This is a genomic window from Flagellimonas meishanensis (genome assembly GCF_019880545.1).
Classification (GTDB): domain Bacteria; phylum Bacteroidota; class Bacteroidia; order Flavobacteriales; family Flavobacteriaceae; genus Flagellimonas; species Flagellimonas meishanensis.
In genome coordinates, this window is sequence record NZ_JAINVW010000003.1 from 1,382,447 (window position 1) to 1,440,117 (window position 57,671).

55 protein-coding genes and 2 tRNA genes (2 of these 57 running past the window's edge) are annotated in these 57,671 nt (G+C 44.2%); 30 read left to right on the top strand and 27 right to left on the bottom strand.

The genetic code is table 11. The features are described from left to right. The 4 genes from K7G75_RS14385 to K7G75_RS14400 form a co-directional block, all read right to left on the bottom strand. Nucleotides 1-199 carry the beginning of a S9 family peptidase gene (locus tag K7G75_RS14385; protein ID WP_222984927.1) on the bottom strand. 1,826 nt of this gene lie to the left of the window's left edge, so only the first 199 of its 2,025 coding nucleotides appear in the window; it begins with the start codon at nucleotides 197-199; the stop codon falls past the left edge of the window. A gap of 156 nt (nucleotides 200-355) precedes the next feature. After that, nucleotides 356-895, bottom strand: coding sequence for a DUF4136 domain-containing protein (locus K7G75_RS14390; RefSeq protein WP_222984928.1), 540 nt, complete (start codon nucleotides 893-895; stop codon nucleotides 356-358). Between the two features lie 46 nt (nucleotides 896-941). Beyond that, the gene (obgE, locus tag K7G75_RS14395) at nucleotides 942-1,943 is read right to left on the bottom strand and encodes a GTPase ObgE (protein ID WP_222984929.1); all 1,002 of its coding nucleotides are present in this window, start codon (nucleotides 1,941-1,943) and stop codon (nucleotides 942-944) included. Nucleotides 1,944-2,003: 60 nt separating this feature from the next. Continuing rightward, a complete protein-coding gene (locus K7G75_RS14400; protein WP_222984930.1) occupies nucleotides 2,004-3,110 on the bottom strand; it encodes an adenylate kinase in 1,107 nt (368 codons plus the stop codon). Nucleotides 3,111-3,227: 117 nt separating this feature from the next. On the opposite strand from K7G75_RS14400, the gene K7G75_RS14405 reads away from it, so the two are divergent. The 5 genes from K7G75_RS14405 (at nucleotide 3,228) to K7G75_RS14425 (ending at nucleotide 7,831) form a co-directional block, all read left to right on the top strand. Then, on the top strand, nucleotides 3,228-4,382 hold the full coding sequence (locus tag K7G75_RS14405; protein WP_222984931.1) for a 5-(carboxyamino)imidazole ribonucleotide synthase: 1,155 nt from the start codon (nucleotides 3,228-3,230) through the stop codon (nucleotides 4,380-4,382). Nucleotides 4,383-4,385: 3 nt separating this feature from the next. Next, nucleotides 4,386-4,877 (top strand): 5-(carboxyamino)imidazole ribonucleotide mutase, encoded by a 492-nt coding sequence (gene purE / locus K7G75_RS14410; protein WP_222984932.1) that lies wholly within the window; start codon nucleotides 4,386-4,388, stop codon nucleotides 4,875-4,877. Between the two features lie 49 nt (nucleotides 4,878-4,926). Further along, nucleotides 4,927-6,957, top strand: a complete 2,031-nt coding sequence (locus tag K7G75_RS14415) for a M3 family metallopeptidase (RefSeq protein ID WP_222984933.1) — start codon at nucleotides 4,927-4,929, stop codon at nucleotides 6,955-6,957. Between the two features lie 86 nt (nucleotides 6,958-7,043). Continuing rightward, nucleotides 7,044-7,598: a sigma-70 family RNA polymerase sigma factor gene (locus K7G75_RS14420; protein WP_222984934.1), complete on the top strand. Its 555-nt coding sequence runs from the start codon at nucleotides 7,044-7,046 to the stop codon at nucleotides 7,596-7,598. A 2-nt stretch (nucleotides 7,599-7,600) separates the two neighbouring features. Further along, on the top strand, nucleotides 7,601-7,831 hold the full coding sequence (locus tag K7G75_RS14425) for a hypothetical protein (RefSeq protein WP_222984935.1): 231 nt from the start codon (nucleotides 7,601-7,603) through the stop codon (nucleotides 7,829-7,831). Here the strand turns inward: K7G75_RS14425 and K7G75_RS14430 are convergent. Beyond that, on the bottom strand, nucleotides 7,828-8,652 hold the full coding sequence (locus K7G75_RS14430) for a UbiA prenyltransferase family protein (RefSeq protein WP_222984936.1): 825 nt from the start codon (nucleotides 8,650-8,652) through the stop codon (nucleotides 7,828-7,830). The two genes, K7G75_RS14425 and K7G75_RS14430, sit on opposite strands and share 4 nt — an antisense overlap. Nucleotides 8,653-8,778: 126 nt before the next feature. Between K7G75_RS14430 and gcvP the strand changes: the two genes are divergently transcribed. From gcvP to K7G75_RS14450, 4 genes are all read left to right on the top strand, one after another. Further along, a complete protein-coding gene (gcvP, locus tag K7G75_RS14435) occupies nucleotides 8,779-11,631 on the top strand; it encodes an aminomethyl-transferring glycine dehydrogenase (protein ID WP_222984937.1) in 2,853 nt (950 codons plus the stop codon). A gap of 160 nt (nucleotides 11,632-11,791) precedes the next feature. Beyond that, the gene (locus tag K7G75_RS14440; RefSeq protein WP_222984938.1) at nucleotides 11,792-12,850 is read left to right on the top strand and encodes a 3-oxoacyl-ACP synthase III family protein; all 1,059 of its coding nucleotides are present in this window, start codon (nucleotides 11,792-11,794) and stop codon (nucleotides 12,848-12,850) included. Nucleotides 12,851-12,942: 92 nt separating this feature from the next. Next, nucleotides 12,943-13,467 (top strand): methyltransferase, encoded by a 525-nt coding sequence (locus tag K7G75_RS14445; RefSeq protein ID WP_222984939.1) that lies wholly within the window; start codon nucleotides 12,943-12,945, stop codon nucleotides 13,465-13,467. Between the two features lie 153 nt (nucleotides 13,468-13,620). After that, a complete protein-coding gene (locus K7G75_RS14450; protein WP_222984940.1) occupies nucleotides 13,621-14,466 on the top strand; it encodes a glycosyltransferase family 2 protein in 846 nt (281 codons plus the stop codon). Here K7G75_RS14450 and pafA read toward each other — a convergent pair. Next, complete coding sequence (pafA, locus tag K7G75_RS14455) at nucleotides 14,458-16,128, bottom strand: alkaline phosphatase PafA (protein WP_222984941.1); 1,671 nt, start codon at nucleotides 16,126-16,128, stop codon at nucleotides 14,458-14,460. The genes K7G75_RS14450 and pafA overlap by 9 nt on opposite strands. Before the next feature lie 117 nt (nucleotides 16,129-16,245). Between pafA and K7G75_RS14460 the strand changes: the two genes are divergently transcribed. Both K7G75_RS14460 and K7G75_RS14465 read left to right on the top strand, forming a co-directional pair. Then, the gene (locus tag K7G75_RS14460) at nucleotides 16,246-16,983 is read left to right on the top strand and encodes an MlaE family ABC transporter permease (protein WP_222984942.1); all 738 of its coding nucleotides are present in this window, start codon (nucleotides 16,246-16,248) and stop codon (nucleotides 16,981-16,983) included. Next, nucleotides 16,983-17,750 (top strand): ABC transporter ATP-binding protein, encoded by a 768-nt coding sequence (locus K7G75_RS14465; RefSeq protein ID WP_222984943.1) that lies wholly within the window; start codon nucleotides 16,983-16,985, stop codon nucleotides 17,748-17,750. Before K7G75_RS14460 ends, K7G75_RS14465 begins: the two co-directional genes overlap by 1 nt. A gap of 142 nt (nucleotides 17,751-17,892) precedes the next feature. On the opposite strand, the gene K7G75_RS14470 is transcribed toward K7G75_RS14465, so the two are convergent. From K7G75_RS14470 to K7G75_RS14480, 3 genes are all read right to left on the bottom strand, one after another. Continuing rightward, nucleotides 17,893-19,347, bottom strand: a complete 1,455-nt coding sequence (locus K7G75_RS14470) for a DUF389 domain-containing protein (RefSeq protein WP_417950800.1) — start codon at nucleotides 19,345-19,347, stop codon at nucleotides 17,893-17,895. 2 nt (nucleotides 19,348-19,349) lie between these two features. Further along, the gene (locus tag K7G75_RS14475) at nucleotides 19,350-20,429 is read right to left on the bottom strand and encodes a mannose-1-phosphate guanylyltransferase (RefSeq protein WP_222984945.1); all 1,080 of its coding nucleotides are present in this window, start codon (nucleotides 20,427-20,429) and stop codon (nucleotides 19,350-19,352) included. An 83-nt stretch (nucleotides 20,430-20,512) separates the two neighbouring features. Next, entirely contained in the window at nucleotides 20,513-21,112 is a 600-nt protein-coding gene (locus K7G75_RS14480; protein ID WP_222984946.1) for a SprT-like domain-containing protein, read from the bottom strand. 83 nt (nucleotides 21,113-21,195) lie between these two features. Here K7G75_RS14480 and K7G75_RS14485 point away from each other — a divergent pair, with 83 nt between their 5' ends. Then, the gene (locus K7G75_RS14485) at nucleotides 21,196-22,113 is read left to right on the top strand and encodes a hypothetical protein (protein ID WP_222984947.1); all 918 of its coding nucleotides are present in this window, start codon (nucleotides 21,196-21,198) and stop codon (nucleotides 22,111-22,113) included. A gap of 50 nt (nucleotides 22,114-22,163) precedes the next feature. Here K7G75_RS14485 and K7G75_RS14490 read toward each other — a convergent pair whose 3' ends face one another. From K7G75_RS14490 to porV, 6 genes are all read right to left on the bottom strand, one after another. Further along, a complete protein-coding gene (locus K7G75_RS14490; RefSeq protein ID WP_222984948.1) occupies nucleotides 22,164-22,841 on the bottom strand; it encodes an SDR family NAD(P)-dependent oxidoreductase in 678 nt (225 codons plus the stop codon). A 97-nt stretch (nucleotides 22,842-22,938) separates the two neighbouring features. Then, complete coding sequence (locus K7G75_RS14495; RefSeq protein WP_222984949.1) at nucleotides 22,939-23,964, bottom strand: M28 family metallopeptidase; 1,026 nt, start codon at nucleotides 23,962-23,964, stop codon at nucleotides 22,939-22,941. A gap of 108 nt (nucleotides 23,965-24,072) precedes the next feature. After that, nucleotides 24,073-25,707, bottom strand: coding sequence for a pyruvate dehydrogenase complex dihydrolipoamide acetyltransferase (locus K7G75_RS14500; RefSeq protein ID WP_222984950.1), 1,635 nt, complete (start codon nucleotides 25,705-25,707; stop codon nucleotides 24,073-24,075). Between the two features lie 4 nt (nucleotides 25,708-25,711). Then, entirely contained in the window at nucleotides 25,712-26,710 is a 999-nt protein-coding gene (gene pdhA / locus K7G75_RS14505) for a pyruvate dehydrogenase (acetyl-transferring) E1 component subunit alpha (RefSeq protein WP_222984951.1), read from the bottom strand. A gap of 83 nt (nucleotides 26,711-26,793) precedes the next feature. Beyond that, entirely contained in the window at nucleotides 26,794-27,285 is a 492-nt protein-coding gene (gene cdd, locus K7G75_RS14510; protein ID WP_222984952.1) for a cytidine deaminase, read from the bottom strand. 71 nt (nucleotides 27,286-27,356) lie between these two features. Next, the gene (gene porV / locus K7G75_RS14515; RefSeq protein WP_222984953.1) at nucleotides 27,357-28,502 is read right to left on the bottom strand and encodes a type IX secretion system outer membrane channel protein PorV; all 1,146 of its coding nucleotides are present in this window, start codon (nucleotides 28,500-28,502) and stop codon (nucleotides 27,357-27,359) included. A 382-nt stretch (nucleotides 28,503-28,884) separates the two neighbouring features. Between porV and gldJ the strand changes: the two genes are divergently transcribed. The 10 genes from gldJ to rpsU all read left to right on the top strand — a co-directional run bounded on the left by gldJ (nucleotide 28,885) and on the right by rpsU (nucleotide 40,801). Next, nucleotides 28,885-30,540 carry a gliding motility lipoprotein GldJ gene (gene gldJ / locus K7G75_RS14520; protein ID WP_222984954.1) on the top strand — a complete coding sequence of 552 codons (1,656 nt, stop codon included), beginning with the start codon at nucleotides 28,885-28,887 and terminating at the stop codon, nucleotides 30,538-30,540. Nucleotides 30,541-30,603: 63 nt separating this feature from the next. After that, a complete protein-coding gene (locus K7G75_RS14525) occupies nucleotides 30,604-31,899 on the top strand; it encodes a UDP-N-acetylmuramoyl-tripeptide--D-alanyl-D-alanine ligase (protein ID WP_222984955.1) in 1,296 nt (431 codons plus the stop codon). A gap of 86 nt (nucleotides 31,900-31,985) precedes the next feature. After that, nucleotides 31,986-32,372 carry a thiol-disulfide oxidoreductase DCC family protein gene (locus K7G75_RS14530; protein WP_222984956.1) on the top strand — a complete coding sequence of 129 codons (387 nt, stop codon included), beginning with the start codon at nucleotides 31,986-31,988 and terminating at the stop codon, nucleotides 32,370-32,372. 366 nt (nucleotides 32,373-32,738) lie between these two features. Further along, a complete protein-coding gene (locus tag K7G75_RS14535) occupies nucleotides 32,739-33,188 on the top strand; it encodes a helix-turn-helix domain-containing protein (RefSeq protein ID WP_222984957.1) in 450 nt (149 codons plus the stop codon). 415 nt (nucleotides 33,189-33,603) lie between these two features. Then, nucleotides 33,604-36,858 (top strand): SusC/RagA family TonB-linked outer membrane protein, encoded by a 3,255-nt coding sequence (locus tag K7G75_RS14540; protein ID WP_222984958.1) that lies wholly within the window; start codon nucleotides 33,604-33,606, stop codon nucleotides 36,856-36,858. 20 nt (nucleotides 36,859-36,878) lie between these two features. Then, nucleotides 36,879-38,612 (top strand): SusD/RagB family nutrient-binding outer membrane lipoprotein, encoded by a 1,734-nt coding sequence (locus K7G75_RS14545; protein ID WP_222984959.1) that lies wholly within the window; start codon nucleotides 36,879-36,881, stop codon nucleotides 38,610-38,612. A gap of 28 nt (nucleotides 38,613-38,640) precedes the next feature. After that, nucleotides 38,641-39,516, top strand: coding sequence for a hypothetical protein (locus K7G75_RS14550; RefSeq protein WP_222984960.1), 876 nt, complete (start codon nucleotides 38,641-38,643; stop codon nucleotides 39,514-39,516). A gap of 112 nt (nucleotides 39,517-39,628) precedes the next feature. Continuing rightward, nucleotides 39,629-40,039 (top strand): 6-pyruvoyl trahydropterin synthase family protein, encoded by a 411-nt coding sequence (locus K7G75_RS14555; RefSeq protein WP_222984961.1) that lies wholly within the window; start codon nucleotides 39,629-39,631, stop codon nucleotides 40,037-40,039. 30 nt (nucleotides 40,040-40,069) lie between these two features. After that, nucleotides 40,070-40,144, top strand: a tRNA-Val gene (locus tag K7G75_RS14560). A gap of 459 nt (nucleotides 40,145-40,603) precedes the next feature. Next, on the top strand, nucleotides 40,604-40,801 hold the full coding sequence (rpsU, locus tag K7G75_RS14565) for a 30S ribosomal protein S21 (RefSeq protein WP_222984962.1): 198 nt from the start codon (nucleotides 40,604-40,606) through the stop codon (nucleotides 40,799-40,801). 123 nt (nucleotides 40,802-40,924) lie between these two features. Here the strand turns inward: rpsU and K7G75_RS14570 are convergent, their stop codons facing one another. From K7G75_RS14570 to K7G75_RS14580, 3 genes are read right to left on the bottom strand one after another with little or no spacing between them, the layout of a single operon-like run. Next, nucleotides 40,925-41,929: a 4-hydroxyproline epimerase gene (locus K7G75_RS14570; RefSeq protein WP_222984963.1), complete on the bottom strand. Its 1,005-nt coding sequence runs from the start codon at nucleotides 41,927-41,929 to the stop codon at nucleotides 40,925-40,927. 60 nt (nucleotides 41,930-41,989) lie between these two features. Beyond that, a complete protein-coding gene (locus tag K7G75_RS14575; RefSeq protein WP_262420352.1) occupies nucleotides 41,990-43,570 on the bottom strand; it encodes an aldehyde dehydrogenase (NADP(+)) in 1,581 nt (526 codons plus the stop codon). Nucleotides 43,571-43,584: 14 nt separating this feature from the next. Next, nucleotides 43,585-44,514 (bottom strand): dihydrodipicolinate synthase family protein, encoded by a 930-nt coding sequence (locus K7G75_RS14580; RefSeq protein ID WP_222984964.1) that lies wholly within the window; start codon nucleotides 44,512-44,514, stop codon nucleotides 43,585-43,587. Between the two features lie 132 nt (nucleotides 44,515-44,646). Here K7G75_RS14580 and K7G75_RS14840 point away from each other — a divergent pair, with 132 nt between their 5' ends. From K7G75_RS14840 to K7G75_RS14620, 8 genes are all read left to right on the top strand, one after another. Beyond that, entirely contained in the window at nucleotides 44,647-45,504 is an 858-nt protein-coding gene (locus K7G75_RS14840; RefSeq protein WP_222984965.1) for an AraC family transcriptional regulator, read from the top strand. Between the two features lie 159 nt (nucleotides 45,505-45,663). After that, nucleotides 45,664-46,284: an RNA polymerase sigma factor gene (locus tag K7G75_RS14590; protein ID WP_222984966.1), complete on the top strand. Its 621-nt coding sequence runs from the start codon at nucleotides 45,664-45,666 to the stop codon at nucleotides 46,282-46,284. A 2-nt stretch (nucleotides 46,285-46,286) separates the two neighbouring features. Beyond that, nucleotides 46,287-46,454 carry a hypothetical protein gene (locus tag K7G75_RS14595; RefSeq protein ID WP_222984967.1) on the top strand — a complete coding sequence of 56 codons (168 nt, stop codon included), beginning with the start codon at nucleotides 46,287-46,289 and terminating at the stop codon, nucleotides 46,452-46,454. A gap of 82 nt (nucleotides 46,455-46,536) precedes the next feature. Next, the gene (locus tag K7G75_RS14600) at nucleotides 46,537-47,598 is read left to right on the top strand and encodes a pyridoxal-phosphate dependent enzyme (protein ID WP_222984968.1); all 1,062 of its coding nucleotides are present in this window, start codon (nucleotides 46,537-46,539) and stop codon (nucleotides 47,596-47,598) included. A 7-nt stretch (nucleotides 47,599-47,605) separates the two neighbouring features. Next, the gene (locus K7G75_RS14605; protein ID WP_222984969.1) at nucleotides 47,606-48,679 is read left to right on the top strand and encodes an N-acetyltransferase DgcN family protein; all 1,074 of its coding nucleotides are present in this window, start codon (nucleotides 47,606-47,608) and stop codon (nucleotides 48,677-48,679) included. Further along, entirely contained in the window at nucleotides 48,680-50,191 is a 1,512-nt protein-coding gene (locus K7G75_RS14610; RefSeq protein ID WP_222984970.1) for a hypothetical protein, read from the top strand. It abuts the gene before it with no gap. Then, entirely contained in the window at nucleotides 50,188-50,979 is a 792-nt protein-coding gene (locus tag K7G75_RS14615; RefSeq protein WP_222984971.1) for a creatininase family protein, read from the top strand. The genes K7G75_RS14610 and K7G75_RS14615 overlap by 4 nt, the downstream gene beginning before the upstream one ends. After that, nucleotides 50,979-52,028: a mandelate racemase/muconate lactonizing enzyme family protein gene (locus tag K7G75_RS14620; RefSeq protein WP_222984972.1), complete on the top strand. Its 1,050-nt coding sequence runs from the start codon at nucleotides 50,979-50,981 to the stop codon at nucleotides 52,026-52,028. Before K7G75_RS14615 ends, K7G75_RS14620 begins: the two co-directional genes overlap by 1 nt. A gap of 4 nt (nucleotides 52,029-52,032) precedes the next feature. On the opposite strand, the gene K7G75_RS14625 is transcribed toward K7G75_RS14620, so the two are convergent. The 9 genes from K7G75_RS14625 to nhaD all read right to left on the bottom strand — a co-directional run. After that, nucleotides 52,033-52,977, bottom strand: coding sequence for a TerC/Alx family metal homeostasis membrane protein (locus K7G75_RS14625; RefSeq protein ID WP_222984973.1), 945 nt, complete (start codon nucleotides 52,975-52,977; stop codon nucleotides 52,033-52,035). Between the two features lie 124 nt (nucleotides 52,978-53,101). Next, nucleotides 53,102-53,515, bottom strand: coding sequence for a VOC family protein (locus tag K7G75_RS14630; RefSeq protein WP_222984974.1), 414 nt, complete (start codon nucleotides 53,513-53,515; stop codon nucleotides 53,102-53,104). Between the two features lie 60 nt (nucleotides 53,516-53,575). Continuing rightward, nucleotides 53,576-53,875 (bottom strand): hypothetical protein, encoded by a 300-nt coding sequence (locus K7G75_RS14635; protein WP_222984975.1) that lies wholly within the window; start codon nucleotides 53,873-53,875, stop codon nucleotides 53,576-53,578. 148 nt (nucleotides 53,876-54,023) lie between these two features. Next, a tRNA-Val gene (locus tag K7G75_RS14640) sits at nucleotides 54,024-54,098 on the bottom strand. A gap of 71 nt (nucleotides 54,099-54,169) precedes the next feature. Continuing rightward, entirely contained in the window at nucleotides 54,170-55,381 is a 1,212-nt protein-coding gene (locus tag K7G75_RS14645; protein ID WP_222984976.1) for a bifunctional folylpolyglutamate synthase/dihydrofolate synthase, read from the bottom strand. Further along, nucleotides 55,381-56,259, bottom strand: a complete 879-nt coding sequence (locus tag K7G75_RS14650; RefSeq protein ID WP_222984977.1) for an energy transducer TonB — start codon at nucleotides 56,257-56,259, stop codon at nucleotides 55,381-55,383. Before K7G75_RS14650 ends, K7G75_RS14645 begins: the two co-directional genes overlap by 1 nt. After that, entirely contained in the window at nucleotides 56,259-56,645 is a 387-nt protein-coding gene (locus K7G75_RS14655) for an ExbD/TolR family protein (RefSeq protein ID WP_222984978.1), read from the bottom strand. The genes K7G75_RS14650 and K7G75_RS14655 overlap by 1 nt, the downstream gene beginning before the upstream one ends. Nucleotides 56,646-56,654: 9 nt before the next feature. Beyond that, entirely contained in the window at nucleotides 56,655-57,347 is a 693-nt protein-coding gene (locus tag K7G75_RS14660; protein ID WP_222984979.1) for a MotA/TolQ/ExbB proton channel family protein, read from the bottom strand. A gap of 57 nt (nucleotides 57,348-57,404) precedes the next feature. Beyond that, nucleotides 57,405-57,671, bottom strand: partial view of a sodium:proton antiporter NhaD gene (nhaD, locus tag K7G75_RS14665; protein ID WP_222984980.1) — the final stretch only. Its footprint extends 1,119 nt past the window's final position; the window shows 267 of its 1,386 coding nt (coding positions 1,120-1,386); its start codon lies beyond the right edge, outside the window — the gene reads right to left on this strand; it ends in the stop codon at nucleotides 57,405-57,407.

The following is a 57,671-nucleotide window of genomic DNA, read 5'->3' on the forward strand; positions in this document are numbered from 1 at the left end:
TAATCGCCTTTGGATTGGCAAAATAATCCTCAACGGTATACCGATAATCCCCGCTGTCCAAAGAGGCCAGGGCACTCAGTTCTTCCTCTGAACTGACCAAGTTCGGGTCTCCAGGCAAATCCTGTGCTTGTATGGTCATCCCCAGTAGAAAAAATAGGGAAACCCCATAAATCATTTTAATTTTTGGTGTTGTTTTCATGCTATTTAGTGCTATTTTGATTGTTTGTGATTCCAGACATCTTATTTAAGACGCCCTTTTTTGACAGATGTTACATCCTAAAATCAAAAATAAGCTGTGAACTTGAGAGCAGGAGTGCTTTTATGACCAATGGCAAATACCGAAAGCGAACGGGGGTTATTTGGATTTGGGCGGAAACTTGGAAAGGACCTTTTTTACCAAATTCTTCAACAATGCTTCCCGAACACTGGGTGATGCATTGTCCCGATAACCACTTTCACTGATGGCCTGCCAAAAAAGCGCGTCCCTTTGTGCGTCCACAAAGTCAAATTGTATCATACGTTGAAGCCCTGAATTGGAAATGGGCAATCCAATGGAAACTCCCCCGCCAACATTCCTGCCGGTTCCACCTATGCCGACACCAACAGCACTGTTAGGGGCAGTTCTATATTCTTCACTGAGAATGTTTATGAAAAAATCTGGCTCCTCGGTCAAATGATAGCCTTTTGACTGCAAAGTCGAGTCCAATGCCCGAATCAGTCTTTTCTCGTCCAATCCACTCAATCCCGTTTGTATATCGGAAAAGTAATTGTATGTGGTATAGGCCGAAAAATCGGTTTGTGCATCATAATCATAATTGACCCGGATAGCGTTGCAGGAAAGCAGAAGGCTACCCATAACCAAGGCCAAGATATATTTGGAACTGCATTTTGGCATACTTAAAGATACGGAATATCCCCTTTGGGAAACAGCACCCAAAGGCTTATTCGTTCAAAAGCTTCCAGAGGGTATCCTTCAGCTCTTGAATGCCCATCTGACTGACGGAAGAAATAAAAATATAGGGGATGTCCTTGAAATCGGCCTTCATTTCCTCTTTCATCTCCTGAATCAGTTCCTCATCGAGCAGATCACATTTAGAAATGGCCAACAAGCGGTTCTTGTCCAAAAGTTCGGGATTATAGCGTCGAAGTTCATCCAAAAGAATTTCATATTCCCTGCTAATGTCCTTGCTATCGGCAGGAATCAAAAAAAGTAGGGTGGCATTGCGTTCAATATGTCGCAAAAAATAATGCCCAAGCCCTTTACCCTCGGCAGCTCCCTCAATGATTCCAGGAATATCGGCCATCACAAAACTTTGGAAATCACGGTATTGGACAATTCCCAAATTGGGTTTTAGGGTAGTAAACTCGTAGTCGGCAATCTTGGGTTTGGCGGAGGTCATAACGGAAAGCAGTGTGGATTTTCCCGCGTTGGGGAATCCCACCAGGCCAACATCGGCCAAAACCTTTAATTCCAATGTGATTTGGGCATCCTGTCCTGAAATTCCCGGTTGGGCATACCTCGGGGTTTGGTTGGTGGCACTTTTAAAGTGCCAATTGCCCCGACCCCCCATGCCGCCTTCCAGGATTATTCTTTCCTCTTGATCCTCGGTAATCTCAAACAAGATGTTGTTGGATGCACTATCACGGATCACTGTTCCCAGGGGCACTTCTAGAAAAACATCCTCTCCATCGGCTCCCGTGCTCCGCTGTTTGCCTCCATGTTCACCGTGTCCGGCCTTAAAATGTCTCTTGAATTTGTAATGTATAAGTGTCCAAAGGTTCTTGTTCCCCTTTATGATGACATGGCCTCCACGGCCGCCATCACCGCCATCGGGACCTCCCTTGGCAACATATTTTTCGCGGCGCAAATGCGCCGAGCCTTTGCCCCCGTTACCAGAAGAAATATGCACTTTTACATAATCAACAAAATTGCCTTCTGTCATAACAAGTGGTTTTCAATTGAAAGAATAGGGTAACAGGAGTAGATTTAGATTGGATTTCTATTACAAAGCTTCAATTACCTTGCTTAACCGTTCTGTGATCTCCTTGATCTCTCCGATACCATTCACAGAATGGAACTTACCCTGTTTTTCATAATAGGCTTTTAAGGGTGCCGTTTTTTGATTGTATTCATCAAAGCGGTTGCGGATCTTGCCTTCATCTTGATCGTCGGAACGACCACTGCTCTTGCCACGTTCCAACAATCTGGCAACCAATATATCATCATCGGCTTCCAATGCAATTGTGGCATTCACTTTCATGTCCTTGGAGTCCAAAAAATTATCCAATGCTTCCGCTTGGGCTGCGGTCCTTGGAAATCCATCAAAAATGAAGCCCGCCGCATCGGGATTCTTCTCCACTTCGGCCTTGAGCATGTCTACGGTTACCTCATCGGGCACCAGATCCCCTTTATCAATATATGATTTGGCCAATTTTCCCAAATTAGTCCCATTTTTTATGTTGTAACGGAAGACATCCCCTGTTGAAATGTGCTTCAGATTGTATTTTTCCTTTAAAACTCCGGCTTGTGTTCCCTTGCCGGCTCCTGGCTTTCCAAAAAGCACTAGGTTGATCATATCTGCTTGATTTATTTGATATACTTCTCTCAGGTTTCTTCCCAATTCATTGTAATCCAAGCCATACCCCACTATAAAATTGTCCGGGATTTCCATGCCAACATAATCGATGGCATATTCCCCATTATAGACCTCGGACTTGTAAAACAGGGTGGCAATCTTAAACTCCTTTACGTTGGTCTGGGAGAAAAGGTGCACGAGTTGCTTCAGCGTCCTTCCCGTGTCTACTACATCCTCTAGGATTATCACGCTTTTGCCATCAATTTCTTGGGGAATATCCAATAAGGTTTCCACGATTCCGGTAGAGGTCAGGCCCTGATATGAGCTCAATCGAACAAACGAAACTTGACATGGATGGGGATATGCCTTCAAAAAATCGGACACGAACATAAAGGCTCCATTGAGGACGCCCACAAAAATGGGAACCTCATCCTTGTAGTCCCTGGCAATTTCATTGGCCACCTTTTCAACGGCCGCCAAAATTTGCTCCTCCCTTAAAAAAGGTTTAAAATATTTATCATTGAGTTTGATCAATTAGTCTTCCATTTATCAGGTGCGCAAAGATAACATTTTTTAGGGGTGGTTTTCCCTGTTGGTTTCCCCGCTTCATGGAATTCATGTATTTTTGCTTTCATTCCAATCTGCAGGCCAATGCATTTTTTTTCTTCCGATTTTAAACTGGGTATTCTTGGGGGCGGACAACTGGGTAAGATGTTGCTCTATGAAACCCGTAAATGGGATATACAGACCAAGGTGATGGATGCTTCCCCCGAGGCCCCATGCAAAATTTCATGTAACAAGTTTGTTCAGGGCGACCTTATGGATTTTGACGCGGTCTATAATTTTGGAAAAGATGTGGATGTACTCACCATAGAAATAGAAAATGTGAACATCGATGCCCTGGAAAAACTGGAGGATGAGGGCATAAAGGTATACCCGCCCTCCAGGGCCCTAAGGACAATTCAGAACAAGGCAAAACAAAAATTGTTCTATACCGACCACGATATTCCCACGGTACCGTTCACGCGTTTCGCCTATACTTCTGAAATTGAGGATAGCATTCAAAACGGTGGGGTTCAACTTCCCTTTGTATGGAAAAGTGCCCAGTTTGGGTACGATGGGCAGGGCGTTAAGATCGTCAGGCACTTGGATGACCTGAAAAATCTTCCCAATGTGGAATGCATTGCGGAGCGTTTGGTAGATTTCAAGAATGAACTTGCAGTTATCGTGGCCAGAAATACTTCAGGGGAGGTAAGGACCTACCCGGTCGTGGAAATGGAATTCCATCCAGAGGCCAATCAGGTGGAATATGTGATATGTCCCGCCCGCATCGACGAAGCCGTGGCAGAAAAAGCGCAGAAAGTGGCATTAAAGGTATCGGAACATTTGAATCATGTTGGGCTATTGGCGGTGGAACTTTTCCAAACGCAGGAAGATGCCATTTTGGTGAACGAGGTAGCGCCAAGGCCTCATAATAGTGGGCATTATAGCATAGAGGCCAGTTATACCAATCAATTTGAACAACATATCCGTGCCATTTTGGACCTGCCATTGGGCAAAACGGACAGCAAGCTGGCCGGCATCATGGTGAACTTGGTGGGCTCGGAAGGGCATACCGGCGACGTGGTCTATGAAAACATGGAGGCCATTTTACAAATGGATGGGGTTACCCCACATATTTATGGCAAGAAACAGACCCGTCCGTTTCGCAAAATGGGCCATGTGACCATTGTGGATGAAAATATGGCCCGGGCCCGGGAAGTGGCACAAAAAGTAAAGGAAACCATTAACGTAGTAAGCAGATAAAGTATGAGCAAAGTAGCCGTAATCATGGGAAGCACGAGCGACCTTCCCGTAATGCAGGAAGCCATAGATATTTTAAAGGGATTCGACATTGAAGTGGAGGTGGATATCGTTTCAGCCCACCGCACCCCTGAAAAACTGTTCGATTTTGGTAAAAATGCCCATAAAAAAGGATTTTCCGTCATTATTGCGGGTGCCGGTGGTGCCGCCCATCTACCAGGTATGGTAGCTTCCTTGTCACCACTTCCAGTAATCGGTGTACCTGTAAAAAGCAGTAATTCCATCGATGGGTGGGATTCCGTCCTTTCCATTCTACAAATGCCGGGAGGTGTGCCGGTGGCCACCGTAGCTCTGAACGGTGCCAAAAATGCAGGCATATTGGCCGCGCAGATCATTGGAAGTTCAGACAGATGTGTCCTGGATAAGATTGAAGCCTACAAAGAGGGACTGAAGGAAAAGGTCATCAAAGGGGCGGAATCCATCAAAAAAGGAAAGTGAACAACTAAAAAAATTCCATTACCAAAATATAATATCCCATATCCAGCAAATGAACAATCCATTGCTCCAACCTTTTAATGAAGCCCCATTTTCAAAAATCACGAACGAACACTTCAAACCCGCTTTTTTGGAAGCCATTGAAAACGCAAAAAAGGAAATAGATGACATCGTGCAAAATCCAGAACCGCCGTCCTTTCAGAACACCTTGGAGGCCCTAGAATTTTCTGGGCAGCAACTAGATCGGATTTCCAGCATTTTCTTCAACCTGAATTCTGCGGAGACCAATGATGAAATTCAAAAAATAGCCCAAGAGGTCTCCCCAATGCTATCCGAGTTCAATAACGATGCTATTTTGAATGCGGGGCTTTTTGAACGGATCAAATCGGTTTACAACCAAAAAGCCAGCTTGGACCTTACCCCCGAACAGGATACTTTACTCGAAAAACGGTACAAAAAATTCAGTCGCAATGGGGCCAATCTTAAGGAAGAGCAAAAAATAAGACTGCGGGAAATCGATGCCGAGCTATCCAAATTGAAGTTGAAGTTTGGTGAAAATGTATTGGCCGAAACCAATAAATATGAACTATTGCTTGCCTCCGAAGAAGATGTAAAAGGGCTTCCCGAAGGAATCATGGAGGCCGCTGCCCAATTGGCCAAGTCAAAGGACAAAGAAGGCTGGCTTATCACCCTGGACTACCCCAGCTACATTCCCTTTATGAAATATGCAGAAAATAGGGCATTGCGAAAAGAATTATCCTTGGCCTTTGGCAGCAAAGGGTTCCATGGCGATGCGCTGGATAACCAAGACAACGTCCTGAAAATAGCAGGTCTCAGACATGAAAGGGCCAATCTATTGGGATATCGGACCCATGCACATTTTGTTTTGGAGGAACGCATGGCCGAAACCCCCGAAAAGGTAATGGATTTCCTCAACGAACTTTTGGAGAAAGCCATGCCCGCAGCCAAAAAGGAATTCAAGGAATTGGAAACGTTCGCAAAAGATCTGGATGGGATTGACCGTTTGGAAAAATGGGATAGTGCCTATTACTCCGAAAAGTTGAAGCAAAAAAAGTTCAATCTGGATGATGAAAAGCTGAAACCATATTTTAAACTGGAAAACGTAATCAACGGAGTATTTCAGGTTGCAGAAAAGTTGTTTGGGCTCCGTTTCCAAGAAGTCTTTGACGTGGACAAATACCATGATGAGGTAAAAACATACAGGGTGTTTGACGAATCCGAAAACTTCATTTCCCTGTTTTATGCCGATTTTCATCCCAGACCAGGAAAACGGGGTGGCGCCTGGATGACTTCCTATAGGTCACAATACATTCAAAATGGTGAAAACAACCGACCCCATATCTCCAATGTGTGCAATTTCACAAGATCAACAGCCTCCAAACCGTCTTTGCTCACTTTCAACGAAGTGACCACGCTCTTCCATGAGTTTGGGCATGCTTTGCATGGTATGCTGGCCAACACCACCTATCCGGGCCTTTCCGGAACCTCTGTTTACTGGGATTTTGTGGAACTCCCCAGCCAGATCATGGAAAACTGGTGTTACGAGAAAGAGGCCTTAGCTCTTTTTGCGCACCATTATGAGACCGGCGAAGTGATTCCGATGGAATTGGTGGAAAAAATTAAGGAATCTGCCACCTTTCAGGAGGGGATGGCCACGGTAAGGCAATTGAGCTTTGGGTTTTTGGATATGGCTTGGCATGGCACCGACCCATCCCAGGCGGACGATGTGAAGACCCATGAGATTGAGGCGTTTAAGAATACCTCATTGTTTCCAGAAACGCCAGAAACCTGCATGAGCACATCGTTCTCCCATATTTTTCAAGGTGGGTATTCCTCTGGCTACTACAGCTACAAATGGGCTGAGGTATTGGATGCAGATGCTTTTGCGTTTTTTAAGGAACACGGCATTTTCAACAAGGAAATAGCAAATAAGTTCAAGGAACATATACTTTCAAAAGGAGGTACCGAGAACCCGATGGAACTGTACAAACGTTTCAGGGGTGCCGAACCCCAAATTGAGCCCTTGTTGGAGCGTGCAGGTCTCATCAAAAAGGCAAGTTGATGGTATTCTCGATACAAAAAGAACATATAGCGTTAAAGCCATGTAGTGATTGTGCAAAATCCACTATTTTTGAGCTTCGATAAACCATGGCAGCACATAAACTTCATCCTGAAAACTGGGTAGACCACTATGCGGATTACTTGTTCAATTACGCAGTGGCCCGGGTCAGTGATGCGGAGATTGCCAAGGACCTGGTCCAGGAAACCTTTATCGCCGGACTGAACTCCGCAAAAAATTATAAGGGGGATGCGGCCGAACGTACATGGCTCATTGCCATCTTAAAACGGAAGGTGATCGATCATTACCGAAAAATCAATTCCAAGAAAGGAAAGGCTGAAGTGCGAATCAACTATAGCGATAATACCGATTCGGAAGGAGATTGGCTGGAAGAACAGGTGGCGGACCCTTTTAGCCAAGATGGCGACAATATCCTTGAAAATGAGGAACTTGGCCTGGCCATCCAGGAATGTATATCAAAATTGCCAAAAAAGCAGTCGCAAGTATTTATGATGAAAACGGTGCAGGGAATGGCCACCGAAGATATTTGTAATGAACTGGGCATAAATCCGTCCAATCTGTGGGTAATGATCCACAGGGCAAGAACGGCACTCATGGGTTGTTTAAATGAAAATTGGTTTTAGTTATGAAGATTTCATGTGAAGAGGCATCACATATCTGCACCAGATCTCAATATGAAGAGGCAAGCTTTTGGGAAATCCTGAAGCTTCGCTTGCATATTCTTTATTGTAAAGCGTGTGCTAAATTCTCCAAAAAGAATAAAACACTGACCTCACTTTGTGATCGAGCCGACCTGCACACCCTTTCTGATAGCGAGAAAGAGGCCATGAAAAATGAATTGGAGAAACAATTTTAGAAAAATCGGTCGGCCAACCTGAAAAGCATAAGCCATAAAATCGGTATACCCTCTACCCAAAAAGACGCAAAATAGTTCGATTGCCGCCTTTGGTCAATCAAAAAAAGCACCATCAGAACAATGACCAAAACGGAACGCAATACGATTTCCTTCAGAGCAATAGCATCCCGAAAAAAGGTCAATGTGTAAAAAACAATGATCAACAGCATACCTAATCTTTGGGTTCTTGAGGGGCCCATCACCTGAGGCAAAGTCCTCAAAGCCCTATCGTCCCGCTCCATATCCCGAATCTCAAAAGGCAATATCAACACCAAAACAAGAATGAACCGCTGGAAGAACAGTATCCACAAATCCCATGTTGGGGAAAGTGCAGCATCCAACACGGGGAGCAGGAACGTGAAACCAGTCCATACCAAGGCCACAATATAAATCTTAAACCCTCCCAAACTCCTCAGGTTCTTTGCATTGGGCAACATGGGAACCGCGTAGAGTGCCGACAGGACTCCCAAAACAAGAACGGCAATCCAAATATTCAAGGAAAGATGCCATAAAAAAAAGATGGCCAAACCAAAGGAGAAAAAGCTGAAGATTTGGATGGCCCTTTGGTAAGCCGTGGAGACAATCAAATATTTATGTGCCTCCACCCCATACTTCACAAAATTGTAGCAGACCACAGTACCAAAAAAAACAAACCCAAGCAGCAAAAAATTATAGGGAATTAACAGCAATTCAAAAGAAATGGCAGTAAGCGAAGCAACAGCCAAAGACACGTGTACACTGGCATTGATGTAAAAATTTAGGACGAACTTTAGTGTGCGCATCGATCCAAGAATTGGTTGGAACCGCCGATGGTTGATTTGCGGTTAACAACTTTGATTTGGTCTCCATCAAAATTGCCTTTTTTCATCGAATTTATCCCTAATTTTGTGCACTTTATTGGATTGAATATGAATACAGAAGTATTTGCTGCCAGACACATTGGCATAACAGAAAGGGATTTGCCAAAAATGTTTGGGACCATCGGTGTGGAAACCTTGGAACAATTGATTTATGAGACCATTCCCAATGACATCAAACTGAAACAGCCGCTAAACCTTCCAAAAGGCGTAAGTGAGCATGAGTTTTTGAACCACCTCCAGGAACTGTCAAACAAAAACAAGGTGTTCAAGACCTTCATCGGATTGGGTTACCATGAATCATTGACTCCATCTGTGATCAAGAGAAATATTCTTGAAAACCCAGGTTGGTATACGGCCTATACGCCTTATCAAGCCGAAATTGCTCAAGGAAGATTGGAAGCACTGCTCAATTTTCAAACCATGGTGAGCGACCTAACTGGAATGGAACTTGCAAATGCTTCCCTTTTGGATGAAAGCACCGCCGCAGCAGAAGCCATGACCATGTTGTTCGATGTCCGCTCCAGACAACAGAAAAAAGACGGTGCAGTCAAATTTTTTGTATCCGAGGAAATCCTTCCGCAGACCCTGAGCCTGCTCAAAACCCGTTCCATTCCATTGGGGATTGAACTGATTGTTGGCAACCATGAGACTTTTGATTTCTCCGAAGATTGTTATGGCGCCATACTACAATATCCTGGAAAACACGGACAGATTCACGATTATGCCGGTTTTGTGCAAAAAGCGAAGGAAAAGGACATAAAAGTGGCTGTAGCTGCCGATATTCTGAGCCTGGTCCTACTTACACCTCCAGGAGAATGGGGAGTGGACGTGGTTGTGGGCACCACCCAGCGATTTGGAATTCCTTTGGGCTATGGTGGGCCCCATGCAGCCTTCTTTGCCACCAAGGAAGAATACAAAAGAAGCATTCCGGGAAGAATAATCGGGGTTACCAAGGACACCGATGGCAATCGAGCCCTCAGAATGGCGCTGCAGACTCGGGAACAGCACATAAAAAGGGATAAGGCCACTTCCAACATCTGCACGGCACAGGTATTGCTGGCCGTAATGGCTGGTATGTATGCCGTGTACCATGGCCCGGAAGGACTGAAATACATTGCGGGCAAAGTGCATTCACAAACCAAGCGATTGGCCCAAGGCCTGGAGGATTTGGGCATAAAACAACGCAACACGGCCTTTTTTGATACAATCCAATTACAGGTACCGAATGTTGCTTCGCTTAGAAAATTAATGGAAGAAAAAAGTATCAACCTGAACTATATTGATGATACCCATGTCTCCATTTCATTAAATGAAGCCACCTCCGAACAAGATCTTGAGCGGGTTTTGGAGTGTTTTGCCTCATCACAAAAAACAAAAGACAATGCTGCGCTTCCTTCCGGGGCAAAAGAAGTGTTGCCTGCTTCCCTTAGGCGCAAATCATCTTTTTTGGAGCATGATGTATTCAATTCATACCATTCTGAAACCGAATTGATGCGCTACATCAAAAAGCTGGAACGCAAGGACCTTGCATTGAACCATTCCATGATCTCATTGGGCAGCTGCACCATGAAATTGAACGCCGCTTCGGAAATGTTGCCGCTGAGTTGGGCCAATTGGGGCAACATTCACCCCTTTGTTCCATTGGACCAAGCAAAAGGATACCAAGAAATGATTACATCCCTGGAGCACCAACTGAATGAGATCACAGGGTTTGCAGCCACTTCCCTACAGCCAAATTCTGGGGCGCAAGGCGAATATGCAGGGCTCATGGTAATCCGAGCCTATCATGAATCCCGAGGGGAAGGACATCGCAACATATGCATCATTCCTGCTTCCGCCCACGGTACCAATCCGGCATCCGCCGTAATGGCCGGCATGCAGGTTGTTGTGACCAAAACCGATGAAAGAGGAAACATTGATGTCATAGATCTGGAAGAAAAAGTAAAACTCCATTCAGAAAACTTGGCAGCTTTGATGGTCACCTACCCATCCACCCATGGCGTTTTCGAATCTTCCATAATCAAGATAACACAATTGATACACGAGCACGGCGGACAAGTATATATGGACGGTGCCAATATGAACGCGCAAGTTGGACTGACAAATCCAGCCACCATTGGAGCCGACGTTTGTCACCTGAACCTGCACAAGACCTTTGCCATTCCCCACGGAGGAGGAGGTCCCGGTGTGGGGCCCATCTGTGTGGCCGAACAACTGAAACCCTTTCTTCCAGGCAATCCGGTGGTGGAAACTGGTGGAAAACAGGCCATAACGGCCATTTCTGCTGCTCCTTGGGGCAGTGCCCTGGCGTGCCTTATATCCTACGGATATATAAAGATGTTGGGCGCGGAAGGATTGACCAATGCCACAAAAGTGGCCATTCTCAATGCCAATTACATCAAGGGCCGTCTTAAGGGGAAATTTGAAGTGCTGTATACCGGAGAAAGAGGAAGAGCGGCCCACGAAATGATCATTGACTGTAGGCCATTCAAGGAACAGGGAATCGAAGTGACTGATATTGCCAAAAGATTGATGGATTATGGGTTCCATGCCCCTACCGTTTCATTTCCGGTTGCAGGGACCATGATGATAGAGCCAACGGAAAGTGAGAGTTTGGTGGAACTGGACAAATTCTGCGATGCCATGATCTCCATCCGAAGTGAAATTGATGAGGCAACCGCCGATGAACCGAACAACGTTTTGAAAAATGCGCCCCATACCTTGGACATGGTTACCAGCGATTCCTGGGAGTATCCATACAGCCGACAAAAGGCCGCATTCCCATTGCCTTACGTTTCGGAGAACAAATTTTGGCCCAGTATCCGACGGACTGATGAAGCTTTTGGGGATCGTAATTTAATCTGCACCTGTGCACCCATAGAAGCATACGCCGAGGTATAGGAAAAGTCGGAAATACATCGATTTCAGTGGAAATATTCTAGAAGTATTTCCACTTTTTTTTGCAAATACAGGGTGAAAGTAATATTGAGCATCGTAGAAAACATGGGGCTGGCATGCCCCACTGGTACCAAAGCAACTATCTTTCCTGTAAAACCTCGATATGAAAATAGGCATTAGCGGTACAGGAAGTTACATTCCATCCATCATCACAAAAAATGAAGCTTTTCTGCATCATGATTTTTTGAGCACTGATGGAACCAAAATTGGGTACGAGAATGCCGTTATCATCGAAAAATTTCAATCCATTACCGGAATTTCCGAAAGACGCTATGCTAGACCGGAGCTGAACACTTCAGATTTGGGGCATTTGGCAGCTGAAAAAGCAATCGAAGATGCCGGTATTGACCGCGAAGCGTTGGATTATATCATCTTCGCGCACAACTTTGGGGATATTGAGCATGGAAAAATTCAAGGGGACACGCTTCCAAGTCTTGCCACCCGAGTAAAGCATTTGCTAAGGGTAAAAAACCCAAAATGCGTGGCGTACGATATGATCTTCGGTTGCCCTGGTTGGATTGAGGGTGTAATCCAGGCCAATGCCTTTATCAAAAGTGGGATGGCCAAAACCTGTTTGGTGATTGGTGCAGAGACCCTTTCCAGGGTTGTTGATGAACATGATAGGGACAGCATGATCTATTCGGATGGCGCTGGAGCGGCAATAGTTCAAGCCAATACAGAAAATGGGGAAATATTGGGCCACGCATCGGTCACCCATGCCAATGGTGAGGCCTATTACCTGTTTTTTGACAAGACCAATAACGAGGAAGGCTGTCCGAACACACGATACATCAAAATGCATGGCCGAAAAATCTATGAATTTGCATGTACCCACGTTCCAACAGCAATGGCCGAGTGTTTGGACAATAGTGGCATTACCATTGATGAGGTGAAGAAAATATTCATCCATCAGGCCAATGAAAAAATGGACGAGGCCATCATCAAACGATTCTACAGATTATATAACAAAGAAGTTCCAGAGGATATCATGCCCATGAGTATTCATAAATTGGGCAACAGCTCCGTAGCCACAATTCCCACCCTGTTCGATCTGGTGCGAAAAGGGGAAATGCAACCTCATAAGGTGGACAAGGGAGATGTTGTGATTTTTGCCAGTGTGGGTGCCGGAATGAACATCAATGCCATTGTTTATCGATATTAGGACCAAAAACACCGTCTTGCTTTCCCGTCTAGCTTAAACACAGGATGCAAATTTCATTGGGATTTCTAATTTGTTTTTTGGACTTTTAGCAAATGTATGACAACAACTTTCCAAGCAAGCGCTACCGACACACACTTGCCTTTTTGAAAAAGCACGTAACCCCCGCAGAAACCATTTTGGATCTAGGCGTGGAAAATCCCTTTTCCATCATCATGAAGGAAAACGGCTATACCGTGAACAATACACAAGGCCAAGATCTTGATTTGGATATCGGGGAAGTAAGGAAATCCAATGCCGATGTGATTACCGCCTTCGAGATTTTTGAGCATATGGTGGCCCCATTCAACGTGCTCCGTGAAATCCAAGCAAAGAAGCTTGTTGCCAGTATTCCACTTAAATTATGGTTTGCATCGGCTTACAAAAGCAAAACTGACCCTTGGGACCGTCATTATCATGAATTCGAGGATTGGCAGTTCGATTGGCTGTTGGAAAAGGCCGGTTGGTTGATTAAAGATTCTTCCAAATGGACCAATCCCACCAAAAAGATAGGCATTAGGCCTTTTCTACGTCTCTTCACACCTAGATATTACATTGTTTACGCTGAAAGGAAATCCTAGGCTATAATTACGAAAGCAGTAGAGAAATACTTCATGGCCTCAGGCATTGAAGATAAAAATATAAAGGGCAAAAGGTTAAGCCAATACATGCTATTTACAAAGAACATGGAAACTTATTTGGGATAAGTGTTCAGTTTTTTGGAATTTTAGCCCATGCGGATAAGCATTATCATACCGGCCCATAATGAAGCTGAAAATTTGGCCGACTGTCTTGACTCCTTTGTTGCACAGACCACTGTGCCGAACGAGTTGATCATTGTAGATGACAACAGTACCGATACTACCTTCAAAATTGCCATAGGCTACGCTGAAAAGCACGACTGGATAAAAGTTTTGCAACGAAAATCCACCAACGAGCATATTCCAGGGAAAAAAGTAGTGGACACATTCAATTTTGGCCTTCAAAGCGCTTCAGATTTTGATTTAATAGGCAAGTTTGATGCGGACATCATTTTACCACCTAATTATTTTGAGGTGATGCTCAACCATTTCCAGTCCAATTGGAAGTTGGGTATCTGTGGTGGGCTTTTATACATCAAAAAAGGCGGGGAATGGACCTATGAGAACATTGCGGACAAGAGCCATATCCGAGGCCCCATAAAACTGTACCACAAAGCTTGTTTCAGCAAAATTGGAGGGCTTCGCCCCGGGGTAGGGTGGGATACTGTGGATGTGTTGCTTGCCAAATTCCATGATTTCCATACGTTGGTCGACCAATCATTAAAGGTAAGGCATCTTCGACCCACGGGGCTCGGGTACAACTCAAAAAAGGGAGTTGCGAAGGGAGAGGCTCTTTATAAAATGAGGTATGGTGTTATCCTAACAAAAATAGCTGCCCTAAAAATGGCATGGCTGGCAAGAAGCCCATTTTTGTGCTTTCAGATACTCCTTGGTTACGTCAAATCCGCTATTGGCAGATTGCCTCGATATGTTACCAAGGATGAAGGTGTTTTTATTAGAAAATATCGGTGGAAAGGGGTAAAAAGCAGCCTATTCTAACACCGCTTCAATAGGATTTCCTGTTGTCCCGTTCGGGAATGCGATGCCCAACAAGGTGGCAATAGTTGGAGCAATGTCAGTAACCTCGGTTCTGGCTGTGGTGCTTCCGGCTTTTATGCCTGTTCCATAGAACAACAAGGGAACATGGGTATCGTAAACAAATGGTGACCCATGATCTGTACCTGCTTCCCGATAGGGAATATATCCCGCGGGTGGGATGAACAAAATGTCACCCGATCTTTTCTGATGGTATCCTCGCTGCAACAAACCTGCCAACTGATCTGTAAATTGATATTGAGACATCTGATAACCGGTAAAAACCTGTTGTACTTTATCGTTCTTCAATAATTGTTGCCCTATTTCCCACTGTAAATCTCCCATGGCCATATCCAAATTTTCAACAATATCCCTATCCAAAAAAACCTGAAAATTGGAAATATTCTTAAGAATATCGGTCGTGCCATACCTGTAGCTCAGAAACTCCTGTAGTTCTTCTTTCATTGCATGCTCACTCAAAAATCCGCCAGGAATTCCAACATCCTGTAAATAACCAGGTGCAGGTGGCACCCCATGATCTGCTGTTAAAAACACCATGTAATCATCCTTGCCCACTTTCTGGTCCAGCGACTCGAGTAAACGTTGAATATCCTTATCCAATCTCAAGTAGGCATCCTGGACCTCAATGGAATTGACCCCATAAGCATGACCTACATAATCTGTGCTTGAGTAGCTAATGGCCAAAAAATCCGTAACATTATCCGTGCCCAAGTTCTCGCCGTCAATAGCTGCCATAGCAAAGTCCGTTGTGAGGCTATTGCCAAAAGGGGTCTCACGAAGCATCTCAAACTTTTCGTTGGCATCCCATAGTTCGGGTAAGGCGTGTGGAAATGTACTGGAGACTTCTCCCCTGAACTTTCTCTCATATTCATTGGCATCCTTCGCACTCTCAACATATAAGTTGATATCCTTTAATGTTTCCCAAGGTCTTTTATACTTTTCCGCTGCTTCAGAACTGTTGAATGCGGTTACCCATGTAGGAAGTTGGTCCATATAAAATGAACTGCTTATCCAATTTCCGGTCTCCTTGCCTTCAAACCAATAGGCTGCATTTGCTGTAAAGCCGGCTGGTAATATGGCCCCTCTATCCTTTATGGCAATGCCTATAGTTTTTGCCCTCATTTGGGTATTGACGCGTAATTCATCCGTTATCGTGGATACCAACATTCTGTGGGGCGACATCCTCCCCGCGTCCAAGTCAGTTCCGATTGGGTTTTGGTTGTCGTCTGACACACAGTACACTGATTTTCCATCCAATCTGTCGTACCACCAATTACCCAATACCCCATGAACGGATGGAGTGGTTCCTGTATATATGGAAGCGTGGCCCGGTGCGGTTTTGGTCGGCATATAGTTAAAATGATGGTTCTTGCAATTGAAACCTTCGCCCACAAGTCGCTTAAACCCACCTTCTCCATAGTGGTTCCAAAAACGGGTCAAATAGTCATAGCGCATCTGGTCCACTACAATCCCTACCACCAATTTGGGATTTTGGGCAATCTCAATGGCCGGCATCTCCACCTTATCCTTTTTGCCCCGCTGTGCATGAATGGCACACACCGAGAGAAGCATAAAAATGATGGAGATAAGATTACGGTTTCCCATGGATTTTATGTTTATAGAACGACGCAAATCTATTTAATAAAACTATTATACAATTTAAATGAAGGTTAAATGCGTACAATATTGTTATTTTTATCCACGCAAGACCAAATTGAATACATGAACTACCTTGAAGCGATTGGAAAATACTTCATAATGATTTGGGAAGTATTTAAGAAACCTACCAAGTGGCCCATTATGAAATCCCTTATCCTAAAGGAAATTGATGAGCTGATCTATGGTTCCATGGGCATCATCATCTTTATTTCCTTTTTTATCGGAGGGGTTGTCACCATACAGACCGCTTTAAATCTCAATAGTCCGTTTTTGCCAAAAAGTCTCATCGGTTTTGCTACCAGGCAATCCGTAATATTGGAATTTGCGCCCACCTTCACCTCCATCATCATGGCGGGAAAGGTAGGATCATACATTACATCGAGCATCGGGACCATGCGGGTCACCGAACAGATTGATGCCCTTGAGGTAATGGGGGTAAATTCACTGAACTATCTGGTATTTCCAAAGATAATTGCCATGCTCCTGTATCCCTTTGCAGTGGCCATTGCCATGTTCGTGGGCATCTGGGGCGGTTGGACAGCGGCCATTTTTGGCGGTTATGCCCCAAGTGGCGAATTCATAAAGGGGTTACAGTTGGATTTTGATGCTTTTCATGTTACCTATGCCTTTATAAAGACCTTTTTCTTTGCCTTCATAATAGCCACCCTGCCATCATACCATGGATTTTATATGCGCGGGGGAGCATTGGAAGTGGGCAAGGCCAGCACTACCGCCTTTGTTTGGACCAGTGTGGTCATTATCGTTTTGAACTACCTATTAACGCAATTACTACTGGGCTGATGATCACTGTTGAAAACCTACATAAATCGTTTGGCAACAACCACGTGTTGAAGGGGATCAGTACCACTTTTGACCAGGGAAAGACCAACTTGATCATTGGACAGAGTGGTTCTGGAAAAACCGTCTTTTTAAAATGTCTCTTGGGCCTTTTTGAACCCGAGGAGGGGCAAATATGCTATAATGGACAATATTATTCCGAACTTTCCCTAAAAGAGAGAAGGGACCTTCGGCAGGAAATGGGCATGGTCTTCCAGGGAAGTGCCCTATTTGATTCCATGACGGTGGAAGGCAATGTTATGTTTCCATTGGATATGTTCACCAAGCAGTCCAGGTCTGAGATGCAGGATCGAGTCAATTTTGTGCTGAAACGGGTAAATCTTATCGATGCCCACAAAAAATACCCTTCCGAAATTTCTGGGGGAATGAAAAAGCGCGTTGCCATTGCCCGTGCCATCGTGATGAATCCAAAATACTTGTTTTGTGACGAACCCAACTCCGGACTTGATCCAAAAACTGCCATATTGATTGATAACCTAATACTGGAAATTACCGAGGAATACAATATCACCACCGTGATCAACACACACGATATGAACTCGGTAATGGAAATTGGGGAGAAAATCATCTTCTTAAAAGATGGGCACAAGGAATGGGAAGGCACCAATAAGGAAATCTTTAAAACTGACAATAAGGCTGTTACGGATTTTGTTTATTCCTCTGAACTGTTCAAGAAAGTGAGGCAGATGTATTTGGAAGAGCGCAACTGATTTTTAGGATTCAAAACCTGCAGATCTACTCGTTCATCTTACTTCCGTACGTCTGATATCCCATAGTCTGATGTCTGACCACACAAGTCCGATATCAGATGCACAAGTCTAAATTGCACCTAAGAACGGCCAACGAATTAGTCTAATCCACCTCCTTAACAACTATCGTTGTATCCTGAAGCCTCAATTTTAACCAAGTCCCTATTTTTTTGGCTTCATCCTCTTTTTGGTTCTGGCGGATTCCATCCTTCCACTTCACTTCAAAAACAGGAATTGTATCCAATTTATTGAAATCAGTCTGTATTTTGTAAGCGAAACTTAGGCCGGCTATGTTTTCATAATTTATCCTGGCTTCTTTGCTTATATCATTAAAGGGGATTTGTTTTCCGGCATTTTTGGTCCAATTCTCCACCTCTTCCTTTAGTAAACGTATCTGCTCATCCTTATTCAGCAAATCGGCCTTGTTCCTCTCATAGAGTTCGCTCACATAGTTGAATTTTTCCTCGGAATCGTCCCGACCGCCTTGAATTAGGTTCAGCTGGGCATCGCGCAACCGCGAGTATTGATTTTTTTGGGTTCTCCAAGTGTTAACAATGTTCTCCGGAATCAATTCATCGCCCATGCAGACCAATTCGATCAAAGGACTTTCTCCATCATTGTATTCAATTTTGGTAAGATTGTCCACATATCTTCCTTCGGAATTGAATTGATACACCTCGATTGTTTCCCGTAAAAATTCTTGCGCCTGCTTTTTAAAAAGTGATTCCTGGAATACCTGGTAAAAAGTAAATCCAGCAGGAATCATGACCAGAATACCGGTAAGCGAGGCAACCCGGGCAATAAATCTTCTTCTTTGCGAATTGGCATAGCGCACCATCGGAAAACGCAAAAATTTGATGACCAAAAAGGTGGCAAGTCCTATAAAAATGGTATTGATGATAAAAAGGTACATGGCCCCCGCAGCATACCACGGTTTGCCAATGGCCAGTCCAAAACCTACGGTACAAAGTGGCGGCATCAGTGCCGTTGCAATGGCCACTCCAAAAATGACACTTGCAATGGTCCCTTTCTTTGCCCGGGCGATGACCAAGGCCAATCCACCAAAAAAGGCTATCAACACATCCCTTATATCTGGCTGGGTTCTGGCCAAAAGTTCGGAAGATTCATCCCGAAGGGGAAAAAGGTAGAAAAACAGAAAGGCGGTTATGACACTCAAGACCACCATTACCGTGAAATTTTTCAACGAACGTCGTAAAGTATCTATATCGTTGATTGCCAGTGACATACCCATTCCCAAAATAGGACCCATCAATGGTGAAATAAGCATGGCACCTATCACAACCGCAGTGGAATTCGCATTCAATCCCACGGAGGCTATGAAAATGGAACAGATCAAAATCCAAGAGGTGTGTCCCTTGAATGGGATATCGGCAATTATGGAATCCTTGGTAGCAACCGCATCGGTGTTGGTCCTAATTTCCAAAAGGTCCGAAAGAAATTTTCGGATACTTCCCAATAGTCCCTTGAAGTCTTTTTTTACCTCGTCACCACTATCGGAAGTAGGTGTAATGTTATCTTGATCTAGTTGGTCCATAATTATTAGGCATATTGATCCCCAAACCTGTCTTTTACCTGTCCCAAGACATTTTTAATATCCTGTTGTTTGGATTTTGGATAAATCAACAAGACTTCTTCCTTGTCCACAATAATATAGTCTTCCAAGCCATCCACTACCACAATTTTTCCCTTTGGGGACCGGATCATGTTGCCACTTGCATTTTCCAAAAAAGTGCTGGCGTTAACAACAGCGTTGTCCCGATTATCCTTATCGAGTTTGTCATACAATGCTCCCCAAGTACCCAGATCGTTCCAATCAAAAGTGGCAGGTAAGGTGTAAATGGCATTCGACCTTTCCAAGATAGCATAATCAATGGAGATGTTTTCCGCCTTGGCATAGTTTTCTTGGATAAAACCATGTTCCTCGGGTGTGTTGTAACAGGAGATTCCACCCTCAAACAGTTGAAATTGCTGCGGCTGATAGGCTTTGAATGCTTTCACAATGGTGTTCACGCCCCACATAAAGATTCCTGCATTCCACAGAAAGTTTCCCTGTGCCAAAAACTCTTTTGCGGTTTCATAGTCGGGTTTTTCCCGAAATTGGGCCACTTTTTTAAGTTTTTCCCTACTTCCTTTCTCAAACTCGATATAGCCAAAGCCTGTATTGGGAAATGTGGGCTGTATGCCCAAAGTACAGAGCACCTCTTCTTTTTCGCATTTGTCAAAACAAGCGGTCACGTCATTTTCAAAAGCATCTTCATCCTCAATCCAGTGATCACTGGGTGCCACGATCATCACCGCGTTGGGGTTCATTTTTTGAATTTTCAATGCAGCGTATAAAATACAGGGTGCCGTATTTCGCATGGCGGGCTCCAAAACCACTTGTTCTTGCGTCACCTGGGGAAGTTGTTCCAAGACCAGGTCGTTATAGCGCTCATTGGTCAAGATCAGAATGTTTTCCGTAGGGATAAAACGGTTCAGCCGATCAAAGGTTTTTTGGATAAGCGTCTTACCCGTACCCAACATATCGTGGAACTGTTTGGGGTTGGCCGTGGTGCTCACTGGCCAAAATCGGGAGCCAACCCCCCCTGCCATCAACACTGCGTAGTAATTTTTGTTCATTTTTATTTATTTCATAGTGTCGTTTCGAAATGGGCAAATCAATTGGGAACTTCCTTACTTCTCCACCGCGCTCGAAGTGACATTTATTCTACCAATTCTACCTCTGCATTGGGTTGGAACAAATATAATCTGCCCGTGGACAATTCCACACATTCGTACCGCTTTACTTTTTTATTGCCCTTTTTAAAAAGTTTACCGTTATAAAGTCGAAATATACTTCCAGCAGGGAGTTCGTAAACGTAGCTACCGTTTCGTTCCACAGGGTCAAAGGTCTTTAGTGCAATGGACAAACGGGCATCCGTGCTGCTGCTGGCCTTTGGATTTTTAAAGTGATTGGCGATTATGGGCAATAACTGGGATGGAAATATTTCGGGTCGGATAAAGGGTACCATCAAATGTTGGAAAGTCCTTTTCCACTCCATTCCATGCGGTTTTATGCGTCGGCCATGATTCTCAAAGGCCACCAAATGGGCAATTTCGTGCACCAGGGTAATCAGAAATCGGTATTTGTTGAGGGAAGCATTAACCGTGATTTGATGCAATCCGTTTGGCATTCTGCGATAATCACCATGTCGCGTAACGCGATGATTGACGATTTTAAGATGCACACCATAGGTTTTGATAAGCTCAAAACAGGGTTCAACCGCTCGTTCTGGAAGATATTTTTGAAGGGTGGTGTTCATATTCGTCAAACGAAAATAGGGTTTTGTCAATTATTGCTGCTATTCCCTTGTAGCAATATTTAATTTACCGAAAAGTATAATATATGAAAGCTTCATTCTTATTATTAAGTGCCTTTTATTCAATAGCCATGTTTTGTCAACATGATACAAATCTAAGTGAGGCACTTTGGGCAAGGGTACAAAATTGTTACTCATTATTTGAAGATGAGGATGGAAATGGCATTCCTGATTATAATAAAATAGATGATTCTCAAAATGGTTATCTGAAAGTTTATGGAGATTGGCCTACTTGTGGCTGTTCCTGCACTTCAACAGTAGGGGCTTATAAAGACTCTAATGGAGATTACTGTTTTGTTCAACAGGAGGTGTATACTTGTGAATGGAAAAAATCCATTACATCAAATAGAGATTTGGCAGAGATTCTTCCAGAGAACTTTGGAATAGATACTTTCTCAAAAGAAAAAGTAAAGCATGACTCAACTCGCTCAATGTTTTATTTGGAAGTAGAGATACCAAGAGTTGGAACAGACACCGAGTTTACATTAAAACTTATTCCCTTTGGAATTACAATTGAATCCAGTTCTTTAATCACTTTTGGATATTCTGAGAATCATCCAGAAAAAAAAGGCTGGCACTCCCAAGCAGAACTTTTGTATAAAATCAAGAATCTTGCACGCTTAATAGACGATGATAGGACTCTTGATTTGTTAATCAAAGGAGAATATGATCTAATAGAATCTTCTGAAATGGACTATATTAGTCAGCAAATGATTGGAACTGATTACTGGGGACAATTTGAATCATTGGAGATACTGTCAAAAAAACTGAAATTTCTGAAGTCTACCTATGACATTTACTTCCAATTGGATTTTACAACTGCATTAATGAAATGGGATAGGATAAAAGCTAAATTTGAAATCAAATCATTAGACAATAAACCAGAAAAAATATCTTTTAAGGAATTCTTATTGCTAAATTATTATTGGCAACCTGTATGTTAAAAAATTGCCTTAGGTTCGGGCCAATAATGTTTATGATTTAAAGCAGTCTTTCAAGGCGTGCTATTGCTTACCTGCAACAACTTACCATTATAGAGTTTTTGCCCAGTTAGGGCGAAATCCTTGACGTATGTCGCCATTTCCAAAGCGGTTACCGGAGCTTGATAGCCTGGAAAGGCCTCGGCCAACATTTCAGTCTGTACGGCGCCGAGTGCCAATACATTGAAGCTTGGGCCTGTTTCCTTGAATTCCTCGGCCCAGAGTTCCGTTAGCGTGATCACAGCTCCCTTGCTAGAGCTATATGCAGCTAGCCCCGGAAACTTCATGCTGCCCTGCACGCCTCCCATGGAACTTATGGTCACCACATGGCCCTCCTTGCCCATTTTGGGCAACACCATCTTGGTCATCCCTGCCACGCCGAACACATTTACTTTGTAAACCGCTTCAAATTCTTCTTGGGAAGTTTCCAAAAACGGCTTGTTCAACAGTTTGCCAGCATTGTTTATCAAAACATCGACCCTATCCCACGTTTCCAAAAAATTCGTCAGCTTTTCATAATCCCTGGGTTGGCCTAAATCGAAAGAAAAAGTGTGGACATTTGAAAACTTTAGATCCAATACAGGTTGGGCATTTCGGGACAATGCCAAAACTTGGTGCCCTTCCTCTGCAAAAAGTTTGACCAATTCATAGCCTATGCCCCTGCTTGTTCCCGTAATGATGATGTTTGCCATACTATTGGTTTTGTCACTTCGATACCAAGGGAGAAATCCAAATAACTTTTAATTTTTTCACCCTTTTGCAAATGGATTCGAAATGACATGGATCAAGTTAGTTCATTTTTATTTCCTGGGTGGGTGCATTGGCAATTCCCTCCAACACGGGCAACATTTTGTTCACCAAGGTGGCCATGTGCTCAAAATCCATGATGTCAGCCTCGTCCCCTACTTTGTGATAGTGGTCAAAATTGGTGAAATCAAACGTACAATACGTATGGGAAGGCACCCCAAATTCTTTATGGAAAGGATAGTTATCCGACCGCTGGAACAGGCTATACTCCTTTGCCGTAGGCAAGAACCCCACCAGATTCTCCCCCGCATATGTATTGCTTACCTCGGCTAAATTTGATTTTTCATATCCCGTGATATAAACAAAATAGTCCCTTCCCCTAAGCGGTACTCCGGTCATCTCAAAATTGAGCATGGCATACAGATTCAATTCTTGTTCCTTTAATTTTTTGGCCAAATGCTCCGATCCCAGCAAGCCTTTTTCTTCGGCACTGAACAGGGCGAAGATCAGACTTCGCTTGTTGGTTTTTTCGGTTCCAAAATATCGTGCCATTTCCAACACTGAAGTTGTTCCTGAGGCATTGTCATTCGCTCCATTGGCGATATAATCGCCATTTTCAGGTGCAATGGTACCAATGTGGTCGTAATGTGCCCCTATTACAATATATTCGTTCTTTAAAATGGAATCACTTCCCTCCACGATACCGACGATGTTGTACGATGGTTTCTTGAAATTGGAAAGGGTGTCCCGGTATGATTCAAAATAAGGTGCAAGCCCATATGATTTAAAATAGTTCTCAATATACTTGGCGGCCATTTCTATGCCCTCGCTGCCCGAATCTCGACCCTTAAGATCGTCCGAGGCCAAAAAGTTCATCATTTCCCCTATACGTTCCGAAGTAGTAAAAACTGGGGTTGAAACCAGTTCACCATCATTTAGAACACTTCCAACGGCACTCCCCCTGAAGGCGTCACTTTGGGATGGGACAACGGTTTTGGTCTCAATCACTTGGGCAGAACCGCAGCTCAATAATACTGTGGCGCAAATGCAACTTAAGATTTTCTTCATTTTATTCAATTTACATTTTTAAAGATAAAAAAAGCATCCTTAAAAGGATGCTTCAATATAATACGTTCTCTTTGGTCCCTTCGACTATGGCCAGAGTGAAAACGAACATTAGGCCAACATGGTCACCGGGTTTTCCAAATAAGCCCTAAGGGTCTGTAAAAATTGTGCCCCTGTGGCTCCATCCACGGTTCGATGGTCACAGGCCAAGGTCACCTTCATGGTGCTACCAGGTACAATTGCACCGTTTTTCACCACAGGTTTGTCCACAATGGCACCAACCGACAAAATTGCGGAGTTGGGCTGATTTATTATGGAGGTGAACTCCAATATACCAAACATGCCCAAATTGGAAACCGTAAAGGTGCTTCCTTCCATTTCATCGGGTTTGATTTTCTTGTCCCTCGCCCTTCCCGCTAGATCTTTTACAGCAGCACCGATTTGGGTCAAACTCAATTGGTCGGCAAATTTGATCACCGGTACCACAAGACCTTCATCCACGGCGACGGCCACGCCCATATGCACATGATGCTTATAAATTGTGCTATCCCCATTCCATGATGTATTTACCTGAGGATGTTTTTTCAATGCCATGGCACAGGCCTTCAATACCATATCGTTGAAGGACACCTTGGTATCGGGCAATTCGTTTATCTGTGCTCTGGACGCCTTGGCGTTGTCCATATCCACTTCGATAGTGAGGTAGTAGTGCGGTGCCGAAAACTTGGATTCGCCCAAACGTTTGGCTATCACTTTTCGCATGGTGGAATTTTTCACCTCTTCCATGCTTTCTTCTCCCACTGGCAGGTTTACTGGTGCCACAGAAGTTGCCGGAGCTTCTGAAGTTTTCTGGACTGCTGGCGCCGTTTGTTTGGATGGTTGAAAGGTTTCCACATCCCGTTTCACGATTCTCCCGTGATCTCCCGAGCCCTTAATATCAGATAGTTTGATGCCTTTCTCCTCAGCTATTTTCTTTGCCAAAGGAGAAGCAAAGATACGTTCGCCTTCTGCTACGGTCGAGGTGGTCTCTTTTTTCTCTTCTGGTTTGGATTCTTCAGATTTTTCAGGCTTTGCGGAACTTGAGCTTTCCTGAACAGATTCCCCTGATTGCGCATTTAGCACCGCATTCACGTCTGTTCCCTCAGGACCAATGATTGCCAACAACGAATCTACAGGTGCCCCTTCGCCTTCCTGAATGCCAATATGGAGCAATGTCCCGGAATAGAAGGATTCAAACTCCATCGTGGCCTTGTCCGTTTCGATTTCGGCTAAAATATCGCCTTCTTCAACGGTGTCGCCCACTTTTTTCAACCAACTGGCCACGGTTCCTTCCTCCATGGTATCGCTCAATCGCGGCATGGTTATGATTTCAACCCCTTCAGGAATCTCAGCAGGTCCGACAGCCGAAACTTTTGGCTCTTCGGATTTGTTTTCGGCCGTCGGTTCGGTCTTTTCATCTGCCTTTGGAGCATGTCCACCACCGTTCAACAACGCCGAAATATCCTCTCCTTCTTCACCAATGATGGCCAACAGTGAATCAACGGGAGCACCGTCTCCTTCTTCAATTCCAATATGAAGCAGAGTGCCTTCATGGAAAGATTCAAATTCCATGGTGGCCTTGTCGGTTTCAATTTCGGCCAAAATATCGCCTTCTTCCACTTTATCCCCTACTTTTTTGAGCCATTTGGCCACGGTGCCTTCCTCCATGGTATCGCTCAGTCTCGGCATATTGATTACCTCTGCCATCTAGTTATAGTTTATGTTGTAAAAATGGGTAGTCCTTTTGCTCGTATACGGTGTCGTACAATTGTTCAATTGGGGGAAAATCGGATTCTTCCGCAAACTTCTCGCATTCGGCCACCAAATCTTTTACTTTTTTGTCAATTTCCTTAAGCTCTTCTTGGGATGCATATCCTTTTTCAAGAATTACATCTTTTACCTGGGTGATCGGGTCTATCTTCTTGTATTCCTCAACCTCTTCCTTTGTCCTGTAATGCTGTGCATCGGACATGGAATGTCCGCGATATCGGTAGGTCTTCATTTCCAGGAACGTAGGGCCTCCTCCGGTCCTTGCCCTTTCAACGGCCTTGTCAACTTCCTTGGCCACGATGGCGGGATCCATTCCGTCCACAGGAGCGCAGGGCATTTCGTAGCCCAAGCCCAATTTCCAAATTTCGGTGGTGTGGGCGGTACGGGCCACAGATGTTCCCATGGCATATCCGTTGTTTTCGCAGATGAAAACTACTGGTAGCTGCCATAACATGGCCAAATTGAATGCCTCATGCAACGAACCCTGCCTTACTGCTCCGTCTCCCATATAACAAAGTGTCACGGCATCCCTTTTGAAGTATTTATCGGCAAAGGCCAGGCCAGCTCCCAAGGGAATCTGTCCGCCTACAATGCCATGTCCGCCATAAAAGCGGTGTTCCTTTGAAAAAATATGCATGGATCCTCCCATTCCCTTGGATGTTCCGGTCACCTTTCCGTAAAGTTCCGCCATTACCCTTCTGGGGTCCACACCCATCCCGATGGGCTGCACGTGGTTTCGATAGGCCGTTATCATTCGGTCCTTGGTAAGGTCCATGGCATGCAACGATCCTGCCAAAACAGCTTCCTGGCCATTGTACAAATGCAGAAACCCGCGTACTTTTTGTTGGATGTAGACGGCGGCAAGTTTGTCCTCGAACTTTCTCCAGAACAACATATCCTCGTACCACTTTAAATAAACTTCCTTGGTGATTTTTTTCATCAGTGGTTGTTGTATTATGTGATTATCCCCCAATTGGAGAAAAGCAAAAATACATATATATCTGTTTTGGAAAAAGAATTGATTTAAGAATCCCCCAAAAATGAACTGCCGAAGGCCAAGGGCAGAATATCGGCCACGGAAGTGCAGGAATAAATGGGTCCTTTTTCGGCTCTCATTATTAGGGTGATCGGGGATTTTTGACGTTGTTCGTATTCTATGATGGACTGTCGGCAATTGCCGCATGGGGCCGCGGGAACCTCTAAAAGATGTTCTTTTGAGGCAGCACTTATGGCAATGGAAACTATGGCCACGCCGGGATATCTTGCCCCGGCCTGAAACACGGCCACCCTTTCCGCACAGAGCCCCGAGGGATATGAGGCATTTTCTTGGTTGTTTCCAATAATGATCTGACCATTTTCCAAGAGAAGTGCGGCTCCCACCTGAAAATTGGAATAGGGAGCATAGGCATCATAACGGGCAGCCTCGGCGGTTTCCAATAATTTTTTTTCATCTTTGGATAGCTCATCGGATGTTTCAAAAATGGAAAGCTCAAAACCAATCTGCTTCTTTTTCATAATGTGCCAAGTTACCCATCAAAAATAAAAAAACCCGTCCAAGGACAGGTTTTATTCTCAAGGTTTGTTTTTTAGTCGTTCAAATATTCTTCCCCAAAATTAAAGGTAAGCGAAAAACGCAGGGTGTTCTCCAGAGGATTCCTTACTTGGGAGGTTGAGAAGAGATAGGAAAGGTCTATCTGGGCCGTCTTGAACTTAAACCCGGCTCCAAGGGTGAAAAACTTTCTGGCTCCCTTGTCTTCACTTTCGTTGAAATACCCTCCGCGTAGCATGAACGCCTCGCGATACTTGTATTCTGCCCCCAAGGCCCATGTGATTTCCTTGAGCTCTTCACTGAAACCATCCGGTGCATCGCCAAAGGATTCGAACACGCCATTAAAGAACGATATATTCTGATATTCATCATTGTCCTCTGCGGTAATCAATCCATCTCCCGTAAAATCCCTAGGTGTCGGGACCAATAATTTGTTTATTTCGGTATGCACCCCCAACACATTGTCCTGATCGAATATAAAATCAAAACCACCACCCAGCTTTAGGTTAGTAGGCAGGAAGTTCTGCTGGCCGCCTTCATCATACTGCAAAGATCCCCCAAGATTGGAAATGCTGAACCCGGCCCTCCAACGACCATCATAGTTATTGTATGCGATTTCCCTGGATCTGTAAAAACCGGCAATGTCCACTGCAAATGCATTGGCCGCCTGGGAATCCTGTAGTCCATCCTGAAATCTCAAGTTGGAGCTTATGAACCTTCCCCCTACGGCCATGGAAAAGGTTTGGCTCAATTTTAAGGAGTAGGAACCATCAATGGCAAATTCATTGGGCTTCACCAGGGTGGGTTCTTCATCAATGGTCTGCCTTAGCTCGATTTCTCCCAAGCCGAAGTAACGTAGCCCAAAAGCAAATGCACTGCGATCGTTCAGTTTGTTATAGAATGCCGCGTTCAACAGCGAGACATCATTTACAATGCTTTCCAAATAAGGTGTATAACTTACACCGATCCCAGTTTTTTGGGTGGCAAAGGCATACTTGGCCGGATTCCACTGTTGGGAAAACACATCAAAGGAGGTGGCAACGCCCATATCTCCCATACCCGATGCCCTTGCATCGGCTGCTATGGTCAAAAAAGGAACGGCGGTTGTAATTACTCTTTCTTGTTGCGCGCTCAGGTGTGGCAACATACCCCCCAGCGCCACCAATATCAGTAACTTTTTCATTCTATTCTTTTAGCGTTTAGTACGTATTGAGGTCCATGTACAGTGCTGGACATATTACAAGTAAACGGCTTTTTGTCCGAATTCTTGTAATAAAGGATAGATTTTTTGCTCAAGTTGATTGTCTGGACCATACGCGGCCTTTCTTTTTTCACTTTTAACGCATGAAGGACCCGAGATAAATCAAAGCTTTCATACTATTTTCAAATGATTCACGTTACAACAATATGACATTTTCCCTTTGTGGCATTGCCAAAATAATCGATGGGCACAAAATATTATGGTCAATACATCGTTTAAATGCCAACAAAGGATTATAAAATCAAAACAAATTGAAGTTTCTGAGGGTCCAGAACCCTTTTTTTAAAGTACTCAAGCCCAAATTATGAAAAAGCACTTTTTAAAAGTTGTACTTTCCTGCGCCATTGTAATGGGAAGTTTTACTGCATGTAAAAATTCCTCTTCATCATCCAAAAACGTTTCCAGAGCCACGGGATGGAAAATAAATGCCAAGGAAGGTGGATTTCAGTACAATTCTGATTTCAAGGAGCAAGAGACTCCTCCCGGAACGGTATTCATCGAGGGGGGAACCTTTACCAAAGGTAAGGTCCAGGACGATATTATGCACGACTGGAACAATACTCCTACCCAGCAGCACGTGCAGTCGTTCTATATGGATGAGACCGAGGTGACGAACGTGATGTATTTGGAATATCTGGATTACCTAAAATCCGTGTACCCTCCAGAGAATCCCAACTATGCCAATATATATAAAGGTGCCTTACCAGATACCTTGGTATGGAGAAACAGACTGGGCTTCAACGAGACAATGACCAATAATTACCTACGTCACCCGGCCTATGCGGAATATCCGGTGGTTGGTGTGAACTGGGTCCAAGCTTCGCAATATGCCGAATGGAGGACCGACAGGGTGAACGAGGCGATGTTGGAACGGGAAGGATTTTTGGCCCAAGACGCAAAATATCAGGTGTTGAACGGTGAAATAGGCGGTACATTTAGCACCGAGGCCTATTTGAACAATCCAGAATCTGTATATGGTGGTGAAATTGATTCACTCCAAGGAAAACAAAAAAGGGACTCCATCAATGTTTTTGCCAAAAGAAGTAGCGGTGTGCTCATGCCAGAATACAGGCTCCCCACTGAGACCGAATGGGAATATGCTGCGCAAGCGCTTGTTGGTTCAAGGGAATACAACAATTACAGAGGTAGAAAAAAATATCCCTGGGAAGGAGATTACACCCGAAATGGACAGCGTGTGGGTAGAGGTGACCAGTTGGCCAACTTTAAACAAGGAAAAGGAGATTATGGTGGAATCGCAGGATGGTCTGACGATGGTGCGGACATCACGGCAGAGGTGAAATCATATAAACCAAACGATTTTGGTCTTTATGACATGGCCGGTAACGTTAGCGAATGGGTTGCCGATGTTTACCGTCCCATTGTGGATGATGAGATAAGTGATTTCAATTACTACCGTGGTAACGTGTTCTTGAAGAAGGCCATTGGCGAGGATGGAAAAGTGGAAATCTTGACCGATAAAATCGTTTATGATACACTGCCCAATGGAAAAATCGTTGCCATAAATCTTCCGGGAGAGATAAAAGAAGTGCCAGTGACCGATGAGGAAACCTATTTGAGAACCAATTTTGACCATAGCGATAACCGGGGTTACCGCGACGGAGATCCAGGTTCATCAAGATTCTTTGCTAGGTTCAGCGACGAGGCAGAAAATAGAAAAATGTACGATTCACCAAAGCATAAGGTGGAACGTGACTCAACAGGAAAAATACTCCGCCAGTACGATACCTCCAATTACCGAACGTCCTTGATCAACGATGAGGTACGGGTGTACAAGGGTGGATCGTGGAGAGATCGAGCATTTTGGTTAGATCCATCACAACGGAGATACCTTCCGCAATATATGGCAACGGACGACATAGGTTTCCGATGCGCCATGTCCAGAGTAGGATCCAAATCCAAAACCAAGAATAAGACCATACGTCACAAAAAAGCTAAATAGTTTTTTGGTAAAGTTGTTTATCGGCCCTGATTTTTAATCAGGGCTTTTTTTTATCTTCGATTAATGACATTGGACAAACTTCATGCGCTCTTCTTGGAGCACCCAAACATTTGCACGGACAGTCGCAAAATCACAAAGGATTGCCTCTTTTTTGCCTTGAAAGGCCCAAACTTCAATGGGAACGAATTTGCCCAGAGCGCACTTGAAAAAGGTGCCGCGTACGCCATTATCGACGAAGAAGGGCATAGCGTTTCCGACAGATGCATACTTGTGGATGATGTGCTTGGAACCTTGCAGCAATTGGCCACACATCATAGGCATTTTTGTAAGGCCAAGGTAATCTCGCTTACCGGAAGCAATGGCAAGACCACCACCAAGGAACTTATCAGCGCGGTCCTATCCAAAAAATATCGGACGGTTTCGACCCATGGCAATCTCAACAACCATATTGGGGTTCCACTGACCTTATTGTCCATTAAAAAGGATACTGAAATCGCCATTGTGGAAATGGGCGCCAATCACCAAGGCGAAATTGCGTTTTTGAGCAATATAGCCCAACCCGATTTTGGCTACATCACAAACTTTGGCAAAGCGCACTTGGAAGGTTTTGGAGGGGTTGAGGGTGTAATCAAGGGCAAAAGTGAACTGTATAATTACCTTACCTCCCATGACAAACACACATTTTTGAACGCTGATGACCCAATTCAAGCGGAAAAATTGTCATCCTATGTAAAAAAGATTGGGTACAGCACCACGGACCACCAATACTACATTATTTCTTTGGTTGAAACCAATCCGCACGTTGTGCTTGAAATGGAAGGCACACGGTGCCATACCCAACTTGTGGGCGCGTACAATTTCCCCAATTGTTGTGCCTCCATATTGATGGGCAAATACTTCAACGTGCCCTTGGGAGATATTAAGGATGCCATCGAATCGTACCGCCCCCAAAACAACCGTTCGCAGGTAATCGAACGTAATGGCCTCACCATCATATTGGATGCCTACAATGCTAACCCAACGAGTATGAGGGCAGCGTTGGATCATTTCAAAACCATTAAGGTCTCCGATAAGTTTTTGGTCTTGGGGGACATGTTTGAGCTTGGCGAGGACGCCGCAAAGGAACACCAAGAAATGGCTGATTACTGTCATGCTTCCGGCTTTGAGCAAGTTTTTTTGGCTGGTGAGAATTTCAATCAAGTACGGACCTCCTTCAAAAAATTCAAAACGTTTGACGCCCTTAAGGATTTTTTGGCCGCCAATCCCATTCAAAAAGGCCATGTTTTGATAAAAGGTTCGCGGGGAATGGCACTTGAGCGGGTGTTGGACCATATTGGACAATTGAACCCCAAATCATAAAATTTTCAAAAATCTTAGGATTAAGGCCTTTGTTCCTGAAATGAATGGCGTTCCATAACGAACTAAGTTCAATAAACTGTTCAGGAATGGAAAAAAGTATCATAATCTTTGACGGTGAATGCAACCTTTGCAACGGAGTGGTGGCTTGGCTTATCCGCACCTCGAATTCATCCTTTTTTGATTTTGTTCCATTTCAATCCGCTAGGGGTCAACAAATTTTAGCTTGCAACGGACTTGAAACGGATACGCTGGAAACCGTTGTACTTGTGGACGAAAATGGGCTTCATACACTATCAGACGGTTTTTTAAAGATAATTGGAAAAGTGCCAAAATATCAATTGCTTGCAAGGGTGTTGGGCCTGCCCCCAAGATTTGCAAGAGATGGTTTTTATTCCTTTGTGGCCAAGAATCGGGTGCGTTTGTTTGGGAAATCAGCGTACTGCCGGGTCCATTTGCAACAGAATTTTGGTTGACCCATCCATCGTTTAACCTTTCGGCATTGTCTCATTCCTGAATCCCTTGACCATTTGTCAAAAGATTTTTTTCACTTTATTCTTTACTCGATTTTTTTTGATTTCATTGTGATTGATTCCTAGGCATTCAACTCCCAACGATAACTATTAGAACCACAGGTTTCCCCATACTTTCTGTTATATGGGCGATGTGGTGTACTTCTGAGCATGCCCCTTTCCAATGGCCAAACGGGCTTGGTTATCCCTACAAAAATGATGGAATAAGTAAAGTAACCCGAAGAAACTTAACGTAAATCCTTATCGGAAAAAACCATAACTCACTGATATTGTTGTAACTAGAAATACGAAAGTTTACAACCCAACCAGATGAGAAAACTATTTTCTACATTTTTTCCCATCAAGAGAGTATCCTCTAACGAGGAGAACGACTTCATGACGGTCAAATACGTCAAGTCCGGTTTAACCCAGGATGAGGCCTTGGAGATTAAACAAAAGATTGTTTTGGCCCTTGAAGAAGACAAGCTTTTTAAGGATGGGTCCATTGGACTCAATGAGCTTTCCGAGCACATAGACAAGGATCGATACAAAGTATCCCAGGTGCTAAACGAGTATCTGCAAAAGAACTTCTACGCCTTATTGAATCATTACCGGGTAAAGGAAGCACAGGATTTGTTGCTTACCCAGCCCATGCTGAGTGTAAAAGCTGTGATGTATGAAGTAGGCTTCAACAGCAAAACAAGCTTTTATGGCGCCTTTAAGAAAGAGACGGGTCTAAACCCAAATGACTATCGAAATCTGGTAATGTATACCTCCTGATAACCACCGTTTCAGAATTTCTACTAGCTACTACGCACACATTTTTTGTCCTAATCATTCAAAATCAATGCTTTTAATTCCCAAATCCAATGGAAGAATCAGTATTTAGGATTATCCAAGCACTATTGTTTCAGATAAAAAAATGTTAAAAACAGTTCGTCCCGTTTGGCTTGGATTTTAAAGAAGTCCGTCCCGTTTTAGAAGTACCCCATTTTCTTCAGGTTGCGGTTGTTTTGTTACTGCAATTGTAAAGGTAAGGCGGTGAGAGGCCTTACTACCTTAATAAATAGAGACTTTCCATTAAGTTTTGTTTTCGTACTAGGGAGTATTATTTGAATTAGCTATCAAACACCTTCTCCCGCCTGCCTTTCTCAGTTGCGCTAACTCATTAATTACTAACAAAACTTTTAACTCTATGAAAGTAAAAAAACTGTTTGGGACACTGGTCTTTGTGTTGTTGTGCATGGCAACGGCACGGTCTCAAGAAAAAACAATTACGGGAACCATCATTGATCAAGCAGGGATTCCACTCCCAGGGGTCAATATTTTGGTTGAAGGCACTACCAATGGTACCCAATCCGATTTTGATGGTAACTATGCCATAACCGCCAGTGTTGGACAAACGTTGGTATATACGTACATCGGCCAAAGACCTGAAAGTCGGTTGGTGGGAGCACAAGATGTTATAAACATTCAAATGGATGAGGACACACAAGCCTTGGAAGAGGTTGTGGTGACAGCTCTTGGTATCCGTAGGGAGAAACAGGCCCTGGGATATGCGGTTGCCGAAGTGGGTTCGGACCAGATTGAGCAAAGAGCCGAAGGGGATATTGGACGTGTGCTGTTGGGAAAAGCCTCTGGTGTGAATATCACCCAACAGAGCGGTTTGTCCGGATCTGGTACCAACATTGTCATCCGGGGCTTCAACTCATTCAGTCAAAGCAACCAACCGTTGTTTATAGTTGATGGGGTTCCTTTTAATGCAGATACCAATCCTTCCGGCCGGCAAGGCTCCCGTCAAGATTTTATCAACGGGAACAATGGCTCCAGTCGATTTTTGGACTTAGATCCCAATAGCATTGAGAGCGTGAACGTTTTGAAAGGTCTTGCAGCCGCAACACTTTATGGTTCCTTGGGACGTAACGGGGTTATCCTTATCACAACCAAAGCAGGTAAAGGAGGACAAGGAGCAAAAAAGACCGAGGTAACGGTAAGTTCCTCTTTCTTCTTTAATGAAATTGCATCCACCCCAAATTATCAAGACCAATTTGGAAATGGTTTCGACCAATCTTTCGGCTGGTTCTTCAGTAACTGGGGGCCCAGTTTTGATCGTGGTGGAATTTCCGGTTGGGGCAATAGTGCTGCTTTTGATGCCAATGGTACCCTACCTCACCCCTATTCCATTTCCGCAGCTGGACAACAGGCTTTTCCAGAATTTGCAAACGCCAGATACGAATGGAGGCCCTATGACAGTTTTGAGAATTTCTTCAGAACAGGAACAGTATCCAACTTATCTGTCAATGTTAGTGGCGCTTCAGACGATGGCAAAGTATCCTATAATGCCAACTACGGCCATTTGAAGGATGAAGGATTCACCCCCGGTAACAGTCTGGGAAGAAATAACCTTGGTATTGGTGGTCGAGCACAGCTATCAAACAAATTTACCGTTACAGGTGCTTTGAACTATGCCAGGACCAAATTTATCTCACCTCCAGTGGCATTGAGCCAAGGTAATGGCGCAACTGGTTCTGGATCTTCTGTGTTTGGGGATCTATTCTTTACCCCTAGGAGTATCGATGTGGTAGGATTGCCGTTCCAAAGTCCCATTGACGGTAGCAGTATTTACTACAGAAATGGGAACGACATTCAACACCCCCTGTGGACAGCCAATAATGCCGGAACAAGACAAGAGACCAACCGTGTTTTTGGAAACTTAGGACTACAATACGACATTAACGACAACTTGAATATCATCTACAGGGCCGGTATCGATGTTTATAGTGAGAACAATGTAAACTTCCAGAACAAGGGAGGAATAAACGGAAATGTACCCCAACCTAGACTATCAAGTGGTATCTATGAGACTTGGAACAATACAAATACCATTTGGGACCACAATTTCGCGTTAAACGGTGATTACGACATTACTGAGAAGATTGGCACAACATTTAACCTAGGGGTCAATGGAAGAAGGGAAATATTTGATCAAAGCGGTGTTGCCAGTGATGCACAACAAGTATTCGGCGTATTGCGCCATTTCAACTTCTTGAACCAAAACGAGATACAGCAATCATCCGAGCGTAACTTGGTAGGATTCTATGGTCAGGTTGAATTTGACTACGACAACTATGTTTTCCTTACACTTGCCGGTAGGAACGATTGGGCTTCCAACCTTTCCAAGGCCAACAGGTCGCTGTTTTATCCAAGTGCAAGTATCTCATTTGTTCCCACAACGGCAATTGATGGCCTAAAGAGCGAGAATGTTTTGAACTACCTAAAGATTCGCGCAGGTTATGGAACATCAGCAGGTTTTCCTGATCTAAATTCCGATAACTACCCCGTAGCCAATCGATTGATTCTGGACACGCAGGATTTTCAAGATCCAACAGGAACCAATATTGTATCCAATACAAGCCCACTGACCTTGGGCAACCCGGATCTTAAACCAGAGCGGGTCGATGAACTTGAAATTGGTGTGGAATCCAGATGGTGGGACGGAAGGATTACATTTGATGCGTCCGTGTTCCAACGTAATACAACGGATCTTATCGTAACGCAACCCTTGGACCCTTCTTCAGGATTCTTTAGGACGAATACCAATGTTGGTGAAATCCAAGGAGAAGGTATCGAGTTGGACTTAGGCCTTAATATATTCAGGCCTAAGAGCGAAGGTGGGTTCAACTGGCAAACCAACATCAACTTTACGGCCACTGAAACCGAAGTCACAGACCTTGGTGCCGACACTGACCTTATTGTCTATTCAGGTTTTGGGAACTTGGGGAACGCCGCTATTGAAGGCCAACCACTAGGTGTCATTTATGGAACTCGAATTCTAAGGGACAGTAATGGAGAGTTTGTGATAAATGCCATAGGTGACTTTGTACAAGATCCACAAGATGGGGTAATCGGAGATCCAAACCCAGATTGGGTCGGCAATATGATCAACAGTTTTTCCTATAAAAACTTCAATTTCGGTTTCCAGTTGAGCTATACCAGCGGTGGCAATATCTACTCCAGTACAATCTCCACCTTGCTTGGTAGAGGTCTTATTGTAGAAACCTTGGATAGGGAGAACACCTTTGTGCTTCCAGGAGTACAACAGAGTGATGGGCGCGTGAACGATGTCCAAATAAACAATTCTGACTATTTCTTCAATAATATTTTGAATGGACCATCTGAATTACAGGTATGGGATGCATCGGTAATCCGCTTGCAGGAAGTTAGTCTTGGTTATTCTTTACCCAAAAAGTTTTTGGATAAAACCCCCTTTGGAAGCTTGTCGTTCACCTTATCAGGTCAAAACCTTTGGTACGATGCCATAAACACTCCCGATGGGGCCAATTTTGACCCCAATACCTCTGGAACCGGAGTTGGAAACGGATTTGGCTTCGAATTCCTTAATGGGCCAAGTTCAAGAAGATATGGTTTGAGTGTAAAAGCAACCTTTTAATAATGAAAAAAGATTCTAAAATGAAAAGAACAGTAAAATATATGAAATGGAGTCTTTTTGTAGGACTCTTAACATTGGCTTCATGTGAAGTTTCAGAACTGGACATTACGGAGGATCCAAACTTCTTGACACCAGAACTTTCTTCTCCCGATTTTTACATAACATCCATCCAGGAGGACTTTGCAAGGCATCTGGACGGTGATGTAGCTGGAGATCCCAATGATAATTTTGTGACGGGTGGTTTTCAATTCGGAGATGGTCTGTCACCCTTGGGAATGGAACTCACCCGTGTAATGCAGATGAGTAGCAGGGATTACGAAAGTACCTACCAAGATAGTGATGTGGATGATGAATGGGACAATGCTTATCGGGGCATATTGAAGGACATTCGTTTGATGACCCCCCTGGCGGAAGAATCTGGACTGACCAGACATTTGGGCATAACACAATTCATTGAGGCTTATGTAATAAGTTCCTTGGTCGATTTCTTTGGAGATGTTCCCTACTCCGAGGCCGTTCAGGCACCGGAAATAGTAAATGCGGTCCTGGATAGTGGTGAATCTGTATATGATGCTGCCCAAGCTTTGCTAGACCAGGCCATTGTCAACTTTAGCAATGCGGCTACTTCAAATCCTGCAACAGACCTTGTCTATAATAACGATTATACAAAATGGTTAAAGGCAGCAAATACCTTGAAGATGAAGCTTTATCTTCAAACCCGATTGGTAGATCCGGGAGCCATTGATGCCTTTAATGCCATAGTTGCATCGGGAAACTATATTACGGACACCGCCGATGATCTGGATTTCAACTGGCCGGGCACAAGTGCGGCACAGCCTGATAACAGGCACCCAAGGTACGGTCTTAACTATGTATCCAACGGGCCTGGGGACTATGCCTCCAATTGGTTGATGAATGACATGCAGGTTAATGGAGATCCTAGATTGAGATATTACTTCTATCGCCAGACAAATGAAGTGCCTGGTGTGGAAATCGCACCGGACGAGCAAACCCTTAGGTGTTCCTTGCAAACACCTCCGGCCCATTATACTTCGGGAGGGTTTACATTTTGTAATCTACCCAACGGATACTGGGGTCGGGATCACGGAGATGACGAGGGCACTCCTCCTGACGGCCCGTTACGGACTACATGGGGAGTCTATCCCGCAGGGGGAAGTTTTGATGATGGAAGCTTCCGTACCGTGGCGCAGCCTACAGATCCGACATCTTTTGGTGGCGGAGGTGTTGGTGTAACCCCGATTCTCAATGCCTTTATGGTCGATTTTTGGAGAGCGGAAATCGCTTTGGCCCAAGGTAACGTAGCGGCAGCCCAAGGTTTTATGGAAGCCGGCATGATCAAGCAAATTGCGAAAGTTCAAAGTTTTGCTTCATTGGACGCAAATGCCGACCTATCCTTTGAACCCTCCTCTGCAGATGTTACAGATTTCATCAATGCGGAAGTGACCGCCTTTAGTGCGGCCACAGGAGATGATCAATGGAATATTTTGGCGGAAAACTACTTCATTGCACATTATGGAAACGGTATAGAAACTTATAATTTCTACCGTAGAACAGGATTCCCGAACAGTCTCCAACCTAACAGGGAGCCTTCTCCTGGAAGTTTTCCAAGATCTATGTTCTACCCGAACCAAGCAGTGACCTCCAATTCGAACATTACCCAGAAGTCTTCACTGGCGGTACAGGTGTTTTGGGACAACAATCCAGCTGGACCATCATTCCCGCTTTCGAACTGATTAAATCTAAAACGCAAAATATAAAACGATGAAAACAATAAAAATTTATATAATTCTTATGATGGGATTGGTTTTTGCCATCTCATGTACCGAAGCGGACGAGATTGTAGATCAGGTTCAAGAAACGGTCTCCCGCGGACTTGTGCTGCGAACAGTTGCCAGCTTGGGGGATGACTTCAGCATTTCAGATCTGGAGTCGGTTTGGGGAAGAACCTTGGAAGTACAAGATGATCTAGGGGGTGGCCTTTTATCCCAAATCAATATATATGTAGCATTTTCAGATACTACCATTGAAGATGGAGATCCGGACCTGAGCACGGATGAAGGTCTTATAGGCACCGTTTCAGCATCAAGTTTCTCACCAGGACCTTTTGGTTTCCCAAGAGGGGACATATCATTCACCTATGCCGAGGCAATCGCTGCATCCGGAGTAGACTTTGATGATATTGCCGGAGGGGATGTATTCAATTTTAGATTGGAGGCGCTTTTGACCGATGGACGTATTTTTACAAACAATGCCGCCGGAACCGTGGCCAACGGTTCGTTCTTTAGCTCTCCATATGCATATTCTTCCCCCGTGGTATGCCCGCCCACCGTACCCACAGCTGGTACGTGGTCCGTCGAGCTACAGGATTCGTTTGGTGATGGCTGGAACAACGCCAGCCTAGACATCACCATTGATGGGGAAACTACCTCCTATACTTTTGAAACTGGTGGTTCGGCAAGTTTTACATTTGAGGTGACCGCAGATAACGAAGTCCTGGGAATCATTTTTACCTCCGGAGATTTTGATGAAGAAGTGACGGCCCAGGTAACATCTGCCAATGGCAATGTGGTACTGGACCTTCAGCCAAGTCCCGCCGCCGGGGTGGAACTGCTGGATTATTGTTTGGATAATTTATAATTATACTTCACATACAGTGTTTTTTTTGACAAGGGAACCTCCCAAATTGGAGGTTCCTTTCTTTTATGGAATTACGCTATGAAGGTTCATTACTTTTTCTTTGTTTTGTAGCATGATTGCCACCATTTGCAGAAAAGCCCATTTCAATGCCGCCCACAGGCTGCACAATCCCAATTGGAGCATGGAAAAAAACATCGCTGTTTTTGGGAAATGCCACAGCCCTAACTACCATGGTCATAATTTTGACCTGGAAGTAAGGATTAGGGGTGAGGTTGATCCTGAAACTGGTTTTGTAATGGACTTGGCGGTATTGGGAAAGCTCATCAAAGAGGAGATTGAAGATCGATTTGACCATAAAAACCTGAACGAGGACTGTCCAGAGTTCAAAGAACTGTTTCCAACTACGGAATATTTCGTAAAAATCATTTACGATATTTTAAAGCCCCATTTGAAAAAAGGGCATTTATTGCACATTACACTGCACGAAACCCAAAAGAATTCTGCGGAATATGGAGATTGGTGACAAATTTCCGATATTGCACCACCATTTTAGGGGATATTAGCTCAGTTGGTTTAGAGCGCTGCCTTGACAGGGCAGAGGTCACTGGTTCGAATCCAGTATGTCCCACATTACGCTAAAGGACGGTCAGTTGAATAACGGCTGTCCTTTTTCATGGAGTGTCACAAGTCGCGAATAGCACGAAACGCATGGGAGCGACCATTAGTTACCATTATATTCTTAATCCCCAATTGCTTTGCTTACCTTTGCCCTGGTGAACGTCAAACCTCACGAAACAGAGAACCAAAGAATCTTTGCCCTTGCCCATCCAATATTGATGATCAACTGGATAGGCACATTCCGCATCCAGTATAGATTTTAAAGCTCAAACCGTAGTTGTTGATTACAGCCTCAAGATCGTGAAGTGATCATACCTTCATCATCCCCTGATTTCTGTTTGTTCATTAAAAACCGATAAGATTTCTTGAAAGCGATTCGCTGTGGGTTTCAAGAATGATATCGCTTTATCCCGCATCAAAGGAAAAAACTAGAATTGCAAGGAGAAACATAATCTTTTAATAAAAAAATATGCTGAGAATCGAGATAAAATCAGGAGAAAACATTGAACGGGCCTTAAAGCGTTACAAAAGGAAGTTCCGAAACACGAAACGTTTGGAACAAATCCGTGAAAATCAAGAATTTACCAAAAAGTCCGAAAAAAAACGGATAACCCTGAAAAAAGCGCAGTATAGGGAACAATATATCATGGAGAAGGAAAACGAATAGTGGCGACTTATTCCCAAAATCAAAAAAAATACCATTAAAATGGGTAATTAATGACAGCGGTGATATATTCAAGACAATGCCAGCTTGCTAATTCAATTTGATGGGCAATGACTGCACACATGATCAAATCACCTGAAAACCATGTGCATAGGGATCACTGTCATCAATGGTAATGGTGTTTTTCCCATAAACATGTGCCCATCCCTTTATGCTTGGAATTATGGCTGTATTTCCGCCAATTGAGGTGACTTCCTCGATGCGGCCAATAAATTTGGAACCTATATAACTTTCGTGGATGAAATCCTCCTTGGGCTTTAAAAGGCCTTTGGCATGCAATTGCGCCATTCGGGCAGAAGTTCCAGTGCCACAGGGAGAACGATCGATGGCCTTATCTCCATAGAACACAGCATTTCGGCCCGAAGATTCCTTATCCAGTGGTGTTCCTGTCCACAGGATATGGCTAACATCCCTGATCGTTTCATTTTCAGGATGGATAAAATAATCGGGATATTTACTATTGATTTTCTTTCTTAACTCCTGACTGTATTGGATAATTTTGGAGGCTGAAAACGCCTGGATTCCTTCAAAATTCTTCTGTGGATCCACAATCGCATAAAAATTACCGCCATAGGCAACGTCAAAGTTGAGGGGACCCAATTCGGGGCAATCCACGGTAAGGGAGTCGGCGGCCAAATAGCTCTTAACATTATTGAACTTGACCCATTTTACCTTTCCTGCTTCCATTTCAAAGGTAATCTTTACCAGTCCTGCAGGAGCTTCCATGAGCAAAAGACCCTCTTTTTTTGGCTTTAAGAGACCTTCTTCCAAGGCTATGGTGATACTGCCTATGGTTCCGTGTCCGCACATGGGCAAACAACCGCTTGTTTCTATGAACAATATAGCAAAGTCGTTTTGGGGATCATGGGGAGGATACAAAATGCTACCGCTCATCATATCATGGCCCCGGGGTTCGAACATTAGTCCCCTTCTTATCCAATCAAACTCCTCCATGAAATGCAGCCGCCTCTCATTCATGGATTTTCCCCTAAGTTCGGGTCCTCCATGAGCTACGAGCCTCACCGGATTGCCACAGGTATGTGCGTCTATACATTCAAACGTGTGCGTCATGCTATGAAAAATGATTCTTTATCGTTCATTTCCTTATCCAATTTCCCATTGCCTTTACAATCATAACCTCTGGGAAGTATAATCGCCATTAAATTTTCGCAAAAGATTTAATGGATTGTCATTCTGAATGGGTGCCGGGAGCGCCGGATCTGGCCAATTTTGAAAAGCGACCGGACGTATCCATCGTTTTACCGCATCATCTCCAACGGAAGTAAACCTACTATCGGTTGTAGCGGGATATGGCCCACCATGCTGCATGGCCGAACAGACTTCCACACCTGTGGGAACACCGTTAAAAATAAGTCTACCCACTTTGGATTGCAGGCTTGCAATGGTATCGGCATAAGTCTCCAATTCCTCTTTGTTTGCCAAAATGGTTCCTGTCAATTGTCCTTCCAGGTTGGCAACCAATTTGTTAAGCTCCTCTTTATCGCGGCAACAAACCACCATGGAGAAAGGTCCGAAGACCTCTTGATGCAATTCAACATTACCCGTGAACATGGCCCCAGGGACTTTGACCAATCTGGGTACGGCAAAATTGGTGGTTTCGTCAGATTGTTTTCGATGCAGAACAATGGCTCCCAACTGCTCCATGCGATCTACTGACCTTCTATACGTTTCAAAAATCTTGGGATGTAGCATGCAGGATGGCTTTTGCTCGGAAAGGGCATCGGCCAATTGATCTATAAACGTTGTGAAGGATGAATCTTCAATACCGATCAGCAGTCCTGGATTGGTACAAAATTGGCCCGCTCCCAAATTAATGCTCCCGGCAAGGGCCGTAGCCCAATGCAATCCCTGCTCTTCAATGATCTTGGGTAAGACCACCACGGGATTGATGCTTCCCATTTCAGCAAATACGGGTATGGGATTTTCCCTTTCTTGCGAAAAACGATTTAATGCCAGGCCGCCTTTAAGGCTTCCCGTGAAACCTACTGCTTGAATCTCGGGATGCTTTACCAAAGCCTCCCCCACCGAATTGTCCCAATCCAAAAGATGCGAAAAAGTACCGTCGGGCATTTCAGTTTCCCTGGCAGCTCTGAAAATAGCTTGGGCCACAAGTGAGCTGGTACCAGAATGCATTGGGTGTGCCTTTACAAGCACTGGACAACCGACCGCGAAGGCACTTACCGTATCACCCCCTGCAGTGGAAAATGCCAAGGGAAAATTGCTTGCCCCAAAAACCACAATTGGACCAATGGGCATGTTGGTCTTTCTTATGTCCACATTATCCGTTATATCGATGATGGGCTCCGCCCATTGGCCTGTCCTGGCTATGTTGGCAAACCTATTGATCTGTCCCAAGGTGCGTGCAAACTCACCCTCTGCCCTACCCACGGGCAATCCAGATTCCGCAACATAAGTCTCCAAGATGGTTTCCCTGTTCGTCTCCATTTCCAAAGCTATTGCCTCTAAAAATGCAGCTCTTCTAGATCCAGGCAATGAAGAAAAGGTAGGGAACGCTTCCCTGGCTTTTTTTGCAGCTCTTTCTACCTCCTTGGAGCTTGCTTGACAAAAGATCCAAGGGTTTTCCTCATTGAGCAACGGATTGAATGTTTTGAACTTCAGTTCTCCCTCGGAAGAGTTTTCATACCCTATCAAATTTTCACCCAATACCCCCATTTTATCCTTTGTCATCATTTCCCTGGTTTTAATTAAGATTTAGAGTCCTTCAAATGTTTATAATCCGGGAGAGCCGGCCTATTTTTTAATCCAGCTTCAATAATCTTGACAACTTCCTCGCGTCGTTGACCATTTAGTGGCTGTCGTGGTTCCCGCACATATTCCGAACCAATTCCGGTATAAACCTCGGCCAATTTAATGTTTTGGACAAGCTGCGGATCAATATCCAGTTCCAACAAAGGTAAAAACCAACGATAGATTTGCAGGGCTTCCTCTATCCTACCTGCTTTTTGCAATTCGTAGATGGCAACGGTCTCGGCAGGAAAAGCACAGACCAGCCCGGCAATCCAACCATCTGCACCCATCAAAAGGCTTTCCAAAGCCAATGTATCTACCCCACAAAGTATCTTTAAACGATTACCAAATCGGTTTTTAATCCTTGTGGTATTGGAAATATCCCGTGTACTTTCCTTGACGGCCTGTATGTTCTCCTCTTCCAATAACTCTTCAAACATATCCAGTGTCACCTCAATTTTGTAATCCACCGGATTGTTGTATACCATTATCGGCAAGGGAGTGCTCTTCGCAATCGCCTTGAAATAGGCCACCACTTCCTTATCCGTTGCCTTATAACGCATAGGAGGCAGTACCATTAGGCCATCCGCACCATTTTGTTCAGCATCTTTGGCCGCCAGAATGGCATTTTTTGTGGTTTGTTCCGCAATGTTCATCAATACCGGAACCCTGTCACCGACCACTTCCCTGGTCTTTTTCAACAAGATGTTTTTTTCTTCATGTACCAATGTGCTGGCCTCTCCCAAGGTGCCGCCGAGTACAATCCCATGGACACCGGCTGTCAGTTGGGCGTTTATGTTCAATTCAAAAAGTTCCAGATCCAAAGTGTCTTTTGGAGTGAACTTTGTGGTTACCGCGGGCATTACGCCTTCCCATTTGAACTTCATAGATGCTACATTTTTAGGTTGGGTCAAAAATAAATACTCCTAGCGGTGAACAATAGGTAATAATTAGCAAAAAATATGCATATTTTATCATGATTAATCTAATTTTATCTTTTTCAAGATAATAAAAGCATAGTGAAAGTATATCCATTCAAAATACCCAAGACTGCCAATGATGCCCTAATCGTTCAGGAGGATGTGGAGGAGGAATTTTACAATAAACTGCATCAACACGAGGAGATTCAGCTAAGTTGTATCCTAAAGGGAACGGGCACACTTATTGTCGGTGACGCCATAAAACGATATAGGCCCGGAGATGTTTTTGTTTTTGGAAACAATCTGCCCCATGTATTCAAAAGTGACCTGAAAGGCCAAGGTAAGTCACATATGCTTTCCATTTTTTTTGTCAAGGCTAATTTTGGTGGTCAATTGTTCCAGATCAATGAATTGGTATCACTCAATGGTTTTTTCGCTCAGGTCAATTCAGGATTCAAACTCACAGCACCAACCCAAAAACATGTTCGTTTTTTTTTAAAGATCAGGGACTGTATCGGGATAAATCGGTTTGTACTGTTTTTTGAGCTGCTCTCGTGCCTTACCAAAGAGCCAAAGACGCAACTATCTTCCAATGATTACAAGACCCGCCTTAGGGACATTGAGGGACAGCGTATGGGGAAGGTGTTTGACTATATGTTCTCCCATTTTCAGGAGCAGATTTCCTTAAAAGCGATTGCGGACGTTGCGTCGATGACGCCTACTGCCTTTTGCCGTTTCTTCAAGTTGCACACGCGAAAAACCTACACCCAATTTTTGCAGGAACTGCGACTGGAGCATGCCTGCAAGTTACTTGAAACCCATAGTGATAAAATCATGGTATCGGACATTGCGTTTCAATGTGGTTTTGGCTCTGTTTCAAACTTCAATCGGTTTTTTAAAAAAACAAAAGGGATGTCCCCACTTCACTACAAAAACTCGAAACGGGTACGCTTTTAATTTTTGGACATGGGTTATTTCATGCCCAGCGAATCAGGAGTCACTTTTTCAATAATATATGGTGGCTTCAAAAGCGATACCAAATCCTCGTTGCAAAAAGGATTCATATTCCGTTAAATTTTTCTCCCAATTCTTTTTAATTGCTTTAATTCGTACAATATGGCAAAGGGAAGTGCAGTGATATTGGCCTTGTTCACGAACAAATCCCCGGAAGGGAAGGATTTGTTCGCAAAATGGAGCGATGAGGCCTTGATTCAGGAAATTGTGGAGCATGGGGACAGTAAATTGTTCGGGCATTTGTATGATCGCTATTCCAGCAAGGTCTATAACAAATGTTACAGTTTTGTAAAGAACAGGGATGAGGCCAAAGACCTGACGCATGATATTTTTCTGAGGGCCTATCTCAAAATCCATGGGTTTGACCCCTTAAAGGCTGCCTTCTCCACATGGCTCTACGTAATCACATACAACCTTTGCGCAAATTATGTCACACGGGATCTAAAGGAGAAACAAAAGGAGACCTTACTGGGCAAGAAGGAGCTGAAGGAAAAGGGATATGAGGACATTGACATTGAAGAAATCAACAAATTGAACCCGGAAAAGCTTGCGCTTGCGTTGGATAGGATTCCCACGGAAGATAAGGCCCTGCTCCTTCTAAAATATCAGGATGATGCCTCCATTAAATCAATTCAGGAACTCTTGGGCGTAGGTGAGAGTGCGGTAAAAATGCGCTTGAACCGGGCCAAGTTAAAAGTGGTCAAAACCTATAATTCTTTATGACTATGGACAAAAACATTTTCAAGCGGATAGAAAGCAGTCGTGAGGTGCCCAATGAGACCAAAAACCAAGTCATTTCCAACATAAGCGCGGTGGAAAAGGGCAAGGATATTTCCAGACTGTTCAATACCAAATTTTACGGAGCCGTGGTCAATTTTTTCAAACTCAATTGATCCAAAAAATCCGGTGACCTTTTTTTTTATTGGTGTATTAATCTTGGTAAATTTAATATAGAATTTACCTAGCTTTTTGCATATGAATCTAAAGGATGGCGTTAAAAATGCCGATGTAAAGGTCTCTTCTGAGTCCCAGCAGTTGAGCCGTTTTGTGAAAGACACCTCAAAATCGCTGGTCGACCGATTGGAATGTTTCGAGGATATCATCAATATTGAAGTGGGCGACACTGCATTGACCAGGGCCAAATCCCTGGAAAGAGAATTCGATATGCGCCAACTTTTTATCAAATATGAGGGCGATAATCCCACGGGGACACAGAAGGACCGAATTGCATTTGCACAAGTGTACGATGCCCTGAGAAGGGGCTATGACACCATTTGTCTCGCTACTTGTGGCAACTATGGGGTGGCAATGGCCTTGGCCGCCAACCTCGCAGGGCTACACTGTAAGATAGCCATTCCCAAAACCTACCACACCGAACGCGGGGAAGAAATGGAAAATTTAGGTGCCGAGATCCTTCGGTTGGACGGTAGCTATGAAGATGTTGTTGACGCAAGCAGCGCATTGGCCAGGGAATATGATTGGTACGATGCCAATCCCGGTGGGGCCAACACTGCATTGCAGATCATGGCCTATGCCCAAATAGCACACGAAATAGTGGAAGAATTGGGCGATGCACCAAAATATTGCGCGGTCCCAGTCTCCAATGGCACTTTGTTGGCAGGAATCTATAGGGGATTTTTGGGCTTATACAAAAGAGGCAAGACATTTCGTATTCCCAAAATGATCGCTGCAAGTTCCACGAACAAAAATCCAATCGTGCAATCCTTTAGGTTGGGCCATCAAAATTGTCAGGATTTATTGCCCGAAAAAATAAAAGAGACCAAATACAACGAACCGTTGATCAACTGGCACAGTTTTGATGGCGATGAGGCCCTCTATGCCATAAGGGAATCAAAAGGGGAGGCATTCAACATAAGTGATAGAAAAATGAGGGATATGGCCGGTCTGCTGCTGAAAAAGGAAGGAATGCGCATCTTGCCCGCCTCAACCGCGGGGCTCATTGCCCTGTTGGAAATGGACGAAAAAGATAATTTTGAACCCGACCGATATGTGGCGGTAATAACTGCTAAAAACTAGACTGAAAATGAAAAAACCAATCGATGGCAAGGCACTTGTATATTGCCAAGGAGCATTCAACACCCCAAACGGAAAAACGGCGCATGGGCTGGTAAGATTTACAGAGAGATACCAGATAGTGGGTGTAATTGACAGCAATTATGCGGGCAAGGATGCTGGCGAGGTGCTGGATGGTGTAAAAAATGGAATTCCAATCTTCAAGAACATTGCCGAGGCCGCGGAAAAACTTTTCATTGCGAAAAATCTACCGCAATATCTGGTCATAGGGTTGGCCCCTGATGGTGGCAGGTTACCCAAAAGTGCCAAAGAAACCATTATAAATGCCCTTGAAATGGGCTGGAACGTGGACAGCGGTCTGCACGATTTTTTAACCAACGACAAAAAGTTAGTGGATTTGGCCACAAAAAATGGTTGCAAAATCAGGGATATTCGCAAGACCCCGGACCGGGACCAACTACATTTTTTTACAGGGGATATAGAAAAAGTGGACTGCCTTAAATTGGCGGTATTGGGCACGGATTCCGCTTTGGGCAAGCGCACCACCGCCTGGATCTTGGTCCATGCCTTCAGAAAAGCCGGGCTTAAGGCCGAAATGGTAGGCACCGGACAAACGGCCTGGATGCAAGGAGCCAAATACAGCATGGTAATGGACAGTTGCATCAACGACTTTGTTTCCGGCGAAATAGAACATGCCGTGGTCAGTGCCTACAAAAATGAAAATCCAGACGTCATAATCATTGAAGGTCAGGGAAGTCTTATGAATCCCGCCTATCCCGGGGGTTTTGAAATCCTCGCCGCCGGAAGGCCCGACTATGTGATTCTTCAACATGCGCCAAAACGTGAGGAATATGATGGTTTTCCAGGGTATAAACTGCATTCCATAGATCAACAAATCAAAGCCATAGAGGTGATATCCAACAAAAAGGTTGTGGCCATTACCGTGAACCACGAGAACATGACCGATGATGAAATCCTCCCCGCATGCCAGGCATTGGAAAAACAAACAGGAATCCCAACTTTTGATGTTTTGAAATACGGGGCAGCACCATTGATCGATCACTTAAAAAAATACTTGAAATAAATGACCCCAAAGGATTTGGTCGTATTTGAAACACTCAAGGTCCATCAACTTGCTGTGGAACCCAAAAAGGTAAAGGCCAAATATTCCCTTACCCTTAAGGATGGTTCCGTTGTTTCCAATGAGCTGATCTACAGTTACAACAACCCCTACTTCAACACAAAGGCCGCTGAGGACATCAATATGGCTTCCCTGATAGTGGTCCAGGTCGCCATGAATTATGGCCTATTCTGCAAAACCTTGACCTTTGATGGATTGTACGACGAGACGGACAAACGTTTCATTTTGGACATGATCGAAAATACATCCAAAGAAATAGTGGTCAACAAATTTCTTTTTAAAAATGAATTCCTAAAACCCCCTTTTGATGCACTCCATATTGAAAAGCAGGAGCGGTATACCAACGCGGAGGTGGTTTTTGAAAATACGCAGTTTGCCAACATAACTGTTCCCCAATCCATTACAACAACGCTCGAAAACGAATATGCCATCCTAAGCAGTGGAGGTAAGGACAGCTTGCTCACTTATGGGATCATAAAGGAAATAGGCGTTGCCCATCCTGTATTCGTAAACGAGAGTGGACGCCATTGGTTCACCGCCATCAATGCCCATAAATACTTCCAACAATACGAGCCTAACACGGCAAAACCCTGGTGCAATAGTGACCGGATCTTCAATTGGATGGTGAAGCAAATGCCGTTTATCAAGGAAAACTTTCAGAATATCAGGTCGGATATGTACCCCATACGTCTGTGGACTGTTGCCGTTTTCCTCTTTGGAGTGCTTCCCATTGCCCGAAAAAGGAGGGTCGGACACATATTGATCGGCAACGAATTTGATACCACTGTCAAATACAATCACAATGGAATAAGCCATTATAATGGTCTTTATGACCAAAGCAAGTATTTTGATAATGCCCTGACCCGATATTACCATAAAAAAGGATGGAATATCTCCCAATATTCCATTCTGCGCAGCCTATCGGAGCTGTTGATACTGAAAGTGTTGGTGAAACGTTATCCCGAACTTCAAAAACACCAGGTTTCCTGTCATGCAGCCCATGAAGAAAATGGCAGAATGTTGCCCTGTGGCAAATGCGAGAAGTGCAGGCGCATCGTGGGCATGTTGACCGCACTGGATGAAGACCCAAAGCGTTGCGGATACACCAATGCCCAGATTGAATGGTCCCTGAAGGCACTGGCCGAACACAAAATAAAACAGATCGGCAGTGACGCTGCCCATTTATACCATCTATTGGTTGAAAAAGGGGCAGTTCAAAAAAACGTCCATACCTCCAGACTGGCCAAGGCACATCCACAGATTATGCGGTTGCGCTTCGACAATGAGCGGAGTAAATTGGAAGACCTGCCAAAGCGTATCAGAAAAGAACTTGTGGACATAGTACTGCCATATTCCGATGGCATTTCGGTGCAGCGTGATAAAAAATGGCATTCCATTGCCTTGAAGGACCTGTCGTTTGACATACCTTACATACCATTAAAGACCAAGACATGACAAAAAAGTATAGCTTCCTTTGGGAACAGAAAACGTGGCCTGAGATTGAGGCCTATTTAAAAAAGGTCGATACCGTGATCCTCCCATGTGGTTCCATTGAACAGCACGGACCACATCTGCCAGTGGACACGGATTTTTTTGATGCAAAGTACATGGCCCTGCAGGTAGCTGATATGTGCGAAGAACCAAAACCCCTGGTTATACCCACCATACCTTATGGGGTATCCTACCATCATGAGAGCTTCAAGGGAACATTGAGCGTTACCAACGATGCCCTTTCCCGTTTTGTGTATGACATAGGAATGGGACTTGCGAAGAATGGTGTCAAAAAAATCATCATACTCAATGGCCATGGCGACAATGCGCCTACCTTGAACTATGCCGCCCAAATGATCAACAGGGATGCCAAGATCTTTGTTTGTGTGGACACCGGAGAGACCAGTGATGTTGACCTATATAAGCTGACCGAGACCCCGAACGACATACACGCCGGCGAAATAGAGACAAGTACCAGTTTGGCCATCAGGCCCGATATGGTGCAAATGGACAAAGCGGTGAACGAGACCATGAAATTTGGAAGCAAGTTTTTGGATTATGATTATGAGCGAGGGGTAAGTTGGTATGTGGACACGCTTCGCATCTCAAAAAGTGGTGTAATGGGTGATGCCACAAAGGCAACCGTGGAAAAGGGAGAACAAATGTGGAATTTGATGGTCAAGAACATGGCAAGATTTGTTGAGAGCATCAAAAACACCCCGCTGGAAGATCTTTATCAAAAGCGTTACTAATGAAAATAACCCATGTGAGCTATGAAAGGTTGGACCTTAAGCTCTCAGAATCCTATACGATTGCCTACGAGACCGTGGACCACGCCATCAACTTTGTACTCAAGGTTGAGACGGATACTGGAATCGTGGGGTACGGGTGTGCCGCTCCAGATAAGGAAGTTACCTTGGAAACCGCCGACGAGGTGGAAAACAACATTAAATCCATAGTAATTCCTTATTTGGAAAAAAGAAATCCTCTGGATACAACAAAACTTCTCGAGGATATGGCCCACCTGTTTACCAAGAAAGCCTCTTCGCTTGCCATGGTCGACATGGCTCTGTTGGACATTGCCGCTAAAAAAATGGGGGTGCCCTTGTACCAGTTTTTGGGTGGATACCGCAAATCCATACCGACCAGTGTCACAGTGGGTATACTTTCCCTGGAAGAAACACTGGAAAAAACCGAAAAGTTTGTTAAGGAAGGTTTTACCATTGTAAAACTTAAAGGAGGACTCAACGTTTGGGATGATATCGAAAAAATTCTTCAAATACGGGAAAAATATCCCAAACTTGTGCTTCGCTTTGATGCCAACCAGGGATATTCGTTGACCGATGCCCTTTCCTTTTTTGCTGCCACCCAAAAGGCAAAAATTGAAATTTTTGAACAACCTTCTGCCGTGAACAAGAACAAACTGATGGGTGAGATAGCCAAGGCTGTCAAGATTCCTATTATGGCGGATGAAAGCGTCAAATCACTGGATGATGTATACAAACTTGCCAAAAAGGAATACATCGATATGGTGAACATAAAACTGATGAAGGTGGGAGGCATTCGGGAGGGCATGCACATCAATTCCGTGGCAAAGGCCGCAGGATTGGAGGCCATGGTGGGCTGTTTGGATGAATGCAGCCTGGGAATAGCGGCCGGACTCCATTTTGCACTCTCCAGGCCCAATATCCATTATGCTGATCTGGATGGTCATTTGGATATAGTCAACGATCCTTTCAAAGATTTATTCGTCTTAAAAAATGGCATCCTATATCCCAACGAAACACCAGGCTTGGTATAGCGGCCTATAAAGGTTTGTTTTTATTGCTCCATTTGGAAAGGATTATACCCAACGCCAAGGCGATCAAAATGAATCCTAAGGAAAGCCATTCGGGCATGTGGACATAATGCGACAAGCATAGCTTTACTCCCACAAATACCAAGATACACGCCAGACTATACTTAAAATATCGGAACGCCGTGGCCATGTTCCCTAGAAAGAAATACATGGAGCGCAACCCCATTATGGCCATGATGTTGGACGTGAAAACCAAAAAAGTGTCCGTGGTGATGGCCAAAACCGCGGGAATACTATCAACCGCAAAAAGAAGGTCTGTAAACTCAATGATCACGAGTGCCAAAAAAGTCGGGGTGGCCATCAGTACATCCATCCGCTTTATAAAGAATTGTGGGGATTGATGGGATGTCACCACAAAAAAACGCTTTACCAAACGGAAAATGGGATTTTTTTCCAAAGACAGTTTCCTTTCATCACGGGCAAAGAAAAGTTTTATCCCTGTGAAGAGAATGAAGGCTCCAAAAACATATATAATCCAATCGAATTGCTTGATCAGGGCCACACCGAACAAAATGGCCAAAAATCGGAAGACAATGGCCCCCAAAATCCCCCAAAAAAGCACCTTATGCTGGTATTCCGGCTGAATCCCGAAGGAAGAAAAAATAACGGCCATCACAAATATGTTGTCCATGCTCAAGGACAGTTCCACCAAATACGCGGTAACATACTTAAGGCTGGCCTGTGAGGGGCTCAGGGCATTGGGGTTCTCTACCCATCCCCTGCCATAGGCGGCAAAGACCAAAAAGGTGAAGGCAAGTCCCAAAACTACCCAAAAGGAGGACCATAGACCTGCCTCCCTAAACGATATTCGATGATGCTTCCGGTTGAATACGGCCAAATCAAGAACTAGGAACAGGGCAACAAAGCTGAAAAATCCAATCCAAAGGTACATGTGGTGCTATAAAATTTAGGGTGACTTAAAGTCAGGGGGCAACACGCTCCAAATGTTTAGCCCCATAACCTGAATGTCATCAACGGGTCAGGATAAAATCTTGGGAGGGCTAAGCCAAAAACCATCAAGTTGCGAAAACTTCCTTGGGGTTTTTAAAGCTTTTGAACTCCAACATATAGCCATTGGGATCCTGAACAAAGAATGAAAGATGCTCTCCGACCTTGTCCTGCATAAAAGTGGTTTGGGTGGTCACTTCCAAGTCCATCTGGAAAAGTCTGGAATACAGCTCCCCCCAAACATCAACAGAAACAATGATCCCAAAATGAAAGGAAGGCAAGACGTATTCATCCAGTCGGTAGCTCTTAAAATCGAAATTAAAATTGCCGGCAACAGTAAACGTCAATTGATTGCCAAAGAGATCCACATCGATCCAATTTTCCGTTTGGCGGCCTATTTTTGCCTTTATTACCGTCTCATAAAAGTCTTTGGTTTCTGATAGATCATTGCAAGGCAATGCCAAATGAAAGTTTGCACCCATCAATGGAGTATTTAAAAGTTAACCTTATGGAAATCCGAACTGAGCCCAATGGGCCGGCCATCAATCCAAAAGTTTTAAATTGACTATTTTACTTATATATATTTCTTCCTCATCATCATCCGAAATAATTTCGGTGATGTAAGAAATTTCAAAATTCCTTCCCATGAATGCTTCCGATGTCAAATCAAATTTTTCCAGGATCTCCTCCTCTATCTGTTCAAACTCCAACGTGTCCCCTTCGTCATCAGTAAAGAAAAAAGAACCATTATCGGTACCATCATAAGTGCCGACCATCTTCTCAACATCCTGATTGATCAAAGAGGCCAATGCAAAACCAAGGGTAATCAAAAGTGTTTTCATTTTGTTTATTGAATTTAACTATTTGTACCCATAGAAAAACAATAAGTCACAAATTTTTTTGATACAAAAGCAATGGGACTGGCCCCTGTGATGATTTGATGCCATGAAACAAAAAAAGCTCCCAATTTCTTGGAAGCTTTTTCGTTTGTGGGCCCTACTGGATTCGAACCAGTGACCCCCTGCTTGTAAGGCAGGTGCTCTGAACCAACTGAGCTAAGAGCCCGTATTTTCTCAAAAACGGAGTGCAAATATAGCATCATTTTTTACATTCGGAAAAGAATATCACAAAAAAAATCAAACGATTTCTGCCACTACAAACGTACTGCCGCCCACAAAGATCATATCCTTGTGCCCTGCCCTGGACAAGGCTTTGCCCATTCCGTTTTTGACGGTGGCGTAGGCATCCCCTTCCAATCCCATGGAAAGGGCCATTTCCTTTACTTTGGTCTCATCCATGCCCCGGGGGATATTGGGTTTAACAAAGTAATAGAAGGCATTTTTCGGTAACAGACTTAACAGTCCCGCCACGTCCTTATCGTTCACAAAACCCAAAACCATGTGCAGGTGCTGAAAGGATTCCGACATGATCTGTTCCACTACCCATTTCAACCCTTCTTTGTTGTGTGCCGTATCACAAACTATTTTGGGGGCTTCTCCCAAGATTTGCCATCTTCCAAGGAGCCCTGTGTTGGCAACAACGTTTCCCAACCCATTTTTAATGGCCTTTTCACTTACTTCAAAATTCTTGAGTTCCCTTAGACAGGCCACCGCCCCTCGAATATTGTTCTTTTGATAGTTCCCAAGCAGATCGGATTTATAGTTGGGGATTGCCATCTCGTCGGCAAAAACAATCCTGGATTTTCTTTGATGCGCAATTTCTTCAAATACCTGTTCGGTCTCCAATTGTCGTTCACTGATAACCACGGGTACCTGTGGTTTGATGATTCCCGCTTTTTCCACCGCAATCTTTTCCAAAGTATCTCCAAGTAAATAACTGTGGTCCATTCCGATATTGGTTATCAAGCATACCTCCGGAGTGATAATATTGGTAGAGTCCAGCCGGCCGCCAAGCCCAACTTCTATCACTGCGATATCCACTTTTTGTTGGTAAAAGTACGTGAAGGCCATCCCAACGGTCATTTCGAAAAAGGAAAGTTGGTTCTTCTCCAAAAAAGGTTTGTGGGTGGCTATGAATTGCTTTACGAAGGGTTTGCTGACCTCTTTCCCATTTATTTTGATACGTTCCCGAAAATCCTTTAGGTGGGGAGATGTATACAGTCCGACCTTGTACCCTTCTTCTTGGAGCATGGAGGCGAGCATGTGGCTACTGGACCCTTTGCCATTGGTGCCGGCAATATGTATACTTTTGAATTTTTGTTCCGGATTGCCCAAAATTTCGGAAAAACGGATACTATTGTCCAGCTTATCCTTATAGGCCACCATGCCCTTTTGTTGATACATGGGCAATTGGGCAAACATCCAATCCAATGTTTCCCGATAGGTCACTATTGCCCCAATTTAAAGTTGACCACCACAAAGCCAATCTGCTCCGCAGGTGCATTGGGGTCAGGGTTCCAACGATGGCTCAGTGCGGTCGCTTCGGCTGGCTTGAGCAGACAAAGGGCATTGTTCGTCGTACCCTTTACTCCAGCAGTGGCCTTGATCACATGACCGTTTCTCCCAACCACAATCCTTACAACTACGCGACCTTCTTCATTGCAATCTTGCTGCACCTTGCCTCCGTTTAACAATGATCTTCCGTTCAATCCATATCCACCTGTGCCGCTCCCATTTCCCGGGGCACCGTAATAGGTGGTGGCGTATGGGTCACCGTCTGGCTGACCTTTGTCCCCGGTACGGTTATCATCCCCTTCACTACCCGTTGTGGTACCATCCGATTTACCGATGCCGCCTATGAGCGCGTCAAGGCTTTTTTTCTTGGCATCCTGTTCTTGCCTTATCCGCTCCTCTGCCTGTTTCTTCTCCCTGGCGATGCGTTCTGCTTCCAACTGGGCCTTTTTGGCCGCTTCTTCGGCTTTACGTTTCGCTTCCTGTTGTTGTTTTATTTTTATGCTCTCCTCGGAATCGCTGGTCAGCACCTTTTCCACTGGTTCCTCCCTCACGGGTTCACTTTCAGCTTCAACCTGCTGTACCTGTTCCACGGGTTGGGGCTCCACCCTTTTGGGCTCCGACCGGACCGGTTCCCTTGGCTGTATCTCGCCACTTCCGTAATCCATCGTCCCAAAGTTTACGGCAATCCCATTTTCTATGGGTGGATCCAAATAGGTAAGTCCTATATAAAAAAGCAATAAAAGGAGTACGCTTAATATCAATGTAGTAAGCGTGAAGGATTTTTTCTTGTGTCTCGTATCTAAAAACGACATTATTTTGGCCGTACGGCCAAGATCACCTTATAACTGTTTCTGTTGGCAATGTCCATTACGTTAACCGCCTCCCTTATGGCGACATTCTCTTCGGCCCTAAGGATGATGGTAGGCTTATCTTGACCTTCAAGTACTTTTTTTAGTTCAATTTCAATGTATTCTTTACTGATCTGCTCATTGTTGACAAAATATTCCAAATCCTTGTTTATGGTCACGGAAACATTTTGCGTGTTGGTGGATTTGCCCTTCGCCTTCGGCAAAAGTAAATCCAAGGCATTGGGTGCATTGGAAGTCAGCATGAAGAAGACCAAAAGCAGGAACACGATATCCGTCATGGATGACATGCTGAATTCGGGACTTACCTTATTTCTACCCTTTAATTTCATACCTATCCTTTAGATGGGTTCGTTCAACAGTTCCAGGAATTCCACCGCATTGGCCTCCATTTTGTGCACCACCTTATCGGTCCGGTTCACCAAATGGTTATATCCGATGTAGGCAATGATGCCCACAACCAAACCGGCAACCGTAGTGGTCATGGCCGTATATATGCCCGAGGCCAGGGAACCCATTTCTGCCTGTCCCCCGCTGCTAGCCATTTCATGAAAGGCCAATATCATACCTATCACGGTTCCCAAAAAACCGATCATTGGGGCTGCCCCCGCCACAGTGGCCAGTACGCTCACGTTCTTTTCAAGCTTGTATACTTCCAAAGTTCCGGCATTCTCAATGGCCACATTGATGTCTTCCAAGGGCTTGCCGATACGGGAAACACCCTTTTCAATCAATCGGGCCACGGGAGAATCCGTTTGGGCACACAATATTTTTGCAGCCTCCAATTTGCCACCCATGATGTGATCACGAATCTGGTTCATGAAGTTTTTGTCGATTTTTGAAGCTGCCTTTATGGCGAAAATGCGCTCAAAATAGATATAGAGTGCCACAAAAAGCAATACAAACAGCACCAAAATGATGATGATACTTCCCGTACCACCGTTCACAATCAAATCGATAACGGAAAGAGTCTTTTCCTCCGAGATGGATACACCAATCTCAGCCCCTTCTTCTAAGTCTTGAAAAAAAATCATATAAAATCCCCAATTTAAGTTGCAATAATAACGGAGATTTTCGAGCTAAAGTATTTTTTAGAATAAATATCTAATCATCATAAAACAAATGGCCCCGGCCAAGAAACCGATAAACGCCAACCATCCTATTTTTCTTAGATACCAAAAGAAGTCAATTTTTTCCATTCCCATGGCAACAACACCAGCTGCGGAGCCTATGATCAGCATGCTGCCACCAGTTCCTGCGGAATACGCTATAAAGTGCCACAATTGATTGTCGATGGGTTCCGAGAACATCCCCAAACTTGCAGCCACCAAAGGTACATTATCGATTACGGCGGAGCC

Coding starts and splice junctions, on each gene's coding strand:
- K7G75_RS14390 (WP_222984928.1), bottom strand. CDS start 895: ATGCCAAAATGCAGTTCCAAATATATCTTGGCCTTGGTTATGGGTAGC.
- obgE (WP_222984929.1), bottom strand. CDS start 1,943: ATGACAGAAGGCAATTTTGTTGATTATGTAAAAGTGCATATTTCTTCT.
- K7G75_RS14405 (WP_222984931.1), top strand. CDS start 3,228: ATGCATTTTTTTTCTTCCGATTTTAAACTGGGTATTCTTGGGGGCGGA.
- purE (WP_222984932.1), top strand. CDS start 4,386: ATGAGCAAAGTAGCCGTAATCATGGGAAGCACGAGCGACCTTCCCGTA.
- K7G75_RS14415 (WP_222984933.1), top strand. CDS start 4,927: ATGAACAATCCATTGCTCCAACCTTTTAATGAAGCCCCATTTTCAAAA.
- K7G75_RS14420 (WP_222984934.1), top strand. CDS start 7,044: ATGGCAGCACATAAACTTCATCCTGAAAACTGGGTAGACCACTATGCG.
- K7G75_RS14425 (WP_222984935.1), top strand. CDS start 7,601: ATGAAGATTTCATGTGAAGAGGCATCACATATCTGCACCAGATCTCAA.
- K7G75_RS14430 (WP_222984936.1), bottom strand. CDS start 8,652: ATGCGCACACTAAAGTTCGTCCTAAATTTTTACATCAATGCCAGTGTA.
- gcvP (WP_222984937.1), top strand. CDS start 8,779: ATGAATACAGAAGTATTTGCTGCCAGACACATTGGCATAACAGAAAGG.
- K7G75_RS14440 (WP_222984938.1), top strand. CDS start 11,792: ATGAAAATAGGCATTAGCGGTACAGGAAGTTACATTCCATCCATCATC.
- K7G75_RS14445 (WP_222984939.1), top strand. CDS start 12,943: ATGTATGACAACAACTTTCCAAGCAAGCGCTACCGACACACACTTGCC.
- K7G75_RS14450 (WP_222984940.1), top strand. CDS start 13,621: ATGCGGATAAGCATTATCATACCGGCCCATAATGAAGCTGAAAATTTG.
- pafA (WP_222984941.1), bottom strand. CDS start 16,128: ATGGGAAACCGTAATCTTATCTCCATCATTTTTATGCTTCTCTCGGTG.
- K7G75_RS14460 (WP_222984942.1), top strand. CDS start 16,246: ATGAACTACCTTGAAGCGATTGGAAAATACTTCATAATGATTTGGGAA.
- K7G75_RS14465 (WP_222984943.1), top strand. CDS start 16,983: ATGATCACTGTTGAAAACCTACATAAATCGTTTGGCAACAACCACGTG.
- K7G75_RS14475 (WP_222984945.1), bottom strand. CDS start 20,429: ATGAACAAAAATTACTACGCAGTGTTGATGGCAGGGGGGGTTGGCTCC.
- K7G75_RS14480 (WP_222984946.1), bottom strand. CDS start 21,112: ATGAACACCACCCTTCAAAAATATCTTCCAGAACGAGCGGTTGAACCC.
- K7G75_RS14485 (WP_222984947.1), top strand. CDS start 21,196: ATGAAAGCTTCATTCTTATTATTAAGTGCCTTTTATTCAATAGCCATG.
- K7G75_RS14490 (WP_222984948.1), bottom strand. CDS start 22,841: ATGGCAAACATCATCATTACGGGAACAAGCAGGGGCATAGGCTATGAA.
- K7G75_RS14495 (WP_222984949.1), bottom strand. CDS start 23,964: ATGAAGAAAATCTTAAGTTGCATTTGCGCCACAGTATTATTGAGCTGC.
- K7G75_RS14500 (WP_222984950.1), bottom strand. CDS start 25,707: ATGGCAGAGGTAATCAATATGCCGAGACTGAGCGATACCATGGAGGAA.
- pdhA (WP_222984951.1), bottom strand. CDS start 26,710: ATGAAAAAAATCACCAAGGAAGTTTATTTAAAGTGGTACGAGGATATG.
- cdd (WP_222984952.1), bottom strand. CDS start 27,285: ATGAAAAAGAAGCAGATTGGTTTTGAGCTTTCCATTTTTGAAACATCC.
- porV (WP_222984953.1), bottom strand. CDS start 28,502: ATGAAAAAGTTACTGATATTGGTGGCGCTGGGGGGTATGTTGCCACAC.
- gldJ (WP_222984954.1), top strand. CDS start 28,885: ATGAAAAAGCACTTTTTAAAAGTTGTACTTTCCTGCGCCATTGTAATG.
- K7G75_RS14525 (WP_222984955.1), top strand. CDS start 30,604: ATGACATTGGACAAACTTCATGCGCTCTTCTTGGAGCACCCAAACATT.
- K7G75_RS14530 (WP_222984956.1), top strand. CDS start 31,986: ATGGAAAAAAGTATCATAATCTTTGACGGTGAATGCAACCTTTGCAAC.
- K7G75_RS14535 (WP_222984957.1), top strand. CDS start 32,739: ATGAGAAAACTATTTTCTACATTTTTTCCCATCAAGAGAGTATCCTCT.
- K7G75_RS14540 (WP_222984958.1), top strand. CDS start 33,604: ATGAAAGTAAAAAAACTGTTTGGGACACTGGTCTTTGTGTTGTTGTGC.
- K7G75_RS14545 (WP_222984959.1), top strand. CDS start 36,879: ATGAAAAGAACAGTAAAATATATGAAATGGAGTCTTTTTGTAGGACTC.
- K7G75_RS14550 (WP_222984960.1), top strand. CDS start 38,641: ATGAAAACAATAAAAATTTATATAATTCTTATGATGGGATTGGTTTTT.
- K7G75_RS14555 (WP_222984961.1), top strand. CDS start 39,629: ATGATTGCCACCATTTGCAGAAAAGCCCATTTCAATGCCGCCCACAGG.
- rpsU (WP_222984962.1), top strand. CDS start 40,604: ATGCTGAGAATCGAGATAAAATCAGGAGAAAACATTGAACGGGCCTTA.
- K7G75_RS14570 (WP_222984963.1), bottom strand. CDS start 41,929: ATGACGCACACGTTTGAATGTATAGACGCACATACCTGTGGCAATCCG.
- K7G75_RS14575 (WP_262420352.1), bottom strand. CDS start 43,570: ATGATGACAAAGGATAAAATGGGGGTATTGGGTGAAAATTTGATAGGG.
- K7G75_RS14580 (WP_222984964.1), bottom strand. CDS start 44,514: ATGAAGTTCAAATGGGAAGGCGTAATGCCCGCGGTAACCACAAAGTTC.
- K7G75_RS14590 (WP_222984966.1), top strand. CDS start 45,664: ATGGCAAAGGGAAGTGCAGTGATATTGGCCTTGTTCACGAACAAATCC.
- K7G75_RS14595 (WP_222984967.1), top strand. CDS start 46,287: ATGGACAAAAACATTTTCAAGCGGATAGAAAGCAGTCGTGAGGTGCCC.
- K7G75_RS14600 (WP_222984968.1), top strand. CDS start 46,537: ATGAATCTAAAGGATGGCGTTAAAAATGCCGATGTAAAGGTCTCTTCT.
- K7G75_RS14605 (WP_222984969.1), top strand. CDS start 47,606: ATGAAAAAACCAATCGATGGCAAGGCACTTGTATATTGCCAAGGAGCA.
- K7G75_RS14610 (WP_222984970.1), top strand. CDS start 48,680: ATGACCCCAAAGGATTTGGTCGTATTTGAAACACTCAAGGTCCATCAA.
- K7G75_RS14615 (WP_222984971.1), top strand. CDS start 50,188: ATGACAAAAAAGTATAGCTTCCTTTGGGAACAGAAAACGTGGCCTGAG.
- K7G75_RS14620 (WP_222984972.1), top strand. CDS start 50,979: ATGAAAATAACCCATGTGAGCTATGAAAGGTTGGACCTTAAGCTCTCA.
- K7G75_RS14625 (WP_222984973.1), bottom strand. CDS start 52,977: ATGTACCTTTGGATTGGATTTTTCAGCTTTGTTGCCCTGTTCCTAGTT.
- K7G75_RS14630 (WP_222984974.1), bottom strand. CDS start 53,515: ATGGGTGCAAACTTTCATTTGGCATTGCCTTGCAATGATCTATCAGAA.
- K7G75_RS14635 (WP_222984975.1), bottom strand. CDS start 53,875: ATGAAAACACTTTTGATTACCCTTGGTTTTGCATTGGCCTCTTTGATC.
- K7G75_RS14650 (WP_222984977.1), bottom strand. CDS start 56,259: ATGTCGTTTTTAGATACGAGACACAAGAAAAAATCCTTCACGCTTACT.
- K7G75_RS14655 (WP_222984978.1), bottom strand. CDS start 56,645: ATGAAATTAAAGGGTAGAAATAAGGTAAGTCCCGAATTCAGCATGTCA.
- K7G75_RS14660 (WP_222984979.1), bottom strand. CDS start 57,347: ATGATTTTTTTTCAAGACTTAGAAGAAGGGGCTGAGATTGGTGTATCC.